Annotated in this window: 56 protein-coding genes and 1 riboswitch (1 of these 57 only partly in view); of the genes, 28 read left to right on the forward strand and 28 right to left on the reverse strand. The window is 69.1% G+C overall.

The genetic code is table 11. From position 1 onward, the window contains the following. From ACZ5BU_RS26125 to ACZ5BU_RS26145, 5 genes are all read right to left on the reverse strand, one after another. Nucleotides 1-231: the start of an ABC transporter permease gene (locus tag ACZ5BU_RS26125; RefSeq protein WP_465703028.1), read on the reverse strand. 537 nt of this gene lie to the left of the window's left edge; 231 of the gene's 768 nt are visible here — the first part of the coding sequence; it begins with the start codon at nucleotides 229-231; its stop codon lies off the left edge, out of view. Next, nucleotides 228-1208 carry an ATP-binding cassette domain-containing protein gene (locus ACZ5BU_RS26130; RefSeq protein ID WP_465703030.1) on the reverse strand — a complete coding sequence of 327 codons (981 nt, stop codon included), beginning with the start codon at nucleotides 1206-1208 and terminating at the stop codon, nucleotides 228-230. The genes ACZ5BU_RS26125 and ACZ5BU_RS26130 overlap by 4 nt, the downstream gene beginning before the upstream one ends. Nucleotides 1209-1353: 145 nt before the next feature. Continuing rightward, nucleotides 1354-2043 carry a PadR family transcriptional regulator gene (locus ACZ5BU_RS26135; RefSeq protein ID WP_465703032.1) on the reverse strand — a complete coding sequence of 230 codons (690 nt, stop codon included), beginning with the start codon at nucleotides 2041-2043 and terminating at the stop codon, nucleotides 1354-1356. Between the two features lie 60 nt (nucleotides 2044-2103). Then, the gene (locus tag ACZ5BU_RS26140) at nucleotides 2104-2532 is read right to left on the reverse strand and encodes a GNAT family N-acetyltransferase (protein ID WP_465703034.1); all 429 of its coding nucleotides are present in this window, start codon (nucleotides 2530-2532) and stop codon (nucleotides 2104-2106) included. Further along, entirely contained in the window at nucleotides 2532-3485 is a 954-nt protein-coding gene (locus ACZ5BU_RS26145; RefSeq protein WP_465703035.1) for a helix-turn-helix domain-containing protein, read from the reverse strand. Before ACZ5BU_RS26145 ends, ACZ5BU_RS26140 begins: the two co-directional genes overlap by 1 nt. A gap of 71 nt (nucleotides 3486-3556) precedes the next feature. On the opposite strand from ACZ5BU_RS26145, the gene ACZ5BU_RS26150 reads away from it, so the two are divergent. Next, complete coding sequence (locus ACZ5BU_RS26150; protein ID WP_465703037.1) at nucleotides 3557-3820, forward strand: hypothetical protein; 264 nt, start codon at nucleotides 3557-3559, stop codon at nucleotides 3818-3820. Here ACZ5BU_RS26150 and ACZ5BU_RS26155 read toward each other — a convergent pair. Then, nucleotides 3808-4977, reverse strand: coding sequence for a DUF418 domain-containing protein (locus ACZ5BU_RS26155; RefSeq protein WP_465703039.1), 1170 nt, complete (start codon nucleotides 4975-4977; stop codon nucleotides 3808-3810). The genes ACZ5BU_RS26150 and ACZ5BU_RS26155 overlap by 13 nt on opposite strands. A gap of 74 nt (nucleotides 4978-5051) precedes the next feature. Next, the gene (locus tag ACZ5BU_RS26160) at nucleotides 5052-5192 is read right to left on the reverse strand and encodes a hypothetical protein (RefSeq protein ID WP_465703041.1); all 141 of its coding nucleotides are present in this window, start codon (nucleotides 5190-5192) and stop codon (nucleotides 5052-5054) included. Nucleotides 5193-5294: 102 nt separating this feature from the next. Here ACZ5BU_RS26160 and ACZ5BU_RS26165 point away from each other — a divergent pair, with 102 nt between their 5' ends. Then, nucleotides 5295-6152, forward strand: a complete 858-nt coding sequence (locus tag ACZ5BU_RS26165) for a DNA-formamidopyrimidine glycosylase family protein (protein WP_465703042.1) — start codon at nucleotides 5295-5297, stop codon at nucleotides 6150-6152. Nucleotides 6153-6163: 11 nt separating this feature from the next. Continuing rightward, nucleotides 6164-6595, forward strand: coding sequence for a DUF2871 domain-containing protein (locus ACZ5BU_RS26170; protein ID WP_465703043.1), 432 nt, complete (start codon nucleotides 6164-6166; stop codon nucleotides 6593-6595). 11 nt (nucleotides 6596-6606) lie between these two features. Here the strand turns inward: ACZ5BU_RS26170 and ACZ5BU_RS26175 are convergent, their stop codons facing one another. Continuing rightward, the gene (locus ACZ5BU_RS26175; RefSeq protein ID WP_465703045.1) at nucleotides 6607-7440 is read right to left on the reverse strand and encodes a hypothetical protein; all 834 of its coding nucleotides are present in this window, start codon (nucleotides 7438-7440) and stop codon (nucleotides 6607-6609) included. A gap of 111 nt (nucleotides 7441-7551) precedes the next feature. Here ACZ5BU_RS26175 and ACZ5BU_RS26180 point away from each other — a divergent pair, with 111 nt between their 5' ends. Continuing rightward, nucleotides 7552-7875 carry a rhodanese-like domain-containing protein gene (locus ACZ5BU_RS26180; RefSeq protein WP_465703047.1) on the forward strand — a complete coding sequence of 108 codons (324 nt, stop codon included), beginning with the start codon at nucleotides 7552-7554 and terminating at the stop codon, nucleotides 7873-7875. On the opposite strand, the gene ACZ5BU_RS26185 is transcribed toward ACZ5BU_RS26180, so the two are convergent. From ACZ5BU_RS26185 to ACZ5BU_RS26195, 3 genes are read right to left on the reverse strand one after another with little or no spacing between them, the layout of a single operon-like run. Further along, nucleotides 7862-8980 carry a sensor histidine kinase gene (locus tag ACZ5BU_RS26185; protein WP_465703048.1) on the reverse strand — a complete coding sequence of 373 codons (1119 nt, stop codon included), beginning with the start codon at nucleotides 8978-8980 and terminating at the stop codon, nucleotides 7862-7864. The two genes, ACZ5BU_RS26180 and ACZ5BU_RS26185, sit on opposite strands and share 14 nt — an antisense overlap. 1 nt (nucleotide 8981) lies before the next feature. After that, nucleotides 8982-10139 carry a sensor histidine kinase gene (locus ACZ5BU_RS26190; RefSeq protein ID WP_465703050.1) on the reverse strand — a complete coding sequence of 386 codons (1158 nt, stop codon included), beginning with the start codon at nucleotides 10137-10139 and terminating at the stop codon, nucleotides 8982-8984. Nucleotides 10140-10166: 27 nt separating this feature from the next. Further along, nucleotides 10167-10697, reverse strand: coding sequence for a hypothetical protein (locus ACZ5BU_RS26195; protein WP_465703052.1), 531 nt, complete (start codon nucleotides 10695-10697; stop codon nucleotides 10167-10169). Between the two features lie 144 nt (nucleotides 10698-10841). Between ACZ5BU_RS26195 and ACZ5BU_RS26200 the strand changes: the two genes are divergently transcribed. The 3 genes from ACZ5BU_RS26200 (at nucleotide 10842) to ACZ5BU_RS26210 (ending at nucleotide 15820) form a co-directional block, all read left to right on the forward strand. After that, complete coding sequence (locus ACZ5BU_RS26200) at nucleotides 10842-11501, forward strand: response regulator (protein WP_465703054.1); 660 nt, start codon at nucleotides 10842-10844, stop codon at nucleotides 11499-11501. A gap of 82 nt (nucleotides 11502-11583) precedes the next feature. After that, on the forward strand, nucleotides 11584-14904 hold the full coding sequence (locus ACZ5BU_RS26205) for a phosphodiester glycosidase family protein (RefSeq protein WP_465703056.1): 3321 nt from the start codon (nucleotides 11584-11586) through the stop codon (nucleotides 14902-14904). Between the two features lie 10 nt (nucleotides 14905-14914). Then, nucleotides 14915-15820, forward strand: coding sequence for a S66 peptidase family protein (locus ACZ5BU_RS26210; protein WP_465703058.1), 906 nt, complete (start codon nucleotides 14915-14917; stop codon nucleotides 15818-15820). On the opposite strand, the gene ACZ5BU_RS26215 is transcribed toward ACZ5BU_RS26210, so the two are convergent. The 5 genes from ACZ5BU_RS26215 to ACZ5BU_RS26235 all read right to left on the reverse strand — a co-directional run bounded on the left by ACZ5BU_RS26215 (nucleotide 15792) and on the right by ACZ5BU_RS26235 (nucleotide 23119). After that, the gene (locus ACZ5BU_RS26215) at nucleotides 15792-17570 is read right to left on the reverse strand and encodes a S9 family peptidase (RefSeq protein ID WP_465703060.1); all 1779 of its coding nucleotides are present in this window, start codon (nucleotides 17568-17570) and stop codon (nucleotides 15792-15794) included. The two genes, ACZ5BU_RS26210 and ACZ5BU_RS26215, sit on opposite strands and share 29 nt — an antisense overlap. 52 nt (nucleotides 17571-17622) lie before the next feature. Then, nucleotides 17623-19401 carry an ABC transporter ATP-binding protein gene (locus ACZ5BU_RS26220; protein ID WP_465703062.1) on the reverse strand — a complete coding sequence of 593 codons (1779 nt, stop codon included), beginning with the start codon at nucleotides 19399-19401 and terminating at the stop codon, nucleotides 17623-17625. Beyond that, a complete protein-coding gene (locus tag ACZ5BU_RS26225) occupies nucleotides 19398-21158 on the reverse strand; it encodes an ABC transporter transmembrane domain-containing protein (protein ID WP_465703064.1) in 1761 nt (586 codons plus the stop codon). The genes ACZ5BU_RS26220 and ACZ5BU_RS26225 overlap by 4 nt, the downstream gene beginning before the upstream one ends. A gap of 118 nt (nucleotides 21159-21276) precedes the next feature. Then, on the reverse strand, nucleotides 21277-22011 hold the full coding sequence (locus ACZ5BU_RS26230) for a hypothetical protein (protein WP_465703066.1): 735 nt from the start codon (nucleotides 22009-22011) through the stop codon (nucleotides 21277-21279). A gap of 94 nt (nucleotides 22012-22105) precedes the next feature. Continuing rightward, entirely contained in the window at nucleotides 22106-23119 is a 1014-nt protein-coding gene (locus ACZ5BU_RS26235) for a GTP pyrophosphokinase (RefSeq protein ID WP_465703068.1), read from the reverse strand. A 150-nt stretch (nucleotides 23120-23269) separates the two neighbouring features. Between ACZ5BU_RS26235 and ACZ5BU_RS26240 the strand changes: the two genes are divergently transcribed. From ACZ5BU_RS26240 to ACZ5BU_RS26260, 5 genes are all read left to right on the forward strand, one after another. Next, entirely contained in the window at nucleotides 23270-24463 is a 1194-nt protein-coding gene (locus ACZ5BU_RS26240; protein WP_465703070.1) for an ATP-binding protein, read from the forward strand. A 48-nt stretch (nucleotides 24464-24511) separates the two neighbouring features. Then, a complete protein-coding gene (locus ACZ5BU_RS26245; protein ID WP_465703072.1) occupies nucleotides 24512-25363 on the forward strand; it encodes a DUF3152 domain-containing protein in 852 nt (283 codons plus the stop codon). A 30-nt stretch (nucleotides 25364-25393) separates the two neighbouring features. Further along, nucleotides 25394-26200: a hypothetical protein gene (locus ACZ5BU_RS26250; RefSeq protein WP_465703074.1), complete on the forward strand. Its 807-nt coding sequence runs from the start codon at nucleotides 25394-25396 to the stop codon at nucleotides 26198-26200. Then, nucleotides 26197-26856, forward strand: a complete 660-nt coding sequence (locus ACZ5BU_RS26255) for an alpha/beta fold hydrolase (RefSeq protein ID WP_465703075.1) — start codon at nucleotides 26197-26199, stop codon at nucleotides 26854-26856. Before ACZ5BU_RS26250 ends, ACZ5BU_RS26255 begins: the two co-directional genes overlap by 4 nt. 18 nt (nucleotides 26857-26874) lie before the next feature. Beyond that, a riboswitch (TPP riboswitch) is annotated at nucleotides 26875-26991 on the forward strand. Then, the gene (locus ACZ5BU_RS26260) at nucleotides 26987-28321 is read left to right on the forward strand and encodes a purine-cytosine permease family protein (RefSeq protein ID WP_465703076.1); all 1335 of its coding nucleotides are present in this window, start codon (nucleotides 26987-26989) and stop codon (nucleotides 28319-28321) included. It overlaps the preceding riboswitch by 5 nt. Here the strand turns inward: ACZ5BU_RS26260 and ACZ5BU_RS26265 are convergent. The 4 genes from ACZ5BU_RS26265 to ACZ5BU_RS26280 are packed head-to-tail and all read right to left on the reverse strand — an operon-like array spanning nucleotide 28260 to nucleotide 32797. Further along, the gene (locus tag ACZ5BU_RS26265) at nucleotides 28260-29480 is read right to left on the reverse strand and encodes a cation:proton antiporter (protein ID WP_465703077.1); all 1221 of its coding nucleotides are present in this window, start codon (nucleotides 29478-29480) and stop codon (nucleotides 28260-28262) included. The two genes, ACZ5BU_RS26260 and ACZ5BU_RS26265, sit on opposite strands and share 62 nt — an antisense overlap. A gap of 30 nt (nucleotides 29481-29510) precedes the next feature. Next, nucleotides 29511-30116, reverse strand: a complete 606-nt coding sequence (locus ACZ5BU_RS26270) for an RNA polymerase sigma factor (protein WP_465703078.1) — start codon at nucleotides 30114-30116, stop codon at nucleotides 29511-29513. 25 nt (nucleotides 30117-30141) lie between these two features. Then, nucleotides 30142-30846, reverse strand: coding sequence for a flavodoxin family protein (locus ACZ5BU_RS26275; RefSeq protein ID WP_465703079.1), 705 nt, complete (start codon nucleotides 30844-30846; stop codon nucleotides 30142-30144). A 10-nt stretch (nucleotides 30847-30856) separates the two neighbouring features. Continuing rightward, nucleotides 30857-32797 (reverse strand): thiamine pyrophosphate-binding protein, encoded by a 1941-nt coding sequence (locus ACZ5BU_RS26280; RefSeq protein ID WP_465703080.1) that lies wholly within the window; start codon nucleotides 32795-32797, stop codon nucleotides 30857-30859. Nucleotides 32798-32883: 86 nt separating this feature from the next. On the opposite strand from ACZ5BU_RS26280, the gene ACZ5BU_RS26285 reads away from it, so the two are divergent. Both ACZ5BU_RS26285 and ACZ5BU_RS26290 read left to right on the forward strand, forming a co-directional pair. Next, nucleotides 32884-33492: a hypothetical protein gene (locus ACZ5BU_RS26285; protein WP_465703081.1), complete on the forward strand. Its 609-nt coding sequence runs from the start codon at nucleotides 32884-32886 to the stop codon at nucleotides 33490-33492. Nucleotides 33493-33518: 26 nt separating this feature from the next. Continuing rightward, nucleotides 33519-34199 (forward strand): class I SAM-dependent methyltransferase, encoded by a 681-nt coding sequence (locus ACZ5BU_RS26290; RefSeq protein WP_465703082.1) that lies wholly within the window; start codon nucleotides 33519-33521, stop codon nucleotides 34197-34199. A gap of 104 nt (nucleotides 34200-34303) precedes the next feature. Here the strand turns inward: ACZ5BU_RS26290 and ACZ5BU_RS26295 are convergent, their stop codons facing one another. Both ACZ5BU_RS26295 and ACZ5BU_RS26300 read right to left on the reverse strand, forming a co-directional pair. Next, nucleotides 34304-34870: a methylated-DNA--[protein]-cysteine S-methyltransferase gene (locus tag ACZ5BU_RS26295; protein ID WP_465703083.1), complete on the reverse strand. Its 567-nt coding sequence runs from the start codon at nucleotides 34868-34870 to the stop codon at nucleotides 34304-34306. Further along, entirely contained in the window at nucleotides 34863-35345 is a 483-nt protein-coding gene (locus tag ACZ5BU_RS26300) for an RNA polymerase sigma factor (protein WP_465703084.1), read from the reverse strand. Before ACZ5BU_RS26300 ends, ACZ5BU_RS26295 begins: the two co-directional genes overlap by 8 nt. Nucleotides 35346-35660: 315 nt before the next feature. On the opposite strand from ACZ5BU_RS26300, the gene ACZ5BU_RS26305 reads away from it, so the two are divergent. From ACZ5BU_RS26305 to ACZ5BU_RS26325, 5 genes are read left to right on the forward strand one after another with little or no spacing between them, the layout of a single operon-like run. Continuing rightward, nucleotides 35661-36164: a flavin reductase family protein gene (locus ACZ5BU_RS26305; protein WP_465703085.1), complete on the forward strand. Its 504-nt coding sequence runs from the start codon at nucleotides 35661-35663 to the stop codon at nucleotides 36162-36164. Next, on the forward strand, nucleotides 36157-37200 hold the full coding sequence (locus ACZ5BU_RS26310; protein WP_465703086.1) for an ABC transporter substrate-binding protein: 1044 nt from the start codon (nucleotides 36157-36159) through the stop codon (nucleotides 37198-37200). The genes ACZ5BU_RS26305 and ACZ5BU_RS26310 overlap by 8 nt, the downstream gene beginning before the upstream one ends. Continuing rightward, nucleotides 37197-38033, forward strand: a complete 837-nt coding sequence (locus ACZ5BU_RS26315) for an ABC transporter permease (RefSeq protein WP_465703087.1) — start codon at nucleotides 37197-37199, stop codon at nucleotides 38031-38033. The genes ACZ5BU_RS26310 and ACZ5BU_RS26315 overlap by 4 nt, the downstream gene beginning before the upstream one ends. Then, nucleotides 38009-38719 carry an ABC transporter ATP-binding protein gene (locus tag ACZ5BU_RS26320; RefSeq protein ID WP_465703088.1) on the forward strand — a complete coding sequence of 237 codons (711 nt, stop codon included), beginning with the start codon at nucleotides 38009-38011 and terminating at the stop codon, nucleotides 38717-38719. The genes ACZ5BU_RS26315 and ACZ5BU_RS26320 overlap by 25 nt, the downstream gene beginning before the upstream one ends. Beyond that, nucleotides 38716-40053, forward strand: coding sequence for an LLM class flavin-dependent oxidoreductase (locus tag ACZ5BU_RS26325; RefSeq protein WP_465703089.1), 1338 nt, complete (start codon nucleotides 38716-38718; stop codon nucleotides 40051-40053). Before ACZ5BU_RS26320 ends, ACZ5BU_RS26325 begins: the two co-directional genes overlap by 4 nt. Before the next feature lie 16 nt (nucleotides 40054-40069). On the opposite strand, the gene ACZ5BU_RS26330 is transcribed toward ACZ5BU_RS26325, so the two are convergent. Further along, complete coding sequence (locus ACZ5BU_RS26330) at nucleotides 40070-41059, reverse strand: zinc-binding alcohol dehydrogenase family protein (protein ID WP_465703090.1); 990 nt, start codon at nucleotides 41057-41059, stop codon at nucleotides 40070-40072. Nucleotides 41060-41097: 38 nt separating this feature from the next. Between ACZ5BU_RS26330 and ACZ5BU_RS26335 the strand changes: the two genes are divergently transcribed. The 3 genes from ACZ5BU_RS26335 (at nucleotide 41098) to ACZ5BU_RS26345 (ending at nucleotide 43585) form a co-directional block, all read left to right on the forward strand. After that, nucleotides 41098-41910: a glycerophosphodiester phosphodiesterase gene (locus ACZ5BU_RS26335; protein WP_465703091.1), complete on the forward strand. Its 813-nt coding sequence runs from the start codon at nucleotides 41098-41100 to the stop codon at nucleotides 41908-41910. Between the two features lie 226 nt (nucleotides 41911-42136). After that, a complete protein-coding gene (locus ACZ5BU_RS26340) occupies nucleotides 42137-42553 on the forward strand; it encodes an ATP-binding protein (protein ID WP_465703092.1) in 417 nt (138 codons plus the stop codon). 60 nt (nucleotides 42554-42613) lie between these two features. Next, complete coding sequence (locus ACZ5BU_RS26345; RefSeq protein ID WP_465703093.1) at nucleotides 42614-43585, forward strand: DUF5926 family protein; 972 nt, start codon at nucleotides 42614-42616, stop codon at nucleotides 43583-43585. A gap of 221 nt (nucleotides 43586-43806) precedes the next feature. Here the strand turns inward: ACZ5BU_RS26345 and ACZ5BU_RS26350 are convergent, their stop codons facing one another. Next, nucleotides 43807-45021, reverse strand: a complete 1215-nt coding sequence (locus ACZ5BU_RS26350) for an arginine deiminase (RefSeq protein ID WP_465703094.1) — start codon at nucleotides 45019-45021, stop codon at nucleotides 43807-43809. A 214-nt stretch (nucleotides 45022-45235) separates the two neighbouring features. Here ACZ5BU_RS26350 and ACZ5BU_RS26355 point away from each other — a divergent pair, with 214 nt between their 5' ends. From ACZ5BU_RS26355 to ACZ5BU_RS26365, 3 genes are all read left to right on the forward strand, one after another. Next, nucleotides 45236-45826 carry a dihydrofolate reductase family protein gene (locus tag ACZ5BU_RS26355; protein WP_465703095.1) on the forward strand — a complete coding sequence of 197 codons (591 nt, stop codon included), beginning with the start codon at nucleotides 45236-45238 and terminating at the stop codon, nucleotides 45824-45826. Between the two features lie 97 nt (nucleotides 45827-45923). Further along, a complete protein-coding gene (locus ACZ5BU_RS26360; RefSeq protein ID WP_465703096.1) occupies nucleotides 45924-46736 on the forward strand; it encodes a glycosyltransferase family 2 protein in 813 nt (270 codons plus the stop codon). Further along, nucleotides 46733-48292, forward strand: coding sequence for an MptA/MptB family glycosyltransferase (locus ACZ5BU_RS26365; protein ID WP_465703097.1), 1560 nt, complete (start codon nucleotides 46733-46735; stop codon nucleotides 48290-48292). The genes ACZ5BU_RS26360 and ACZ5BU_RS26365 overlap by 4 nt, the downstream gene beginning before the upstream one ends. On the opposite strand, the gene larC is transcribed toward ACZ5BU_RS26365, so the two are convergent. Both larC and larB read right to left on the reverse strand, forming a co-directional pair. Beyond that, nucleotides 48293-49540, reverse strand: coding sequence for a nickel pincer cofactor biosynthesis protein LarC (gene larC, locus ACZ5BU_RS26370; protein WP_465703098.1), 1248 nt, complete (start codon nucleotides 49538-49540; stop codon nucleotides 48293-48295). Further along, the gene (gene larB, locus ACZ5BU_RS26375; protein WP_465703099.1) at nucleotides 49540-50256 is read right to left on the reverse strand and encodes a nickel pincer cofactor biosynthesis protein LarB; all 717 of its coding nucleotides are present in this window, start codon (nucleotides 50254-50256) and stop codon (nucleotides 49540-49542) included. The genes larC and larB overlap by 1 nt, the downstream gene beginning before the upstream one ends. A 113-nt stretch (nucleotides 50257-50369) precedes the next feature. On the opposite strand from larB, the gene ACZ5BU_RS26380 reads away from it, so the two are divergent. Next, on the forward strand, nucleotides 50370-50855 hold the full coding sequence (locus ACZ5BU_RS26380) for a DUF4446 family protein (RefSeq protein ID WP_465703100.1): 486 nt from the start codon (nucleotides 50370-50372) through the stop codon (nucleotides 50853-50855). 1 nt (nucleotide 50856) lies between these two features. Here ACZ5BU_RS26380 and ACZ5BU_RS26385 read toward each other — a convergent pair whose 3' ends face one another. After that, complete coding sequence (locus ACZ5BU_RS26385; protein ID WP_465703101.1) at nucleotides 50857-52452, reverse strand: bifunctional phosphatase PAP2/diacylglycerol kinase family protein; 1596 nt, start codon at nucleotides 52450-52452, stop codon at nucleotides 50857-50859. A 94-nt stretch (nucleotides 52453-52546) separates the two neighbouring features. On the opposite strand from ACZ5BU_RS26385, the gene serS reads away from it, so the two are divergent. Both serS and ACZ5BU_RS26395 read left to right on the forward strand, forming a co-directional pair. Next, nucleotides 52547-53821, forward strand: a complete 1275-nt coding sequence (serS, locus tag ACZ5BU_RS26390) for a serine--tRNA ligase (protein WP_465703102.1) — start codon at nucleotides 52547-52549, stop codon at nucleotides 53819-53821. Beyond that, a complete protein-coding gene (locus ACZ5BU_RS26395; protein ID WP_465703103.1) occupies nucleotides 53818-54621 on the forward strand; it encodes an HAD family hydrolase in 804 nt (267 codons plus the stop codon). The genes serS and ACZ5BU_RS26395 overlap by 4 nt, the downstream gene beginning before the upstream one ends. Before the next feature lie 125 nt (nucleotides 54622-54746). On the opposite strand, the gene ACZ5BU_RS26400 is transcribed toward ACZ5BU_RS26395, so the two are convergent. Continuing rightward, entirely contained in the window at nucleotides 54747-55250 is a 504-nt protein-coding gene (locus ACZ5BU_RS26400; RefSeq protein ID WP_465703104.1) for a WhiB family transcriptional regulator, read from the reverse strand. Between the last annotated feature and the right edge of the window lie 70 nt (nucleotides 55251-55320).

Genomic DNA, 55320 nt, shown 5'->3' on the forward strand with positions numbered 1-55320 from the left:
CGTACCGCTCCAGCCGCTCGTCATCAGCGCGGTCATCATCACGATCCCCGGCGTCAGGAACGCGATGTACGACGAGTCGCCGAACCCGGGGATGTGTACGACCCCCTGGAACAGCTGCCCGAACAACAGCAACCAGATCGCCGGCTGCACCAACGTGAACGCGATCAACGCCGGCTGCCGGTACGACGCCCGCGTCCACCGGCCGAGGATGAGACCCGTATGCGCGATCACGCCGCCTCCTCCGCAACCTTGAACGAACGACCGGTGTACTGCAGGTACACGTCGTCCAGCGACGGTCGCGACACAGTCACCGCAACCACCGGAATCGCCTTGTCCTCAAGGACTCCCAGCACAGCCGGTACGGCGGTTGCGCCACGATCGACCCGCGCCCGCAAAGTGTTGCCCTCGACAACGATCTCCCCGATCCCGGGCAACTGCCGCAACAACGAGCGAACGGTCCCGTCGGTGTCAGGATCGACCAGCTCGACATGTACCGAGTCGCCGCGGAGCGCGGCCTTCAACGTCTCCGGGGTGCCCTCGGCAACGACCTTGCCGTGGTCGACGATCGCCAGCTGCCCGGCCAGCCGATCGGCCTCCTCCAGGTAGTGCGTGGTGAGCAGTACGGTCAGCCCTTCCTGCCCGGACAACCGCAGTACTTCGTTCCACAGGTCGGCCCGCGCCTCCGGGTCGAGGCCCGTGGTCGGCTCGTCCAGGAACAGCACCTTGGGCCGGTGGACCAGGCCGAGCGCGACGTCCAGCTTGCGCTGCATTCCCCCGGAGTACGTGCGTACCGGCCGATCGCCGTGCTCGGCCAGGTCGAAGCGGGTCAGCAACTCGCCGGCGCGCTGAACAGCCTCGGAACGGGACAGCCCGAAGATGCGCCCGCTCAGGACGAGGTTCTCCAGACCGGTCGCCATCGGGTCCGAGCTGGACTTCTGCGGTACGTACCCGATCGCGCGCCGGACCTTGTCCTGCTCGCGGTTGACGTCGTGGCCGGCGACCCGCGCGCTGCCCGAGTCGGCCCGGGACAGCGTGGTCAGGATCTTGACCGTGGTGGACTTGCCGGCGCCGTTCGGCCCGAGCAGGCCGAGGACGACGCCCTCCGGCACGCTGACGGTGAGCCCGTCGAGCGCGCGAAGCGGTGGATTCTTCCGGCCGGCCGGGTACGTCTTGACCAGGTCGACCGCTTCGACGGCATGCGTAGCCATCAGATGACTCCCTTGTGGGTGCGGGAGCCGGTCGTCGGGCTGGCTATCCTGATGAATGCGCCTTGGGTGCCAGGTCTTCGGACCGACTCGAGGAACCGCGGCCCTTGATCCTGGTGTTGCCGCACCGTGGATCGAGGGCCGCTCTTTACGCTTCCGGCAGTGCCTGCATCGAGGCGAACTCCTCCCCGAAGTACTTGACCGGATCCTTCAACTGGTCTGCCGGGGCGATGCCGTCCTCCAGATAGTGTTTCCACGCCGTCCGCCAGAACTTCGCCCCGCCGAGCGTGTCGCCGCGGATCTCCTCGGCGAGTTGGTGGACGTACGCCGACTCGGCGCGCAGCAGCGCCAGCCGGAACTCCGACTCGACCCAGAAGATCCGCGGAAAGCCGACGGCCGCCATCTCGTCGTGTTCCCTGGTCGTCTTCGCGATCTCCGCGTCGACGATCACCAGACGCTGCTCCAGCAGCTCGACGGCACGGTCCGGTTGCAGACCGAGCAGGTACGCGAGGCCCGCCTCCAGCGGGTGGAACTCACGCGACGGCGTACCGACCAGCTCGGTCAGCCAGTCCTCGAACTCGGCCTGGCCGGCGTCGGTGATCTGGTACACCGTCCGCTCCGGCCGGTTGCCCTCGCGGACGGTCTCCAGCGCCTCGATGAAGCCGTGCTTCTCCAGGCTGGACACGATCGAGTAGAGCGAGCCGTAGTTCACCTTGATGCTCCGGTCCTTGGCGCGGGTCCGGAGCGTCGTGGAGATCTCGTACGGGTGCATCGGCCGCTCGCTAAGAGTGCCGAGCACGGCGAACGCGAGCGGATTGCCCACCTTGCGTCTGGCCACGCGACCACATCCCCGATCTCGATTACTCGAAATCGAGTATTAGTTTGCGGGTATCCGATGTCAAGTATCCAGCTGGAGCGGCTTGACCCAGCGCGACCATTCGGGCTGTGGGGAATAGCCGGCCGTGGACCAGACGCCGTGTGCCTGGGTGTTGTCGTCGAGCACCATCGCGTCCGCGCGCGTTCCGCCGTACGCCGCGAACCTCGTCTCGGCGCGGGCGACCAGTTCGCGGCCGATGCCCTGCCGGCGGTGCGTCGGCGCGACGGCCAGCCGGTACAGGTGACAGCGCCAGCCGTCCCAGCCGACGATGATCGAGCCGACGACCTGATCGTTGTCCACGGCAAGGATCAGCGCCTGTGGATCGCGCGCGATCAGGCGCAGTACGGCGTCGGCGGAGTCTGCTGGGCGGTGTGAGTCCTCGGCGGCCGTGGCCCAGAAAGCCAGTACGGCGTCGGCGTCATCGGGGCTGGCGTTGCGGTACGCAACCATCAGCCGGCGGTCTGGAACGTACGGCGGTAATCCTGTGGTGGCACGCCCACCACTCTACGGAAGTGGTGCCGGAGCAGGGCGGCCGTCCCGAAGCCTGACTCGGTGGCGATCTGCTCGATGCCCATCCGGGTCTGTTCGAGCAGCGTGCGCGCACGCAGTACGCGCTGGGTGGTGACCCATTTGAGGGGCGTCGTACCGGTCTCGGCGACGAAGCGGCGGGCGAACGTGCGCTCCGACATCTGCGCGCGCCGGGCCAGGGCCGGCACGGTGTGCTCGATCGTGAGGTTGTCGGTCATCCAGTTCAGCACCGGCTGCAGGCTCTCCGCGGAGCACTCCGGCACCGGAACCTCGACGTACTGCCGCTGGCCGCCGTCGCGTTGCGGCGGGACCACCATCCGGCGCGCGATCCTGGTCGCGACCGCGCTGCCGAGCTCGCGCCGGACCAGGTGCAGGCAGGCGTCGATACCGGCCGCCGTACCGGCGCTGGTGATGATGTTGCCGTCGTCGACGAACAGCACGTCCGGGTCGATCTTCGCATTCGGGAACTGCGCCATGAACTTGTCGATGTAGCGCCAGTGCGTGGTGCACCCGCGGCCGTCGAGCAGTCCGGCGGCGCCGAGCACGAACGCGCCGGAGCAGACCGTGAGCAGGATCGCGCCGCGCGCCTCGGCCCGGCGCAGCGCGTCCAGGATGCGTTCGTCGTACTCGTGCCGCCAGGTGGTGGCCGGGATGCCGATCAGGTCGGCGTCCTCGAGCTCCTCCAGGCCGTACGGCGCGACCACCTGGGAGTGCGTACTGGTCTCCATCGGGACGCCGGGCGTGGTCGAACACACCTTGAAGTCGAACGGCGGCACACCGTCGTCGGTGCGGTCCAGCCCGAACACCTCGGCCAGGACGCCGAACTCGAACAGGGCGACGTCCTCCATCAGGACCACCGCGATCTTCCGCAACATGGCAGAATCTTATCGGACTATGTCAATAGCGCCACTGGTGGCAGGATCTGAAACATAGAATCATTACTGCCATGACCGCATACATCGCACTCACAGTTCTCGTACTGGCCGTGATCGCGGCTCTGGAGCTCAGCAACCGGCGCAACGCGACCGGCCCGGCCGCCGGACCGCGGGGCACCTGGATCGCCGACGACCGCGACGTCGCCCGTACCAAGCTCGACCTGCTCGCGCTCGGCGCGACGGCCAAGCCCTTCACCCACAAGCCTGCTTCGACCACCGGGACGGTGCACACCATCCGCACCGCCCGCCTGCACCACGGCCGTCACGCGGCCTGAGTTCGCCGGCTGAGGGCGGTCGCGTTCGTGACCGCCCGCAGCACCCCTTCGACCGGCCCGTACCGGAAGGTGCTCAGCCACACGTGACTGAGGATCACCTGCAGTACGAAGATCCCGACCGCGAGGCCCATGGTCTCCAGCGGCGAGACCTGTCCCACCAGCCCGAACCCGACGCCGGTGAAGATCAGCAGCGTTGCCACTGACTGCCCGATGTAGTTGGACAGCGCCATGCGCCCGGCGGGTGCGAGCAGCCGGCGGATGTCCTCACCGCCGTCGGAGTGCATGATCCGCAGCAGCGAGGCGACGTACGCCGCCGTCAAGAACGGCGCCGTCATCACACTGATCAGCACGGCCCTGGTGTCACCGTTGCCACCGGACGCGTAGACGATCCCGCCGGTGGTACCGATGGCGAAACCGATCAGCTGGATCAGCCGCAGCAGGGCGTCGTAGCCGTCGACCTTCCGCAACAGCTTCCGTCGGCCGGCCACCATGCCGATCAAGAACGCGGCCAGTGTGGTCGGGCCTTGCACTGTGAGCAGCGAGAGGCCGTACGTCGGCAGTGCACGGATGTGTTCGCCGATCACGTCGCTGAACGAGCCCGCCAGGTTCGCGGCAGTCCCCTGTGCTGCCGTTACTGCTGTGGACGGGTCCAGTACCGCCGATGTGTCCAAGAAGAGCGCTGCGACCGCCAGGGTGATGAAGAGGTAAGCGTAGACAGCTCCCGCGACGACGAGCGCCGTACGGTCGTTCACGCGCCGCATAGCGAGCAGTACGAGCCCGATGATCGCGTAGACGCTCAGGATGTCGCCGGTGATCAAGAAGACGCCATGCAGTACGCCGAGGACCAGCAGCCCGCCCAGCCGTCGCAGCATGCGCGGCCGGAACGCTGCACCTGCGCGCTGAGCCGCCTGCAGTTGCAGGTGGAAGCTGTACCCGAACAGGAACGAGAACAGCAGGTAGAACTTCATGTCGACGAACGCCGACGACAGCCACCGCACCGACTGGTCCAGCCAGGAGCTGTACGCCGGGTCCTCTGCGATGTGGATCGGATACCCGGACGCCGCGAACGTGATGTTCACGATCAAGATGCCCAGCAGGGCGAAACCACGCAGCGCGTCGACGTCCTGAATCCGCGTCCGCTCCAGTACCTGACCCATACGCACAGCACATCAGCGCGGGGCGCTGGGCGCAGGCGCGCTGGGTCCTCTTCGGAGGTGGAGCTATCTCTACCTCAGTGGGCGCGGCGCTGCTGGACCTTCTGTACTGCCTGCTTGATCTTGGCCTGGTTCTCCGGCTTGCTGAGCTCACGCTGGGCGACCTGCACCAGCTTGGCGACCACAGCGCCCTTGACCAATGTCTTCACGAACCCCATCAGGGCCTCCCTACTCTGTTGCACTCGAAGCTACCGGCCGTGACAAGCCCTCTCCATAGGTGATTCACCGGAACTGTCCCTGGCGTCGGGCACACTAGGGGTATGCCTGAGTTGCCGGAGGTGGAGTCGCTGGCCGTGTTCCTGCGGGAGCGGGCGGTGGGGCATGCGTTCGTCCGGGCGGACATCACCGCGATCAGCGCGCTGAAGACGTACGACCCGCCGATCTCGGCGATGGTCGGGCTGCTGATCGACGACGTGCAGCGGCACGGGAAGTTCCTGGACATCTCGGCGCAGGGCGTGCACCTGGTGATCCACCTGGCCCGGGCCGGCTGGCTGCGCTGGAAAGAGGAGCAGAACACCGGGCTCGTCCGGCCCGGCAAGGGCCCGATCGCGCTCCGGACCGTGCTCGACGACGACTCCGGGTTCGACCTGACCGAGGCCGGCACCCAGAAGAAGCTCGCGGTGTACGTCGTTCGCGACCCCAGCGAGGTCCCTGGCATCGCCCGGCTCGGGCCGGACCCGTTCACGCTGTCGCTCGACGACTTCGGCGCGATCCTCGAACGCGCGGGACGCGTGCAGCTCAAGGGTGTCCTGCGGAACCAGTCCGTGATCGCCGGTATCGGCAACGCGTACTCCGACGAGATCCTGCACGTGGCGAAGATGAGCCCGTTCAAACCGGCGTCCAACCTGTCCGACGCCGAGCTCGAGACGCTGTACGACGCGATGCGCGAAACCCTGAAGGACGCCGTCGACCGGTCCGCCGGGCTGGCCGTCCAGGACCTGAAGTCGGAGAAGAAGTCCGGCCTGCGGGTGCACGGCCGTACGGGTCAGAAGTGCCCGGTCTGCGGCGACGTCGTCCGTGAGGTCAGCTTCGCCGACTCCTCCCTGCAGTACTGCGCGACCTGCCAGACCGGCGGCAAACCGCTGGCCGATCGAAGGTTGTCGAAGCTGCTCAAGTAGGTTCCCGCCTTATGCGGAAGATCTACGTGGCAGCACACGTCTACATGATTCTGGGGCTCATCAGCGGGCTGTACTACCGCGAGCTGACCAAGGCCAAGGACTTCACCGGAGACTCCCAGCTCGGCGTCGTCCACACCCACATCCTCGCGCTGGGGATGCTGTTCTTCCTGATCGTGCTCGCGCTGGAGAAGCTCTTCACGCTGACCGACGGGAAGCTGTTCAACGCGTTCTTCTGGGTCTACAACGCTGGTCTCGCGCTGACCGTCGGCATGATGCTGCTGCGCGGCACAATGACCGTGCTCGGGCACCAGCCCGGCGCCGCCCTCGACGGCATCTCCGGCCTGGGCCACATCACGATCACCCTCGGCCTGATCTTCTTCTTCATCAACCTCGGCAAGCGGCTGCCCGCCAAGGCGCCCGAGCAGGAGAAGGTCGACGCCTAGGGAGCAAGCGGTCACAGCTGAACGACGTACGGTGCGGACGCGGACCGCCGGCCCGCGTCCAGCCGGGCCCGAAGTTCGCTCGCGCCCGGACCGGCGACCCGGGTGACCCACCCGACCGACCGTCCCGGTTCGAGGCCGTCGAACGTCCACGTCTGCTCGGCAGCGGACCAGCCGGCCGGCAGCGGGAGTTCGACCTCGCCGCGGACCGTCGTACGGCCGAAGTTCGTCACCACGACGGTGATCCCTACACGGCCCGGGTGGATCGACGCCAGCACGGTCCCGACCGGAGCGACCAGGACCCGCCGTATCCCGGCCGGTACGGCGAGCGGCACGACGCGGCGCTCCGGCATCGGGAACGGGCCGATGGTGGTGCGGGTGAGTTCGTGACCGGTCACGCCGTACCGCCGGCCGGCGAGCCGGACCTGGTGCCGGCTGTCCGGTTCGGCCACGCCGACGAACCGTACGGCGACGTCGGCCGCGCGTCGCGCCACCAGGTGGGCCGTCGTACCGGCCGGAGTGAGGTCCCAGACGCCGTCGGCGTTCGCCGTGACGGTGTCCGGCGGGACGATCCGCAGCTTGCCCGCGAGCGCGACCCGGACGATCGGCGGCTCGCCGGTCTCGGGCAGCCGGACGACGAGGTCGTCGCCGTCGCGGCGCCAGGTCAGTGCCTTGCCGGTGTGGTCCTCGACGACGTGCCGCGGCGTCGTGGCGAGACCCGGCAGACGTACTTCGTGGTCCGGTGGACGGCACGCGATGCGCAACAGCAACAGCTCACGATTCCGCAGGATCGCCTCACCCCACGGTTGCGGTTCGAACTCCCCCGGGATCCCCTGAATCAGCGCCACCGCAGCCTCCCTCCGAGCCACGGTCCGTCCCCGGCTGTCCGGTGTCAACGCTTTTCCCGAGTTCCGGAACCGGTCGGCGCCCGGTTGGTCACCCTCTGGCATGCTGGGGGCATGTTCCGGAACCAGGAGATTCCCTCGGTCGTGGTGAGCGAGCTCGACGACGCACTGCTGGCGGAGGCGTTCGTGCTCGACGTCCGCGAGCCGGACGAGTGGGACCGCGGCCACATCGAGGGCGCCACGCACATCCCGCTCGGCGAGCTGCAGGACCGGGTCGGCGAGGTCCCCCTGGACCAGAAGGTGCTCTGCGTCTGCGCGGTCGGCGGCCGCTCGGGCATGGCCACCCAGTTCCTGAACCAGCTCGGCCGCGAGGCCATCAACCTCGACGGCGGCATGCACGCCTGGGAGATCGCCGGCCGCCCGGTCAGCACGAACTGATCCCGCCGGGCATCGTCGCCTCGACCAGCCAGCCGTCGGCGACCGGTCCCGCAACGAGCTGACCGCCCAGCTCCTGCACGCGGTCCCGCAGTCCGGCCAGCCCATGGCCGGTGCCCTGCAGCAGCGGTCGCTGCTGGACCGCCTCTCCGTTCGCCACCCGTACCGTCAGGTTCCGCCCGGCGCCGTTCACCACGACGCGGACCGCGGCCCCCGGCGCGTACCGCAACGCGTTCGTGAGGCTTTCCTGTACGACGCGGAACGCCGCATGCGCCACCGGCGCCGACACCCCGTCGCGCGACCCCTCGAACCGGCACGACACATCCAGTCCGCTCCGCGCCGCCCGCGTGACGACCTCCTCGATCAACGACAGATCCGGCCCGCCGACCTCCACTCCGCCGAGCAGCTCGACCAGCCGCCGCAGGTCCTCACGGCCTTGCCGGGCCGACTCCGCCAGCCCGGTGAACACCCGCTCGGCCCCGACCGGATCCCGCTCAACCAGCCGCTGACCGGCCGCCGCCTGGATCACCATCACGCTGATCGCATGCCCGACGATGTCGTGCAGCTCCGACGCGATCCGGGCGCGCTCGTGCCGTACGGCGAGCTCCGCGAACAGCTCGCGCTCCTCTTCCAGTTCGCGTCCGCGCCGGGTCAGCTCCTCGGCCGACTCCCGGTGCAGCCGCAGTACCGTCCCGGCCAGGAAACTCGGCACGCTGAACATCACCAACGGCACCTCGGTGTTGTCCCCGAGGGCCACCCACATCGTGAACAGGACCACCGCGAACGTGCCCGCAGCGACCCAGGCCGACCACCCCGACCACCCGAGTGCCGCGACCAGCGTCACCAACGCGAGGATCGCGAAGGTCGTGTCCGGAAACCACCCGTAGTCGGACAGCACCGCCGTCAACAGTAGGAATCCCGCGCCCGTAACAGCGACCACCCGCGGGCGGGTCCGCCACCACAACAGCGCGACTCCGCTTGCCAGCAACGCGCCGGTGAACACGTTGCCGATCAGCGTCGTCGGCCAGCCGTGGATCGCCGTCGGCAGCGCGACGACCGCGGCGACCAGCACCACGATCCCCACGTGCTCGAGCCGGCGCGCGTTCATGTCAGCCGGCCACCGGCAGTTGGGCGACCGCGCCCGCACGGCCCTTGGTGATCTTCACGTCGACCGATCCGCCCAGCAACTTCGCGCGTTCCCTGGCCCGGGCCACCGCCGCCTTCAGGTCGGCCGCCTCGCCGACCTGTCCGTTCACCCTGATCTCGAGCGCGTCGGTCTCGAACCGCACCGTCACCACGATCGGCGCGTCGGCCTGGTCGGCCAGCGCGGTCACCAGGTGCTCGACGATCCGGTACGCCGAAAGCTCCACGGTGGCAGGCAATGCCCGCGGGTCACCGGTCACGATCAGCTGCGAGTGCGACGTACGGAGCCGGGCAAGCAACGTGTCGAGATGGGCGACCGTCGGCGTCGGCGCGAACGCGAGGTCGTCGCCGCGCAGCAGCCCGACGATCTCGCGCATGTCGTCCAGCGTCTGCCGGCTGCCCGACTCGATCGACTCCAGTGCCGCCTTCGCCTCCGCGGGCGGCAGGCCGTTCGCCGACTCGGCCGCGGTGGTCAGGCCGGCGAGCCGCTCCTGCAGCAGTCCGTCGAGTTGCCGCGACAGCCGGGCCCGGTCGTCAGCGACCTCCAACGCGGCCCCCTCGTCGCGCAGTCGCCGCAGCTCTGCCTCGCGGTCCGCGAGCTCCCGGTTGAGCGCCGTACGGTGCCGGGCCGCCAGCCCGACGCCGAACACGATGCACACGATCGGCAGCGCCAGGACGATCGCCTCCGGGCCGGTGGTCGCGTCGATGACCAGCACGAGCACGGTCAGTACGATGCTGAGCCCGCAGACGATCCACCTGACCGTCCGATCGGTCGTGAGCGCCCCGAGGAACGCGATCACGAAGGCGAGCGGGAGTCCCGCGCCGCAGCGGGTCACCCATCCGAACAGCAGGTCGTGCGCCGCCATCACCAGCACCGACACCGTGGCGACGGCGAGGATGCTTCGCCGCCACCACAGCACCGGAAGTGCCGCTGCCGCGAACACCGGGATCATCCAGAACGAGTGCGAGCTCTGAGCGTGCACCATCGACCCCTCCGCGATGGCGGCGCGCACGTGGGCGTCGGACATTCCGGTGTTCTCGATCATCAGCAGGATGCCGAGCACGGTGAGGCCGCCCGCGATCCCCCAATCGCGAACCTTGATTCCCCTGAAGACCTCACCCATGGCCGGCTCCCCACCCGTCAGTCCCGCTCAGGCGTGCACGGACGCCGGTTCGGCGGACTGCTTCGTGACTCGATTCTGCACGATCGCGCCGATCGCGTAGAAGAGCGCGAGACCGGGCAGCGCGATCGCCAGCGCACCCGCGACCGAGTCGATCGACGAGTCGCGGAACAGCATCACCAGCTGGATGACGACGATGCCGGCCAGCCCGGTCGCCTGGTTGCGCCAGGATCCGGCGAACCGCGCGACGGCGTACGCCAGCGCGAAGGTCAGCGGGAGGACGATGCCGCAGCGCGTCAACCAGCCGAACGCGACCACATGCGCGAGGGTGGTGACTGCCGTGATGCCGACGACCGCAAGGATGTTGCGGCGGCGCCACAGGATCGGCAGCGTCACCAGCAGGAACGCCGGCACCATCGCCCAGGTCGTCGTCGACAGCGGATGCGGCAGGTTCGCGTCCAGGGATGCGGTGTTCTCGTACATCATCGCCACACCCCCGGCCGTCATCAGGCCGGCCAGCACGTAGTCGAGGGGCCGGATTCCCTTGAAGATCTCGTTCATCGGTTTGTCCTTTCAGTCCGGGTCATGTCCTGAAGGTAGATTTCGGCTGCCGTCGGCCGCGTCTGGCGCGAGGACGATCACCGTCGTCCGCGCGGATGATCCGCGTCGTCCGCACGGATGACCCGCTTCCGGCACAATCGGGCTGTGTCCGACAAGATCCGGGTGCTGGTCGCCGACGACCAGACGCTCGTCCGTACCGGGTTCCGGGTGATCCTGGAGGCCGAAGGCGATATCGAGGTGGTGGCCGAGGCCGACACCGGTACGGCGGCCGTCCGCCAGGCGCAGCTGGTGTCGCCGGACGTGATCCTGATGGACATCCGGATGCCGGAGCTGGACGGGCTGTCCGCGACCGAACAGATCCGCCGGCAGCCGGATCCGCCGACGATCATCGTGCTCACCACGTTCGACCAGAACGAGTACGTGTACCGCGCGCTCCGCGCCGGCGCCGCGGGCTTCCTGCTCAAGGACTCCCCGTCCAGCCGGCTGATCGCCGCGGTCCGGGCCGCCGCGACCGGCGACTCGCTGATCGAGCCCGCCATCACCCGGCGGCTGGTCGAGCGGTACGTCGAGCCGGTCGAGTCAAAAGGCACGCCGGTCGAACTGGCCGCGCTGACCGAGCGCGAGCTCGACGTACTCCGGTTGATCGCGGGCGGGTTGTCGAACGCCGAGATCGCGGCCGAGCTCGTGGTGGCCGAGACGACCGTGAAGACGCACGTCGCGCGGCTGCTCACCAAGCTCGGGATCCGGGACCGCGTGCAGGCCGTCGTGGTCGCGTACCGGACGGGGTTCGTGGGACCCCGCTGAAACAACAGGTAAAGGATCTTCCGATCGTCTCCGGAAGCGGTTAGTTTGTCACAGCTTGCGTCCGTTCGTTGGGGAGGCTCCTGTGTCGCTCATCCGTCCTTTGACCGCAGTGATCGGCGTGGGCGGTCTGCTCGCCGGTGTGCTGGTCAGTCCTGCGGTCGGTCAAACCGAGGGGATCACCGACGCCGCGATCGCCGAGAACGGCGTACTGACGTCGCGCTCCGACAGCCCAGTAGCGCCCGGGGTGAACTACACGTCGTTCGAGCGGCTCGACCCGAAGGGATGGCAGCGCGGCGACATTCTCGACACCGACCTGGACAAGCACGGGGTGACTGTCGACCTGGTCAACGGCGGCAAGGTGTCCGGCGGGCAGCCGCTCAGTCAGCAGCTCGCCCGCAAGGGTGCGATCGCCGGCGTGAACGGCGACTTCTTCGACATCAACGACACGACCGCGCCGCTGGGCGTCGGCGTGGAGTCGGGCAAGCTGCTGAACGCACCGGCGGCTGGTCACAACGACACCGCGGTCATCGACAAGGACGGTCTCGGCAAGATCGCCCAGCTGTTCCTGCAGGGTACGGTGACCGACGGCGCCACCAAGCTCGAGCTGACCAACCTGAACTCGCCGGCCGTGGACGCCGGCGGGATCGGCCTCTACACCCCGGAGTGGGGCGACGCGGCCCGGACCCGGACCGTCGACGGCCTGCCGACCGTCCGCGAAGTGATCCTTCGCGACGGAGCGGTCGTCTCTTCCGCCACCACTCCGGCCACCACCCCGCTGGCGGCGAACGAGCAGGCGCTGATCGGCCGTGAGGCAGGCGCGGACGCGTTGACCGAGCTGCAGATCGGCGACAAGGTCGACATCGCCTACGGCCTGCGCCCGGACGCCGCCGACGTCGCGGCCGCGGTCAGCGGCAACACTCAGCTGGCGAAGGACGGCCAGGTGCCGGCCGACGTACCGGACGCCGACCTCGCGCCGCGGACCGCGATCGGGTTCGACGCGGACGGCAGCCGGATGATCCTGCTGACCGTCGACGGCCGGGCGACCGGTTCGCGTGGCCTGTCGCTGAAGGAAATGGGTCAGCTGATGATCAGCCTCGGGGCTGACGACGCCCTCAACCTGGACGGCGGCGGCTCCTCGACGATGCTCGCCCGGACGCCGGGCAAGGCCGCGCCGGACGTCGTCAACGACCCGTCCGACGGCAGCGAGCGGCTGATCCCGAACGGCCTCGGCCTGGTCCCGGCCAAGGGCAGCGGCAAGCTGGAGGGCTTCCGCGTCGAATCCGTTGGCACCTCCAACGAGAGCCCGGACGCCGACATCTCCCGCAGCTCCCGCGTCCTCACCGGCCTCAGCCGGGTCCTCGAGGCCACCGGGTACGACGAGACGTACGCGCCGGCCACCGGTACGCCGTCCTGGTACGCCGGTAGCAACGTCCGGGTCGACCAGCAGGGCGTCGTCACCGGCCGTCGCGCCGGCGACGTGATCGTCACCGCCACCCGCGGCACGGCGAACGGAAGGTTCCCGATGACTGTCCTCGGTACGCCGGTCCGGCTCGCCCCGTCGACCCGGCAGGTGTCACTCGCGGACGCCGGAGCGAAGGGCTTCTTCGAGATCGACGGGTACGACGCCGACGGGTTCGGCACCTGGATCGAGCCGCGCGACGTCAAGCTCAGCTACGATCCGGCGCTGGTCAAGATCGTTGCTGCACGCAACGGCTTCGAAGTCAATGCTGTAGGCAACGATGCGGTGTCGGCCGTGGTGACGGCGACCGTCGGCACGCTGACCACCCAGCTGAGCGTCACTGCAGGTCTCGCGAGCACGGTCGTCGACGAGCTGGACGACGTGACCAAGTGGGCCGCGAACGCCGTACCGGCCGGGAAGGCGACGGCTTCGCTGTCCGCCGCGGAAGGCCACGACGGCGGGCAGGCGATCGCGCTCGACTACTCGTTGACGGGCAGCACCGCCACGCGAGCGGCGTACCTGTCCCAGACGCCGCAGCAGACGCTGCCGGGCCAGCCGCAGAAGCTCGGCGCGTGGGTGTACGGCGACGGCAAGGGCGCCTGGCTGCGCGCGAACGCGTACGACGCCGCGGGCGGTACGGCGCAGACGCTCAACCTGGCCGCCGCGGTCGACTGGACCGGCTGGAAGTACGTCGAGGCCGACATCCCGCCGGGGCTCACGTACCCGCTGCGGTTCTGGCGGATCTACGTCGTGGAGACCTCGCCGACCCGGCAGTACTCAGGCCGGATCGTGGTCGACGACCTGACCGTCCGCAGCGCGCCGCCGGTCACCATGGACCCGCCCGCCAAGGTGATCGACCCGATGGTGGTCACCGACGGGACCGTGCAGACCGGCAGCCGTTGGCGGTTCGCGGTGATGTCGGACGCGCAGTTCACCTCCGACGACCCGAACTCGGACTACGTGAAGCAGGCCCGCCGGACGATCCGCGAGGCGCTCGCGCAGAACCCGGACTTCCTGGTGATCAACGGCGACTTCGTCGACCGCGCGTTCGGGCCGGACATCGCGCTGGCCAAGCAGATCATCGACGAGGAGGTCGCGGGCAAGGTCCCGGTGCACTACGTGCCAGGCAACCACGAGACGTACGGTCCGGGTGACCTGTCCGAGTGGAAGAAGGTCTTCGGCGACGCGACCAGCACGTTCGACCACAACGGCACCCGCTTCATCCTGCGCGACTCGTCGCTCGGATCGCTGCGGGCCGGCGGGTTCGACCAGATCCTCGATCTGCGCAAGCAACTCGACTCGGCGGCTGCCGATCGGTCGATCAAGAACGTCGTGGTGATGGCGCACCACCCGATCGACGACCCCTCGCCGACGCAGAACTCGCAGCTCGGCGACCGGAAGGAAGCCGCGATGATCGTGCAGTGGCTGGCCGACTTCCGGAAGTCCACCGGCAAGGGCGCCGCGTACATGGCCGGGCATGCGGGCACGTTCGCAGCAACCCGCGCCGACGGCGTACTCCTGCCCCTGACCGGCAACTCCGGCAAGAGTCCGGCTGCGGCGCCGGACGCTGGTGGCTTCACCGGCTGGGCGCTGGTCGGTATCTCGAAGTCGGCCGGTCAGCCCTGGTTCCAGGTCGAGCTGCGACCGCACGTGGACTCGCTGGAGCTCACTGCGCCCGCCGCTCTGCGTCGAGGGCAGACCGGTACGGCGGCAGCGACCGTCGTACAGGAGAGCCGTCGGGTCCCCGTGGCGTTCCCGGTGTCGGCCGACTGGTGGGGCTCGTCGACGATGCACATCGGTACGGCGAAGAGCGCGCCGTTCTGGGCTGTTGCCTCGTACGACCCGGCCACCGGTTTGGTGACCGCCCTGCGTCCGGGTACCGCCCAGCTGGGCGTGACTGTCAACGGCGTCTCCAAGAGCTCGACCATCCAGGTCAATTGGTAGCGTCAGCGGCGTGAATGACGTGGTGCTGCCGCAGCGGCTGCGAAGTGGAGACCGGGTCGCTGTGGTGGCGCCGTCAGGGCGCGTGGACGGAGCACGGCTCGCGACAGGCGTGGAGTACGTACGGTCCTGGGGCCTCGAGGTCGACGTGATGCCCTCGGTGCTGGCCGGTGACGAGCGGCTGCGGTACCTGGCCGCAGACGACAAGGCCCGCGCTGCGGACCTGCGGAACGCGTGGCTCGACCCGCAGTACGCCGCGGTGTTCTGCGCGCGCGGTGGGTACGGCGTGCAGCGGATGATCGAGTACGTCGACTTCGACGAGCTGGTCGCCGTACCGAAGTGGTTCCTCGGGTTCAGCGACATCACCGCGCTGCACGAGCCGTTGAATGCTCGTGGTCTGGTAACGCTGCACGGGCCGATGGCTGCTGCTGTCGAGCAGCTGGCCGTGAAAGAGGGTCGTGAGCGGCTAAGGGCATTGCTGTTCGAGCCGGAGACCGTCACAGACCTCTTGCACGGTTCCCGCACGGTTGTTGGGGGCGTGGCAGAGGGCCGGTTGCGTGGTGGCAACCTGGCGCTGCTGGCGTCCAGTGTCGGTACGCCGACGTACGCGCCGCCGGCTGGTGTCGTCGTACTCGAGGAGGTCAACGAGGAGGCGTACCAGGCGGACCGGCTGCTCACGCAGCTCCTGCGGGCCGGATGGTTCGACCAGGTGACTGGGCTGGTCATCGGTGACTTCAGCCAGGGCGGCGTAGGCCTCGACGACACGATCCGCGAGCGGCTCGAGCCGCTCGGCCTGCCGATGGTGGAGGGCGCGGCGATCGGGCACGAGCCGCTGAACCTCGCCGTACCGCTCGGTTTGCCGGTACGGCTCGACGCGACCGCCGGGACACTTACTCCAGGTGGTCTCGCAGGAAGCTGAACGCCTGGGGGTACGCGTCCAGCCGGTTGTTGAGCTTGGCCAGGCCGTGGCCCTCGTCCGGGTACACAAGCAGCTGGCAGGGTACGCCGCGATTCGTCAGCGCCTCCGTGATCTGCTCTGCCTCGGACAGCGGCACCCGCGGGTCGTTGGCGCCGTGGATGACGAACAGCGGCGCCCGGATGTCGTCGACCCGGCTGAGCGGGCTCGCGGACTCCAGGAACTCGCGGTCCGTGGCCAGGTAGCCGTACTCGCGCTCCCGCATCGCCCGGCGGTAGTCCGAGGTGTTCTCCAGGAACGTCACCAGCGAGGCGATGCCGACGATGTCCACACCCGCCGCCCACAGATCCGGCTGGAACGAGACGCCGGCCAGCACCATGTACCCGCCGTACGAGCCGCCCCACAGCGCCGCGCGCTTCGGATCGGCGTCGATCGTCGGCAGCCACGCGTTGATAGCGGCCAGGTCCTTGACCGAGTCGAGCCGCAGCTGGCGGTCGTCCAGCGAGTACCAGCGCTTGCCGTAGCCGGCCGAGCCCCGGACGTTCGGTACGACGACCGTGTGGCCCTCGCCGGCCAGCGCCGAGATGATCGGGCTCCACATCCGCAGCGCGGCGCCTTCCGGGCCACCGTGCACGTGGACCACGGTCGAGCCCAGGTTCGGAGCGGTCGGCCGGAAGACGAACACCGGCACCTGCTCGCCGTCGAACGACGGGACGCGCAGGCTCTCCGGGTGCTCCAGCTCGGCCGGTACCTCGACCGTGTCGATCGCGGTCAGCTCGCCGTTCGGCACGAACCGGTACACGGTCGGCGGCTGGATCGGGGAGTTGTAGGTGATCGCCGCGAACGACCCGTCCGGCGACCAGATCGGGTCCGGCGTCGCGTACATCAACGCGGCGCAGCCGCCGTCCGGCAGGCCGACCGGTGCGATCGCCGTACCGTCCTCGAGCCGGTGCAGTGCGAGCGTCACCTCGCCGTCCTCGAGGACGGCGACCAGTTGGTGCTCGCCGTCCGGTGACGGCCACGCGGCGAGGTCGCGTGCGTCGTCCGCCAGTACGTCGGTCCACGCCGCGTCGGCCACGTCGTACCGGCGGATCGCCTTCCGGTCCCGGCCGGCGTCGCTGGAGACGACGAACGCGGACGAGTCCGGCAGCCATGCCACTGGGCCTTGGTCGTTGTGGTCGTCCTCCGGCGTCAGCTCGGTGACCGAACGGCTCGAGGTGTCGACGAGGAGCAGTTGGATCGAGTTCGCGGGGCTGGAGGCCTTGGAGAGTACGACCCACTTGTCGTCCGGCGACGGGTCGACGCCCATCACCCAGCCGCCGGCGTCGTACAGCACGGTCTCGCGGCCGGTCACGAGGTCGCGGGTGACCAGGTCGAAGTCGATGCCGTTGCGGCGGTTCGTCGTGTAGAGGATGCGCCCGGTGCGCGCGGCGACCAGGTGGTGGATGTACTCCGCGTCGTGCACCAGCGGGGTCAGCGCGGGCAGTCCCGAGTCGGTCAGGTCGAGCATCGAGAGCTGACCGCGCTCGTTGCCGCCGGCGTCGTGCTCGACGACGACCCGGCTGCTGCCCGGGACGAACCGGGCGCCGCGGCAGGTGTCGTCGAGGTCGGTCAGCGCACGCCAGGTCCCGTCGGGCGCGACCTCGTTGACCTGGCGGGTGCCGGTGCCGTCGTACAGAACCAGCATCCGGCCGTCGTCGTCGATGTCGAGAGCCAAAGTGGTGGGCAGCGAAAACAGCGTTGTCAGCAGCACCCCGCAATCCTCACACGACAGGGGGTGCCCGGGGCTTCCGCCGGGCACCCCGTCAGCGGTCGCCGTGCCAGGAGTGCCAGAGCGCGGCGTACGCGCCCTGGGCGTCCACGAGCTCGTCGTGGGGGCCGAGCTCGACGATCTTGCCGTCCTCGACGACCGCGATCACGTCCGCGTCGTGCGCGGTGTGCAGCCGGTGTGCGATCGCGACGACAGTCCGGCCTTCCAGGACGGTCGCGAGCGAGCGCTCCAGGTGACGAGCCGCGCGCGGGTCCATCAACGAGGTTGCCTCGTCCAGGACCAGCGTGTGCGGGTCAGCCAGCACCAGCCGGGCCAGTGCGACCTGCTGAGCCTGCGCAGGCGTCAGTGAGACCCCACCGGACCCCACCTCCGTGTCCAGCCCGTCATCGAACCCCGCAACCCAGCCGTCGGCGTCAACCGACCGCAGTGCGGCCCACAGGTCCGCGTCGGACGCGCCCTGCCTGGCCAGCCGCAGGTTGTCCCGCACGCTGCCCACGAACACGTGGTGCTCCTGGTTGACCAGGGCAACGTGGCTGCGCACCTGCTCCGCGGACATCCGGTCCAGCGCCGCACCACCCAGGGTGATGTCGCCGACGCGTGGCGAGTAGATGCCGGCCAGCAACCGGCCCAGCGTCGACTTGCCCGCACCGGACGGGCCGACCAGCGCCACCCGAGCACCCGGCTGAACGGTCAGCGTCACGCCGTGCAGCACGTCGCGACCCTCCAGGTACCCGAAGCGGACGTCGTCGGCCAGTACGGTCCGCCCGTCCGGCTCGGCGTCACTGATCTCCGCGGCCGTCTCCACCTCGCGTACGCCGACGAGACGGGCCAGCGACACCTGCGCCACCTGGAGCTCGTCGTACCAGCGGATCATCATGTTGACCGGCTCGACCAGCTGCTGGATGTAGAGCGCGCCCGTGGTCAGTGCACCGACCGTGAGCCAGCCCTGGATCGCGAACCCGCCACCGATCACCAGCACCGCCGCGAGCGCGACCGTGTGCGTCATGTTGATGACCGGGAACAGGATCATCCGCAGGTACAGCGTGTACCGCTCCCAGGCGACCCACTGGCCGATCCGGGTGTCACCGAACTGGATCCGGCGACCACCGAGCCGGTGCGACTCGACGGTCCGGCCGGCGTCGACCGTCTCGGCCAGCGCCGACGCGACCGCGGCGTACCCGGCCGCCTCGGACCGGTACCCCGACGGCGCGCGGCGGAAGTACCACCGGCCGCCGATGATCAGGATCGGTGCCGCGATCACGACCGCGATCGCCAGCGCCGGTGCGGTCACGACCAGCGCGCCGATCAGCAGTGACGCCCAGATGATCGCGATCGTCAGCTGCGGTACGGCGTCGCGCATCGCGTGCGACAGCCGGTCGATGTCGGTGGTGATCCGGGACAGCAGGTCACCGGTCCCGGCGCGCTCCAGCACGCCCGGTGGCAGGCCGACCGCGCGGACCAGGAAATCCTCACGGAGGTCCGCGAGCATCTCCTCACCGAGCACCGCACCGCGCAGCCGGGTCAGCCGGACGAACACGGTCTGCACCGCCAGCGCGATCACGAAACCGATCACGACGGAGGGCAGCTTCACGTCGGTGTGGCCCTCGGACAGCTTCTGCACCACGTTGCCGAGCAGCCACGGGCCGACCATGCCGCTCAGCGCTGCCACCGTGTTCACCACGGTCAGCCACAGGAACTGACGCCGGTGCCGGCGGAACAGCGTCTTCACGTAGGCACGTACGGTCGCGCCTTGCGCCACCGGCAGCCGCACTACCTCCTGCGGGGCTGCCGGGTCGTACTCAGGGCGCTTCACAAGGACTCCTCGTACGTTGCTTCTTCTTCACGGGTTACGACAGCGCGGTACTGCGCGTTGCCGTGCAACAGTTCGTGGTGCGTACCAACCGCGGCCACGTGGCCGTCCGGTACGAACACCACCCGCTCGGCGCGGTCCAGCATCAGCGGGCTCGACGTGAACACCACGGTCGTACGTCCGTGCCTTAGTAGCCGCAGACCGTCCGCGATGCGCGCCTCGGTGTGCGCGTCCACCGCACTCGTCGGCTCGTCCAGCACGAGCACCTGCGGGTCGACGTACAACGACCGCGCCAGCGCCACTCGCTGGCGCTGGCCACCGGACAGGGACCTGCCCCGCTCGGTCAGCACCGCGTTCATCGCGTCGGACTCACCGGCAGGCAGCGTCTGCCGCAGTACGTCGAGGATGTCCTCACACTGCGCTGCGTCCAGCGCGGTCTCCGGGGAGACCGCACCACTCGCTGGTACGTCGAACAGCTCACGCACCGTCCCTGACAGCAGCACCGGGTCCTTGTCCTGCACCAGGACGACAGTGCGCGCCGACTCGAGCGGGAGGTCGTCCAGCGCGACACCGTCGAGCAGTACGGACGCCTCGTCGGTAGCGGTCGGGCTGTGACCACCCAACCGGTCGGCCAGCAGACCGCCGGCATCAGGGTTGCCACTGACGACCGCGGTGAAGCTCCCGGACGGTACGTGCAGTCCGGTGACCGGGTCGAGCAGATCACCTTCGGGCAGCTGCGCCTCGGCGGTGGCCTTGGTCTCGTCGGTGCGCTTCAGCGACAGCACCCGTGCGGCCCGGCGCGCCGACACCTTCGAGAAGATGAACGCGCTCGCGGTCTCCTCGAACGTGTGCAGCGGCACCAGCAGGAACGTGATGAAGCCGTACGTCGTGACCAGCTCACCGACCGAGATGCGGCCGGACGTCACCAGCCGGACACCCATCCACACGACGAGCACCAGGAACAGGCCGAACAGCAGCACCTGCAGCGCCGCGATCAGCGACCACATACGCGCACTGCGCACCGCACTGCTCCTGTACTGCTGGGAGGCGTCGCGGTAGCGCTCCAGGAACAGCTGCTCACCACCGATGCCACGCAGTACGCGCAGACCGGCGACGGTGTCTGCCGCGAGCTCGGTGGCCCGGCCGCCCTTGGCCCGCTGCTCGTCCGCGCGGCGCTCCGCCGGACCCATCAGCGGGACGATCGAGAACGCCAGCACCGGTACGGCAACGGCGACGACCAGGCCGAGCTGCGGTTCGTAGAACAGCAGGCCGATGACGACCGCGAAGCAGGTCAGCAGCGCGGCCACGAACCGGCCGAGCACCTCGACGAACCAGCCGATCTTCTCGACGTCGCCGCTGCTCACGGCGACCACCTCGCCGGCAGCGATCCGGCGGGTGAGGAGCGAGCCAAGCTCCGCGGCCTTGCGGAACAGCAGTTGCTGCAGGCGGGACGCAGTACTGATCCAGTTCGTGATGACGGCCTGGTGGAAGAACGAGTCGGCGCCGGCCTTGGCTGCACCGAAGGCGAGCAGCAGGACGCCGGACAGGATCAGCTTGGGCCAGGACAGGTCGATGGCCGCCTGCACGGCCAGCCCGACCGCGACCGGAGCGGCGGCGATACCGCCGAAGTACACCAGTCCCCAGAAGACCGCGAGGGCCTGCCCGCGAAGCTGCTGGTGCTCCAGCCAGAGGATGAGTCGGAGGCCGGACCGGGTATCGGGCACACCCGGATCGGCGAACGGAATGAGGCGCAACGACATGACGTCTCGCAATGAGGCATAGAAGGATGGCAAAGGGGCCTGACCAGGCGAATAGAACAAGCCTAGGCGGCCCCGCCGACAGTCCGTCAAACCGTTTTCCCGGCCGGCCGGGAACCGTTCAGTAGCCGGGGCGGGGTATTAGTGCTGCTTCGGCTCGGCTGTGTTGCCAGAGCGTCGACAGGCCCTTCTTGTTGAAGCGGCGCCGTACCCGCCGCTGTCCCATGACGAACAGGACGAGCAGGACCAGCCAGAGCAGGAACGGCACTCCGGCCCCGCCGAAGACGGACAGGAACGCGATCGGCAGCGCGAGCCCGACCAGGTACAGCACGAACACGATCTGGAGTGTCTGCGAGAGCATGATCTTGAAGACCTGCTGGTCGTTGACGTTCTGCTGGTTCGTCGTGTGGTTGAGCACCGCGAACGTGAAGACCTTGCGGCCCTTCACGGCGGTCCAGAAGCTGACGATCTGGCCGGGCCAGGCGCTGACGTTGAAGTTGACCACCTCGACGTTCGCCGGCCGGCCGTCGGCCAGCTTCAGCGCCAGCTGGTCGTAGACGTTGGTGTTGACCGACGTCCACATCCCCGGGACCGAGGAGCCTGCCGGAAGGCTGTACGAGGTGGTGGTGATCGTCTCGGTGTGCCGCCGGGATGCCATCACCTCGCCGGTCACGTGCCAGAGGTGCCAGCCCCAGTACCTGCCCGTGAACCTGGTCGCGGCGGCATTGACCTGGAGTGGCAGCCACATCAGCACCACGTAGGCGATGAGCGGCAGGCAGATCACCAGTGTGATGAACGTGAAGGCGATTACCTTGACCGAAGTACTACTGCTCGAGTCCGTTGCCGATGGATCCATGGCGCGTGTGTCCCGTCCCCCATCGTGGCGGAAAACCGCCACGCCCTCCCCTTGGGCTCAGTATGGCCTCATCGCCCGGACTTACAAGAGCTGGTCAGACGGTGGTGATGCCGGCTCGGGTCAGGGCTTTGAGGCGGCCTTTGAGGATCTTCTGGCGGCGGTCTTCATCTGGGAACAGTTCCAGGTAGGCAGGGCCTTTGGCGGCGAGTAGGTCGTCGTCCAGGCGGCGTACTGTGCCGGCAGGAGCGCGGTGAGTCATGGCGGCTTGTACTGCTTCGCTGTCGATGCCTGTGAGGAGTTCGGTGAGCTGCTCCTCGGTGGTGACGCCCAGGCGGTGCAGGATGCCCAAGATCCACGTGTAGTGCGTCGTCTTCGCATGCGGAGCGTCCGGGTAGCGGCGGTTCAGGTACGTCGTCAGCGTGGCCGTCGTGAGGTCCAGCGGCGCCTTGTCCGACGCGGTCGCGGCCAGCTCGCGGTACAGCCGGTCGATCTCGGTGAACTCGTTGTCGGCCAGCTCCATCAGCGCGGCCGCCAGCAGGAACCGCCGGTCGAACTCCGGCTTGCGATCCGGCGGGATGTCCAGCTTGTACCGGATGTCGTGCTCGAACTCGGCCCACGCGTGCTGGACCGCCGTACGGACCTGGATCTCCATCACCAGGTTCTTCAGTACGGCGTACTCCGGGAGCTCGCGGCGGTGCTCGTTCAGCCGGACCAGGTAGTGCTTGCTGGCGTACCCGAAGACGCCCTGCGCGCGGGTGTGCGCGCCCATGTCGGTGTGCTCGACGATCTCGAACTCTTCCTCGATCACCTCGCACACCCGGTCCACGGCCTCGACCAGGAACGTGATCACCCGGGCCGCGACCAGGTCGGTGATCTGGTTCAGCGGATCGTCGTACTTCGGCCGCGAGGGATCATCCGGGTGCGGCTTCGAGGCCTTCACCAGGAACGACTCCGGGTCCTTCGCCCGCGCGGTCGCGCTGAGGTAGTTGATGCCTTCCTCTTCGCCGATCAGCTCGTTGATCAATGCCTCGAGCTTGCGGGCGCCACCGACGTACTGCTGGTGCACCCGCTCGTACAACGCCCCTGCCTGCGGAGCCCACTCCACCATGCCGGAACCATAGTGGTCTTGGGCTCGCTCGTGGTGTCTATCGCTTTCTAGTCATTTCACTAGAGAGTCGTAGACAGGGTGAGCGACACGCTCTGGCCGTTGATCGGTCAATCTACGGAAAACCGTAGACGGGCTCATACAGTGAAAGCCATGGATCCGATCCGGAATCCCTATGCGCCCGGCGCCGGTCAGCGGCCGCCTGAGCTGGCCGGACGCGACACCGAGGTGCGGCAGTTCGAGGTAGTACTCGAACGTGTCGCGGCAGGCAGACCGGAGCGGAGCCTGGTGCTCAGCGGACTCCGGGGCGTGGGCAAGACGGTCCTGCTCAACACGCTGCGATCACAGGCGATCAAGCGCGCGTGGGGTACCGGGAAGATCGAGGCCCGACCGGACCAGAGCATCCGGCTGCCGATCGCGCAGGCGCTGCACACCGCGATGCGCGAGCTCGGCCACCGGCACCGCGACGACGAGAAGGTCGACCAGTTCAGCGCCGTACTGAAGGCTTTTGCGCTGCGTACGGCGGCCAACGACCGGAAGGGTATCCGCTGGCACCCGCCGGTGGACGTGGCCGCGGCGAAGGGCCGGGCCGACTCCGGTGACCTGGAGATGGACCTGATCGAGCTGTTCACCGACGCGGCCGACCTGGCCGGCGACCTGACCGTCGGCGTCGGCCTGTTCATCGACGAGATGCAGGACATCAGCGCCGACGACCTGTCCGCGCTGTGCGCCGCCTGTCACGAGATCTCCCAGCAGAGCGCGCCGCTGGTCGTCGTAGGCGCCGGCCTGCCGCACCTGCCCGCCGTACTGTCCGCCAGCAAGTCCTACTCGGAGCGGCTCTTCCGCTACATCCGCGTGGACCGCCTCGCCCGGGACGCGTGTGACCGCGCGCTGATGATCCCCGCCGAGAGCGAAGGAGTGCAGTACGACGAGGAGGCCCTGGACGAGCTGTACGCGCAGACCGACGGCTACCCGTACTTCGTACAGGCCTTCGCCCACTCCACCTGGGACCACGCCCCGACCTCACCGATCACCATCAAGGACGTCGCCGTAGCCGCCCCCGAGGCCTCCGCCGAGCTGACCGTCGGCTTCTTCGGCTCCCGCTACGAACGAGCCACCCCCGCCGAACGCGAGTACATGCGCGCCATGGCCGAACTGGGCATCGGCGTCGACGACGGCTCCGTCCCCACCTCGGAAGTAGCCAGCACCCTCAACCGCAAACCCCAGTCCCTGTCCCCCGCCCGCGACGGCCTGATCAAGAAAGGCCTGGTCTTCTCCGCCGAACGAGGCACCGTAGCCTTCACCGTCCCCCACTTCGGCAAGTTCCTCCGCACCCGAACGGCTTAACGCAACCGGGCTTTCGTGCGTCGGCAGCAATCGGTAGGGTCGAGTGTCATGACCTCCCGGCGGCGCGGCCAGCAGGCGGACACGTCTCGGCGGCGGGGTGGGCGGCACGGGCGGCGGAAGGCTGTTCGTGGGCAGTGGCTGGTGGTCACGGCGCTTGCGGTGCTGGGGACTGTGGTCGTGGCGCATCCGGATGTGGCTCATCGCAACAGTCTTGCGGCGCAGGCGGTTGCGGGGGTCAACGATGTGGCGGACGAGGAGCCGGTGGCGTCGGTGACTCCGACGCCGGTGCCTACGCCGACGCAGAAGTTCACGACCCCGTTGCGGCCGGCGCCCTCGCTGACGCGGAAGCCGAAGGGTGCGAAGCCGAACGTGCTCGTGTCGACCGGGAAGCTCGCCGTGGTGCCTGGGTTCAACAAGGCGAGCGGTGTGCGGGACAAGTTCACGTACCGGGTTGAGATCGAGCAAGGCATCACGGTTAACGGTGCGGCGGTCGCAGCGGCGATTCACAAGACGCTGACGGATCCGCGCGGCTGGCAGACGCTCCACCCGGTCAGCTTCGAGCGGACCGACAATCCGGACGCCGACCTGCGGATCATCCTCGCCACGCCGACGCTGACCGACAAGCTCTGCCTGCCACTCGACACCGGCGGTGAGGTCTCCTGCCGCGTCGAGGACCGGGTCGTACTCAACGCGAAGCGCTGGATCTACGCGATCCCGGCGTACAACGGCAACGTCGAGCTGTACCGCAGCTACCTGGTCAACCACGAGGTAGGGCACGCGCTCGGCCACGGTCACTCGACCTGTACGACGCCGAAGACCCCCGCGCCGGTGATGATGCAGCAGACCAAGGGCCTGGCCGGCTGCCTACCGAACCCCTGGCCGACAGTGAAGGCCACCTGAGAGACTGGGTACGACGGGAAGGAGCAGCAGATGTCGTCACAGGACTTCCCGACGTACGGCCGGGGCCAGGACCCCGACAAGCGGCCGCCCGGCGAGGAGCACCACTACGCTCCGCCCACGCCGTACGGCGGTGGCAGCTACGCCGGCGGTCAGCAGCCGCCGCAGGAGCAGTTCCCGTACGCGCAGCCCCAGCCGTACGGCAGCCAGCAGCCGCCGGCGCCGACCAACCCGGCGTACCACCAGCCACCGGCCTACCGCCCTGGGACCCCGTTCGGTACGCCGGCCAACCCGCAGCCGCACGAGCTTCCGACGTACGGCCGCGAGACACCACGTGACGCCCGCGCGTCCCGCGTGGTCGGGCTGGCAACGTTCATCGCGACGATCTACGGACTGCTGGTCCTGACCGTCCAGCGGGTCGCGCTCCGCGAGATCTCCCAGGCGCCGGGCTCACCGCTCAACCACCCGCTCCGCACCGACGTGCTCGACGCCATCGGCCAGCTGATGCTGGTGGTCGTCGGCGCCGGTGCGCTGGTGATGTGGCTCCGGGACGTCCTGGCCCGCCGCAAGGCCGGTCACAACCCCGGCCCCGCCGAGCTGGTCGGTCTCGGCCTGGTCGGGGTGTCCGCGATCCCGATCCTGGTCTGGCTCGTGATGGTGCTGTCCACGGGCCTCGGCGGCAACGACGGAACGGTGTACCGGCTGCCCACGGCGTACGGCTGGGGCGGTTTCGGCCTGCTGCTCCTCGCCGTCGGCTTCTTCCTCGGGTACCGCGAGCTGAAGCCCGACGTACCGAACCCGGTCGTCAAGGCGCCACCGGCCAAGGCTCCCTGGGAGTGAGCGCTCCAGTCGTCCTCGTACCAGGGCTCGGCCTCGGCCCGGAATCGTACGCACGGACAGTAGAGCACCTCATCACGCAGTACCACCTGGTCACTCTCCCCGGGTACGGCGAACCGGCTGGCGCCCGGGAGGACCTGCACCCCCGCGCGCTCGCAGTAGCGCTCGCGGACAAGATCCGTGAGCGGGCCGTCCTGGTCGGCCACTCCGCGAGCTGTCAGATCGTCGTCGAGACCGCGGTTCGCTACCCGGAGCTCGTCCACGCGCTCGTCCTGGTCGCGCCGACCGGCGACGTGCGGTTGTCGAGCTGGGTCGACCGGGCCGTCCGGCTGGTCGGGTCCGCGATCCCGGACGCGCCGAAGCTGGTCCGGATCAGCCCGCAGTACGCCCGGACGACGCTGCCGACGATCGCCCGCGCCGGGGAGGCGTCGCGGCACCACGACCTGGCCGCGGTCATCTCCCAGGTCCGGGCGCCGGTGGTCCTCGTCCGCGGCCGGTTCGACCTGATGTGTACGGCGGAGTGGCTCGAACGGCTCGCGGAGCTCAGTCACGGTGAGGCCCGCACGCTGGACACGGGGTCGCACATGCCGGTCGTCACGAACGGTCCTGAGCTGGCCGTTCTCATAGAACGAGCCGCCGCTCTTCCCGAAACCAGCTGACGCGTTAAGCTTTTCAGTACAAACCTATGCGGGAGCTCGCACCGACAAGCGCGGGCTGAGAGGGCGACAGCTGGGTCGCCGACCGCCTGAACCTGACCGGGTAATGCCGGCGTAGGGAGTGGGGTCACTCATGACCGATACAGCTGTTCGTCCTGCCGACAGTGCCGACAATGCCGAGGCGCCGCTCGTCCTGACCACGGACGCGCCGCGGACGCTCGGGTTCCTGACCCAGTTCACCCTGTGGGGCAACTTCGGGATCTCGCTCTTCGGGCCGGTGACCGGTGCCTTGGTGGTGGCCTATACCGGGTCGCTGTGGCAAGGCCTGCTCGCGGTTGTCGTCGGCTGCGGGCTCGGTGCGCTGGTGCTCGGCGGTTCCGCCGTGTTCGGCTCACAGACCGGTGCACCGGCGATGGCGGCGTTGCGCGGCCTGTTCGGCCGCCGGGGGTCGATGGCGCCGACGGTGCTGAACATCGCGCAGAACATCGGCTGGGCGACGATGGAGATCATCGTCATCTCGCAGGCGGCCGTCGCGGTGACCAGCGAGAAGTGGCGCTGGTTGTTCGTGCTGCTGGCGGGTGCGATCGCCACGACGATGGCGGTCCGGCCGTTGGGCAGCGTCAGGCTGCTGCGCAAGTTCATGGTCTGGCTGGTGCTGATCGCCTCGGCGTACCTGTTCGTGCAGGTTCTCGGCAAGCCGGTCCACGCGCTGCCGCAGGACAGCGTGTACGGCTTCTGGCCGGCCGTCGACCTGGCCGCCGCCGGAGTGGTGTCGTTCGCGCCGCTGGCCGCCGACTACACGCGGCACTCGCGTACGAACAAGGCTGCCTTCGCTGGGTCCGCGCTCGGCTACGGCCTGGCTGCGATCATCTACTACGCGCTGGGTGTGGTCGCGGTTGCGACCTTGCAGACGAACACCGACGACGTGATCACCGCGCTCGTCACCCTCCCGGCGGGCGCGATCGCGCTGTTCGTACTGCTGGTGGACGAGGTCGACGAGGCGTACGCGAACGTCTACTCGACGACGATGTCGCTGCACAACCTCGTCGGTCACATCGACCGCCGGTGGATCTCGGTCGCGATCGGCGTCGTCGCGACCGGCATCGCGATGTTCATCGACCTGGGCAACTACACGCAGTTCCTGTACCTGATCGGCTCGGTCTTCGTCCCGCTGTTCGCGGTCGCGATCGCGGACTTCTTCGTGGTCAGCAAGCTGAAGTGGGACGTGTCCGACACGGCGAAGTTCCGCTGGCAGCCGACCGTCGCGTGGCTGATCGGCTTCGTCGCGTACCAGCTGGTGAACCCCGGTACCGTCGCCGGCTGGTCCCCGTTCTGGACCAAGATCCAGCAGGCGCTCTTCGACCACCACGCCGTACCGGGCTGGCTCGGCGCGACGTACACCTCGATCATCGTGTCGATGCTCGCGGCGGTTCTGCTCGGCCGGATCGGTCGGCGGCAGGCTGCCTGAGCAGAATCAGCGCGATCGCGGGGAACAGTAGTACGGACAACAGCCCGGCGCAGACGAGAGCGGCGGCGGTGACCGGTGTCATCAGCCCGGTCGCCACGCCGATCTGCGTCGCCGTGACGATGAACGGCAGCGAGGTCGCCTGGAGCAGGGCCGCCGCGGCGGTCGCGCGCTTCCCGAGCGTCCGTACGGCGAGGTACGCCGGTACGCCGCGGACGACGAGCAACGCGAGCAGGAACAGCGGTACGCGGACCAGTGCGACCGGATCGTCGAGCAGACCGCGCAGGTCGAGCCGGAGTCCGCTTGTCACGAAGAACACCGGAATCAGAAACCCGTAGCCCAGCGCCTCCAGCTTGGTCCGGAAGCGTGGATGCGAGGTCGCGTCCCGATCGACGAGTCCGACGACAGCACCGGCCAGGAAGGCGCCGAGGATCGTCTCCAGCCCGAACTGCTCCGCGAGCGCGACGAACGCGACCAGCAGGACGACGGCGGCCCGGACCCGGATCTCCGCCGTCGTGTCCTGCAGCCGTAGCAGCACCCCACCGATCCGCTGCGACCTCCCGGCGGTGGCGACGGCAAGGCCGGTGACGGCGACCAGTACTGCGAACAGTCCCACCATCACGAGCCGTTCGCCGGCGTTCCCGCCTTCGGTCGAGAACACCAGCGACAGGACCAGTACTGCAGCGAAGTCGGCAACCGATGCGGCCGCGATCGTGAACTGCCCGACCGTACCCTCGGCCTGCCGCGCGTCCTTGAGTACCGGCACGACAAGTCCGAGGGAGGTCGCAGACAACGTCACCGCCAGCAGCAGGGCGCTGTGCACCCAGCCGACTGCGGAGAGTCCGAGCCCGGCAAGCGAACCCAGCAACAGGGTGACCAGATAGCCGAGCACCGCCAGTCGCAGTACCTGTCCACGCAGCCGGTGTACGTCGATCTCCAGGCCGGCCAGGAACAACAGGAAGCCCAGCCCGAGCAGCGAGATGATCTGCAGCGGCAGATCGACCTTGATCACGCCAAGGCCGTGCGGTCCCAGCACGATTCCGGCCACGATCTCCAGCACGACCGCCGGCACCCGGAGTCGCGGAGCGAACCCGAGCAGCAGCGGTGCGAGCAACGCGATCAGGGCGACCGCGAACAGGTTGGTGAAACCGACATCCGGCATACAGGTCAGTGCCGCTGTGCGCCCCGGGCGTTACGCGTCAGTTCCGACGAGGTAGCGCTCGAGCCGGCCGCGGACGGTTGCCCGGGCGCGGTGCAGGAGCACCCGCTGGTTGGCCACGGAGATCTCCAGCAACGCACACACGTCCTCGGCGTCGTGTCCGTCGATGTCTCGTAACGTCAGCACCACCTGCTGCCGGATCGGCAGGCCGTTGATCGCCTGGTCGACGGTGGCCCGGACCTCGTGGGCAAGCACTTCGCTCTCGGTGGTCGGCCAGCGTTCCGGGAAGGCCTGCCAGGGGCCGTGGAACCGCTGTGGGTCGGCCGTCGGCTCGTGATCCGCGACCAGGCTGGTCCACGGTACGGTCCGTTGCTCCCGGGCGGCCCGCTTGCGGGCGATGTTGACCAGGATCCGATAGACCCAGGTGCGCAGGGAGGACCGGCCCTCGAACCGGTCGATCCCCCCGAACACCGCCAGCCAGGTGTCCTGGACGACTTCCTCGGCGCTGGCCCCGGTCGACACGAACGACCGGGCCAGCCGCAGCATCGACCCCGACCACCCGTTCAGCACGCGGGCGAACGTCTCCTCGTCCCCGGCCCGCAGCCCGGCGACCAGTACGTCGTCAGACAGCGCCCCCACCCCCTACCCGCCAACGCCCGACCGCTCAGCGGTACTCGGGGTTCTCGAAGTCGAACCGGCAGCCGGCGTCCCACTCGGAGCGCTGGTTGCCGTGCGCGGGGATCCCGCCGGCGTCCTTCAGCATCCTTGCCAGGTGCAACAAGTTCCAGGTCATGAACGTGGTGTTCCGGTTGGTGAAGTCGTTCTCCGGACCGCCGGATCCTTCGTCCAGGTACGACGGTCCTGGTCCGGCCTCGCCGATCCAGCCGGCGTCCGCCTGTGGCGGAACGGTGTACCCGAGGTGCTGCAGCGAGTACAGGACGTTCATCGCGCAGTGCTTCACGCCGTCCTCGTTCCCGGTGATCAGGCAGCCGCCGACGCGCCCGTAGTACGCGTATTGCCCGTGCTCGTTGAGGATCGACGAGTTGCCGTACAAGCGCTCGATCACCTGCTTGGTCACCGAGCTGTTGTCACCGAGCCAGATCGGCCCGGCGATCACCAGGATGTCGGCCGCCATCACCTGTTCCTGGATCGCCGGCCAGGCGTCGGTCGCCCAGCCGTGCTCGGTCATGTCCGGCCAGACCCCGGTGGCGATGTCGTGGTCGATCGCGCGGATCACGTCGACCTGGACGCCCTGCTTCTCCAGGATCTTCCGGCTGACGTCGACCAGCCCTTCGGTGTTGCTGGTCTCCGGCGACCTCTTCAGCGTGCAGTTGATGAACAAGGCGCGCAGATCGTTGTACTGGGTCATTGACAGCTCCTTAGAGCAGTTCAGGGTCCTGCTCGATGCAGAGCAGGGCCGGTCCGCTGGCGGCGAAGAGTGCGGTCATGGCGTCGTCCAGTTCCTGACGGCGGGTGACCCGCAGTCCGGTCGCGCCGCAGAGTTCGGCGTACGACGCCCAGTTCGGGTTGTGCAGCGACGTGTGCCAGACCGGGTAGTCGGCGGCGAGTTGTTCCTTGCTGATCTTGCCGAGCGAGTGGTTGTCGAGCAGTACGTGCTTGATCGGGATGCCGTACTTGACCGCGGTCGTCAGCTCGGCGGCGTACTGCCCGAATCCGCCGTCGCCGGTCACCGCGACGATCGGCCGGCCCGGCGCCGCGGCCCAGGCGCCGAGCGCGGCCGGGTACCCGAATCCGATCGAGCCGAGGTAGCCGGACATCAGCACGGGCTGGCCCTTCGACTCCAGGTAGCGGCCGAGCGAGTACGCATGGTTGCCGACGTCAACGGTCACGACGGCGTCCGCCGGCAGGTGCGTCGACAGCACGTCGAACACTGCGGCCGCCGATACGCCCCGGCCGCGGTCGTCGTTCACCCGGCGCTGCTTCTCCGCGCGCCAGATCGCCCACCGTTCGGCCAGGTCCGGTCGCTGGTCCTCGGCCTTCGCGTCGGTGAGCATGCCGGTCAGCGCGGACAGTGCCAGTCGCGCGTCGCCGAGCACGTCCACGGCCACCGCGTCGAAGCGGCCGATCGCGGCGTGGTCGTCGTCGATCTGGACGATCGGTTTGTACGCCGCGATGCCTGTGTGGTTCGAGAACGAGGCACCAACCACGATCAGCAGATCCGACTCGTTCATCAGCCAGCTCGCAACCGGCGTACCGCTGCGACCGAGTACACCGGCACCGAGTGGGTGCGTGTCCGGGAGCAGGCCCTTGGCCTTGAACGTCGTCAGCACTGGTGCGTTCAGGCGCTCGGCGAGCTCCCGCACCTCGGTCTCGGCTCCGCGGGCACCGTGACCCACGATCATGACCGGCCGCCGCGCATCACGGATCACCGCGGCTGCTTGGACCAACGTGTCCTCGGCCGGCCGGATCCGGCGGCGGGACAGTCGGCCCCGAGGCCCCTTGGCTGCCGCCTCGGACGGCAGGACCTGTACCTCGTCGGGCAGTACCAGGTGCGCGACACCACGGCCGTCGACCGCGTGCTTGACCGCGAGGGCGGCCAGCTCGGCGTGGTCACTGCCGGCGTTGACCGACGTACTCGAAACCGCGACATCCTTGAAGACCGCTGTCAGGTCGAGGTCCTGGAACGCCCCTCGGCCGAGCCACTTCGACGGCACCTGGCCGGAGACGGCGACGACGGGCGAGCCGTCGAGCTTGGCGTCGTACAGACCGGTGAGAAGGTTCGTCGACCCCGGGCCGGCGATCGCGAAGGCCACGGCTGGCCGGCCCGTGAGCTTGCCGTACGCGCCGGCTGCGAACGCCGCGGCGCCCTCGTGCCGGATCCCGATGTAGGTGAGCTCACCGCGGTCCTCCGCCCGGCGCATCGCCTCGGCGAACCCGAGGTTGGAGTGCCCCACCATCCCGAAGACATGAGTGATGCCGTGCGCGACCAAGGTCTCGACCAGGACATCGGCGACGGTCCGCACCGCTTGCGGTAGATCGGGAAGCTGTACGTAGACGCCGTCGGCTCGCTCGTCCACCGGGTACGACGGAACGCTGTCGGAGAACCCCTCCGGTGGCTGACCGCTGATCGGGTCGTAGTCGTACCCGTGCCACGGGCACCGCAGCAGGCCCTTCTCGATCGAGCCCTCGCCGAGTGGACCGCCTTGGTGCGGACACTTGTTCTCGAGCGCCCCGAGCCGCTCTCCACAGCGCGCCATTGCGATGCTGCGCCCGTCCACTACCACGCTGCGGACCCGGCCGTCCGCCGGTACGTCGACCTCGTCCACGCGATGCCAGTTCCCGGTGATGTTCGATGTCATGTAACGTCTCCCGCCCTTCACGACACGGACCGTCTGAGAGAACAGTGCCGTGCCGCGGCCCTGAGATACAGGAGGAGACTGCCGTCATGGATGAACGTTCGCTGGCCGTAACCCGTCGCTCCCTGCACGGCGTCGCCGAACTGGTGCTGGCGGGTCCGCAGTACCGCCGAGGCGCAGGGATCCGGCTGCGCGTCGTACCTGGCGGCTTCGGCACCGTCGACGGCGCCTTCCGGGTCGAGGGCGACACGTTGATCACGCCGGCCGGCCAGGCCCCGTTGGCGGGCACGTACGCCGAGCTGGCCGCCGCGGCGGGTCTCGAGGCGAGCCGGCTCGACGACGTGTACTCGGGCGGTCCGAAGATCGCTCCCGAGGAACGGCTCGAGGTCGAGCCGGCGGCCGCCCGGCTGCTGGAGGACGCGTTCGCCCGCGGCGACGCCGCCCTCCGAGCGCTCGATCCGGCGGCGACTCCCGTCCTCTGGCCGGAGCATTTCGACGTCGGCATCAGCGTCAGGGAGGTCAATTACGGCGTCTCTCCCGGTGACGACTACTTGCCGAAGCCGTACGCCTACGTCGGCCCGTGGACCCCACGGACCGGCGATTTCTGGAACGCCCCGTTCGGCGCCGTACGACCGGTCGCCGAGCTCACCGACATCCTGGAGTTCTTCACCGCCGGCAGGTCCCTGCTGGACAACTGACCCGGAGCAACCGGGATACTGACGCAATGCTGAACTCCGCACTGCGTAGCCGGGCCGAGTACGCGGAACTAGGGGCCGACGGGCTCGCCGCGCGGACGACACCCGAGCGGGACGCGGCGATCGTGAAGGCGGTCGAGGAGTTGCTGGCCGGGCGCGAGTCCGTGCTTGACCTGTGCTGCGGCTACGGCCGGGTCGCGCTGCCGTTGCGCCGGGCCGGGAAGGTCGTACGCGCGCTCGACATCTCGCCGAACCTGGTCGAGGCCGGTCGCGTGCAGGCGGCCAAGGAAGAGCTCGCGATCGACTGGGCGATCGGTTCGATGACCGACCTGCCGTACAAGTGGGACTCGTTCGACGCGGTGATCTGCCTGTGGACGGCGTTCCACGAGTTGTTCGCCGAGGACGAGCAGATCTCCACGATCTGCGAGATCTCCCGGGTGCTGAAGCCGGGCGGGATCGCGGTCATCGAGGGACCGGTCTGGGGTCCGGCGACCGCGGCCGAGATCGCCAACGGGATGCGCCAGGGACCGGAACACCGGATCGTCACCACCGAGCACGACGACAACCGCAGCAGCGTGCACTTCATCCACGACGAGATCAGCTACGGCCGGCTCTGCGCGGCCGCCGGAATCAACGACTACACGGTCTACAAACGCGAGTGGGGCGGCCGCCGGCGGCTCATCCTGGAGATCCACGCCCCGGCAAACTAGCTAAGAGGGTGTCTGACGCGTAAAGAAGCAGATCCCCACTCCACACTGGGGATCTGCTCCTTTGTGTATTCAGTGTAAATCTCTTCAGAACAACTCCGGAAACGTCAGCTTTTTGCTTCCAGATTCAAGAGAAAACGCTTGGCGTCCAGCCCGCCGGCGTACCCGGTGAGTGCACCGTTCGCGCCGATCACCCGGTGGCACGGCAGTACGACGCAGACCGGGTTCGCGCCCAGCGCCGTACCGACCGCGCGGGCCGCTTTCGGTTTGTCGATGCCGACGGCAACAGCGCCGTACGTCGTGGTCCGTCCGTAGCTGGTGTGCTCCGGCAGGTCCTCGAGCACCAGCCGCTGGAACGGCGACGCCAGCGCCAGGTCGACCTCCAGGTCGAACGTGTGCCGCTGCCCGGCGAGGTATTCGTCGAGTTGCCGCCGCACGTCGTCCAGCGGCCGGGCCTGCCGTAGTACCCGCGGGGACACCGCGCGGGCGAGCCGATTCGTCATCGTTTCCTCGTCGCCGAACGAGCTGGCGACGACCTTCCCGTGCGCGACCGCGAGCAGCATGGTGCCGATCGGCGTGTCGTGCAGCGTGTAGGCGACATCGGCGTCGGGGAAGGTGGGTGGTTTCAGTTCAGGGGTGTGCAGCCGGGTCAGCCGGCTCTCCAGGTCAGCCATCGTGTACTCCGAGTTTCGTGCGCAGGGCCGCCAGCGCGTCGCTGACGAGCCGTCGCGACGCCGCGGGCGTGGTGTCCAGAGCGGCGGCCACGCCGTGGTGGTCCAGGTCGCCGACGTATTTCAGCGTGATCGCGAAGCGTTGCCGCTCCGGCAGTTCGTTCACCGCCCGCCAGAGGTCCGGGTCCGGCCAGTCGGTGGCGTCCGGCCCGTCGACCGCGACCGGCGGCGCGTCCTCCAGCGGGCGCTGCGGTTTCCGCGCCCGGTGCACGTCGGTCGCGCACCGGGCGGTGATGGTCAGGAGCCAGCTGCGCAGGTTCTTCGCCGATTTCAGCGTCGGGTACGCCGCGTACGCCTTCTCCCAGGCGCGCTGCGCGACGTCGTCGCCGTCCTGACCGGCCATCGCGCGGGCCAGCCGCGCCACGTCCCGCCAGTGCGCGTCGACCAGCGCCTGGAACGGTGGAAGCCCCGTAGTCATCACGTAAGTAGAACGCACGCCCGGTCCGGCGTGTGAGTCCGGATCACGAGATTGTCTAGTTGCTCAGTAGACAATGATGCGAAGATGGCTGACATGACGACGACCCACCTCACCCGCCGTCGCGTCATCGATCTGCTGCGGACGGCGAGCGCCACCTGTCGGTGAGCGCCACCTGTCGGTGGCCTGGCCCGCTTCTCACCTCATGAGGCGTCTGCCTCTGCTTCCCGCCCGGTAACTGCTGCCGGTCGTCCCTGCCCCGTGTTCCGAGGGAGAGACATGTCCGTTCCCGCCTTGCACCGTCCTGCCCTGTCCGTCGTGCCTGATCGTTCCGAAGAGCGGATCGTAGACGCGGACGTCTACAAATCCGTGTTCCGGCGCCATGCCGCCGGCGTCGTGGTGATCACCGCGGACGCCGGCCACGGCCCGGTCGGGTTCACCGCGACCTCGCTGGTCTCGGTCAGCCTGCTGCCGCCCCTGGTCTCGTTCGCTATCGCCACCAGCGCGTCCAGCTGGCCGACCATCAGTACGGCGACCAGCCTGGTGATCAACTTCTTGTCCGCCGACCAGCATGCGATCGCGGGCCGGTTCGCAACCAGCGGGATCGACCGGTTCGCCGAGCCGACCCGCTGGTCCCGGCTGGCCACCGGGGAGCCCACGCTCGACGACGCGCCGAGCTTCTTGCGGGCGCAGGTCGAACACCGCTTCGCCGTCGGCGACCACTACCTGGTCGTCGCCCGCCTCGCCACCCACACCGAACGTCGTGAGCACGAGTCGCTGCTCTACCACGACGGCAACTACGCGAAAGCACACCATGTCTAGAAAACGTCTCTATGCCCTTTTCGCCCTGCTCGCCGTCGTCACGGGATGCAGCGGGAACGCATCCGCCGACGGAGCCGGCAAGCTCTCGCTGGACGCCGCCCTGCCGACAACGGTCCCGGACGGCACGAAGATCGTCGTCGGCGACCCCACCACCGAGGTCGCGCTGAAGCTCTCGGGCCAGTACGACAAGGTCTCGAAGTACGTCCAGTTCGCGAACCTGAGCGGTGGACCACAGACCACCGAGGCGTTCCGGGCGCATGCCCTCGACCTCGGCTCGGTCGCCGAGATCCCGCCGATCAACGCGACCTGGACCGGTCTGCACGTGAAGATCGTCGCCTCGAAGTTCCGGCAGGATCCGATCGACCACCCGATCTACAAGCTCGGGATCGCGCCCGGCGTATCGGTGAAGACGCTCGGCGACCTGCGCGGCAAGAAGATCGCGTACAGCCCAGGTCAGGCGCAGGGAGCGCTCGTACTGAAGGTGCTCAAGAAGGTTGGGCTGACCAAGGATGACGTCAAGCTGGTCGAGCTACCCAGCACCGGTGATGTCTACGTACAAGCTCTCGCCGGCAAGCAGGTCGACGTCGCACCGATCGGCGGCGTCCAGATCAAGCGGTACCTGGGGAAGTACGCCAAGGACGGTGGCGCCGTGGTCGACCACGGGCTGCGTGATGACGCCGGCCACCTCTACGGGCCGGTCGAGTCGCTCGAGGATCCCGGGAAGGCGGCCGCGATCCGCGCCTACGTCGCGGCCTGGGGCGTCGCCCAGAACTGGATCGACAAGCATCCCAAGGAGTGGATCGAGGGGTACTACGTGAAGGACCAAGGCCTCAGCGCTGCCGACGGGCAGTGGCTGGTCGACAACGCCGGTCACCCGGACATCCCGGCGGACTGGAGCGACGCGATCGCGCGTCAGCAGCAGACCATCGAGCTGCTCGCCAAGGAGACCGGCAACCCGGTGATCCAGGCGAAGGACCTGTACGACCTGCGGTTCCAGACCGTGGCCGCCGACGCGATCAAAGCGGGTGCCAAATGAGTGCGACCACCCTGCCCGGGCTGCGTACCCGGGCCGCTGCGAACCCCGTCGTACGGCGTCGCCGGCTCGGGCCGGGTAAGCCGATCAGGTTCGGTGCCGCGCTCGGACCGGTACTGCTGCTGGTGATCTGGAGCATCGGGTCAGCCGCTGGTTGGATCGACCAACGGATCCTGTCTGCGCCGTGGACCGTGGTGAGCACCGCCGGCGAGCTGATCGCCGACGGCCGCCTGCAATCGAACCTGTGGACCTCCGCCCAGCGGGCCCTGCTCGGACTCGCGCTCGGCATCGCGGCCGGGGTCGTGCTCGCGCTGATCTCCGGCCTGTCCCGGCTCGGCGAGGCGCTCCTGGACGGGCCGATCCAGATCAAGCGGGCGATCCCGTCGCTGGCCCTGCTGCCGCTGCTGATCCTCTGGCTCGGCATCGGCGAGTCGATGAAGGTCGTCACCATCCTGCTCGGGGTGTTCGTACCGATCTACATCCACACCCACAACGGCCTGCGCACGATCGACAGCCGGTACGTCGAACTCGCGCAGACCGTCGGGTTGTCGCAGTGGCAGTTCATCCGCCGCGTCGTACTCCCGGGTGCGCTGCCCGGCTTCCTGCTCGGTCTGCGGTTCGCGGTCACCGGCGCGTGGTTGTCGCTGGTCGTCGTCGAGCAGATCAACTCCACCAGCGGCATCGGCTACATGATGGAGCTGGCCCGCACGTACGGGCAGACCGACATCATCATCGTCGGCCTGGTCGTGTACGGCGTCCTCGGCCTGCTCTCCGACGCAGTCGTCCGCCTGATCCAGAGGAGGGCGCTCTCATGGCGTCGCACACTGGCCTCGTAACGGTCCAGGTCCGTGATCTGGTCCGCCGGTACGACGAGCGCGCCGTACTGGACGGGCTGGACCTGGACATCGAGCCGGGTGAGTTCGTCGCGCTGCTCGGGAAGAGCGGATCCGGGAAGAGCACGCTGCTGCGGGCGCTGGCGGGCCTTGACTACGACGTCGAGGGATCCGGCGAGCTCGCCGTACCGGAGAACGTCTCGGTCGTCTTCCAGGACTCGCGGTTGTTGCCTTGGGCAAAGGTTCTCGACAATGTCGTACTCGGGCTGAACGGCGCCGACGAGCGCGGCCGGCGGAGTCTCGAGGAGGTCGGCCTTGCAGGGCGTGAGAACGCGTGGCCGAACGAGCTGTCCGGTGGTGAGCAGCAGCGGGTCGCGTTGGCGCGGTCGCTGGTACGGGAGCCGGAGCTGTTGCTCGCGGACGAGCCGTTCGGTGCGCTGGACGCCCTGACCCGGTTGAAGATGCATGTGCTGCTGCGGAAGTTGTGCGCCGCGCACCAGCCCGCCGTACTACTGGTGACCCACGACGTCGACGAGGCGATCGTGCTGGCCGACCGGGTGATCGTGCTCGACGCCGGCCGGATCGTCGCCGAAGAGACGATCACGTTGACTGCGCCGCGGAGTGCGGCCGATCCACAATTCGCCGCGGTACGTGCGCGGCTTCTCGACGCATTGGGAGTTTCGATATGAGCAGGCAGCTGCACCTGAACGCGTTCCTGATGAGTACGGGGCACCACGAGGCGTCCTGGCGGCTGCCGGAGAGCGACCCGTTCGCGAACACCTCGGTGGAGCACTACCAGAAGCTGGCGCAGACCGCCGAGCGTGGTCTGTTCGACTCGGTGTTCTTCGCGGACTCGCCGGTGCTGTTCGGGAATGTCGAGCGGCGACCGGCCGGTTCGCTCGAGCCGACCGTACTGCTGACGGCACTGGCGGCGGTGACGTCGCGCATCGGGTTGATCGCGACCGCGTCGACGACGTACAACGACCCGTTCAACCTGGCCCGGCGGTTTGCCAGCGTCGACCACGTGAGCGGTGGACGGGCGGGGTGGAACGTCGTCACCACGGCCGGCCCGGAGGCGGCGCTGAACTTCAACCTCACCGATCAGCCGGCGCATGCGGAGCGGTACGAGCGGGCGGCTGAGTTCCTCGAGGTCGCGTACAAGCTGTGGGACTCGTGGCAGGACGACGCCGCGATCGCGGACAAGGCCTCGGGCGTGTGGGCTCTCGACGACCGCGTCGTACCGATCGACCACGTCGGGCGGCACTTCCAGGTACGGGGGCCGCTCAACGTGCCACGGTCGCCGCAGGGGCATCCGCTGATCGTGCAGGCGGGGTCCTCCGAAGACGGCAAGGGGCTGGCGGCGCGGTACGCCGAGGCGGTGTTCACCGCGCAGCAGACGCTGGAGGACGCGCAGGACTTCTACCGGGACCTCAAGGCGCGTGCGGTCGCTCTTGGACGGGACGCGTCCGAGGTGAAGATCCTGCCCGGAATCGTGCCGGTGATCGGGTCCACGGTCGAGGAGGCGGAGCGGCTGGAGCATCGGCTGGACTCGCTGATCCGGCCGGAGTACGCGCGGCTGCAGCTGGCCCGCACGCTGCGGGTGTCGCCGGAGGACCTGCCTCTCGACCAGCAGTTGCCGGCCGAGCTGCCGGACGAGGACGAGATCGAGGGCGCGAAGAGCCGGTACACGCTGATCGTCACGCTGGCGCGGCGGGAGCAGCTGACCGTCCGCGAGCTGATCGGCCGGCTCGGCGGCGGGCGCGGCCACCGCACGTTCACCGGCACGCCGGAGCAGGTGGCGGACGCGATCCAGCACTGGTTCGAGGCCGATGCCGCCGACGGGTTCAACGTGATGCCACCGGTGCTCCCGTCCGGGCTCACGACGTTCGTGGACGAGGTGATCCCGATCCTGCAGGCCCGCGGCCTCTTCCGGACGGCGTACACCGGTACGACGCTCCGCGACCACTACGGCCTGCCGCGGCCGGCGGGACGTACGCCCGAGCTGCAGGACGCGACGGCCTGAGTGCTGGGGGCTCCCGTCAGGTGGCGGGAGCCCCCACCCGTACGACGAGCTTTCCGACCGCGGTGCCGTCCTGCATGATGCGGTGCGCTTCGCCGATCTCGTCCATCGTGAAGACGCGGTCGATCCGGATCGGGAGCTTGCCGGCCGCGACCAGGTCGACGTACCGCTGGAACGCCTCGGCCGGCAGGTCGGAGCTCTCGCCGCCGTACGCGGTCAGCCGGACGCCGTTCGGGATGTAGTCCATCGGGTAGAAGTCGGGGATCGTCCAGCTGTCGCTGAGCATTCCGGTGAAACACACCGTTCCGTGCACGGCGGTCGCTTTCAGCGTGTCCGGGAGAACATTCGTGCCGACCAGTTCGAGGGCGGCGTGCACACCGTTCGGGAGAATGTCCCGGACCTTTTCCGCAACGTTGCCGTCGTCAACGATCGGGTGATCGACACCGAGCTCGCGCAAAACCTGCACGCGCTGTGGATTTCGCGTTGTCGAGATGACCGTGAGCCCGTGTTCCTTGGCCAGCACGGCGGCCGCGACGCCGACCGACGACGTACCGCCGCGGATCAGCAGCGACTGTCCCGGCTCGATGTCGAGGCCCGTGTAGAGCGAGCCGTGGGCGGTCTGCAGCATCTCCGGAAGTGCGCCGAGGGTCGCCCAGTCCAGGTCGGTACGCACCGGGATCACCGACGACGCCGGTACGACGGTGTACTCGGCGTACCCGCCGTCGTACTCGCGGCCCATCCCGCCCATCATCGCGACCACCTGCTGCCCCGGCGTGAACTCGCCGCCCGGCGCCAGGTCGACGGTGCCCGCCGCCTCGATCCCCGGGACGACCGGGAACCGCGCGTTCGTCGCGAGGCCCGCGCGGAGGTGGTACTCCGAACGGTTCAGCCCGAACGCCTCCACCTTGATCCGCACCCACCCGGCGGGCGGCTCCGGCACCGCGACCCGCCGTACCCGCATGTCCTCCGGTGCCACCGGACCGTCCAGCACGATCGCCCGCATCTCCATGCACCCATCTTGGCCGACGGTATGGAAGAGTTTCTGCCATGGGGAATGTCCCGCGCGTTGTCGCCCATCGCGGAGCCAGTGCGGTTGATCCGGAACACACCCTCGCGGCGTACAAGCGGGCCATCGAGGTCGGCGCCGACGGCCTGGAATGCGACGTCCGGCTGACCGCGGACGGGCATCTCGTCTGCGTCCACGACCGGCGGATCGACCGTACGTCGAACGGCCGCGGCGCGCTGTCCACGATGAGCCTCGCGGAGCTGGAGAAGTACGACTGGGGCTCGTGGAGACATCCCGAGGAGGAGCTCTCCGACCTCGACGCGCGGCAGCTGCTCACGCTCGAGACGCTGCTCGCGACCGTCCGCGACGCCGGCCGGCCGGTCGAGCTGGCGATCGAGACCAAGCACCCGACCCGGTACGCCGGACTCGTCGAACGCCGCCTGATCGAGGCGCTGGACCGCTTCGGCTGGGCGCACCCACGGCTCGGAACGGAGTCGCCGATCCGGGTGATGAGCTTCTCCTGGCTGTCGCTGCGCCGGATGCGGGCCGCGGCGCCCGGCCTGCGGACGGTCCTGCTGATGGACCGAGTGCCGCTGCGCTTCCGCGACGGCACGCTTCCCACCGGCGTCTCGTCCGCAGGCCCGAGCCTGCGCATCGTCGCCGCGCACCCCGAGTACGTCGACCGCGCGCACAAACACGGGCACCAGGTGCACGTCTGGACCGTGAACGCCGAGGACGACATCCGGCACTGTCGCGACCTCGGCGTCGACGCGGTGATCACCGACCGCCCCGACATGGCCCTGCGGGTGCTGGCGGAAGAGGTAGGACGTCGGACCCGGTCCGAAAGTTTGTGACACGCCGGGACGCAATTGTGTGGCACGTGTCACGCGGTACGGATAGGTAGCTGGGCGAATGCGGGCGGTTATTGCAACGTTCAATTCCGTCGATTTCGTTACGGTTTCCGGAGGTTTAGGCGGGCGCTCTGCAGAGGCTGTGTAACGGAATACCTGCGGGTGTTTTCCGGGCCGGGATCGTGGGCAGATGTTCCAGTGGCTGAACCGATCATCGAGGAGACCCTGCTTGTCCTCAGCGACCCTGCCCGCCGACGTCAGCGTCGTGGACGTCGTACTGCCGCACGAAGTGTCCGCGGTCGCGGATGCCCGGCGCCGACTCGGCGTCTACCTGAAGCGCTACCGGGTCGCCCGCGCCGCCTCCGACGACGCCCAGCTCGTCCTGTCCGAACTGCTCTCGAACGCGATCCGGTACGCCCCGCCGCTGCCGGCCGGTGAGGTTCGCGCCGCCTGGTGGATCGACAAGGCCGGGATCCACGTCGAGGTCACCGACGGCCGCGGCGACACCGAGCCGCGCCGGATCAGCGAACCGCACCCCGAGTCGATCGGCGGCCGCGGCCTCGCGATCGTCGACGTGCTCACCTCCGGCTGGGACGTCCGTACCGCCGCCCACCACCGCACGGTGCACGCGATCATCCCCAGCTAGACCGTGTCCGGTCCTGGCTGGTTGGCCCTGAGGTGGGGGCGGCTGTAAGACTGCGGGGTTATGGGAAAGAAGTCGCGGCAGCGCGCGAAGAACACGACTCCGACCGTCACGCTCGACCCGGCCGATCTGGTCGACGTCGGGCCGCGCGAACCCTGCCCGTGCGGTTCGGGCAAGCGGTTCAAGCAGTGCCACGGCAAGGACCTGGCCCAGGCGTCCGACACGTTCGTCGTGCGGCCGTTCGAAGGGCTGCCGTCGGAGTGTGACCTGATCGCGTTCCGCGAGATCGTCCCGTCCGGCTCGGTGCAGGTCGAGCTGGTCGGCGACAACGCGGGCAAGACCGTCAACCTGGTCACCCTGCTGCCGATGGCGATGCCGGGCCTGGTCCGCGACGACGAGACGATCTGGATCGGCCTGCAGACGCACGCGTCGTCCGGCGACCCGAGCCGCGACCTCGGCCACGCGATCACCGCGGCGCTCCGGACCGAGCCGGGGAACCCGATCCAGGTCGGCGACCTGATGAAGGACGGCCCGCGGCTGCAAGACCTGATCGACACCACGAAGCCGCTGGAGGTCAAGGTCCACGAGGGCTTCGACTACTGGGTCGGCGAGAACGTCGAGGACCCGACCGGCGAGGTCGCGGCCGGCCTGGAGCGGGCGAACGCAGCGGCGGCCCCGACGGTACGGCTGGAGTCCGTCGAGGCGGCGTACTGGACGCAGATCGGCGACCGTATCTACCTGCGCTGGGTGCTCCCGTACAGCGAGGACACGCTGCTCGACGCCCTCGCCCGGCTGCACGCCGCGGGTTCGTCGGCCATCGTCGACGGCAGCCGCCTGATCGGGTCGTTCCGTGCCCTCGGCGTACTCGCGCCGGTCTGGGAGCTGCCCGCCGGCACCTCGGCCGCTGACGTGGAGAAGCCGGCCGCCGACTTCGCCACCGCCCTCGAGAAGGCGCTCGCGACCGAGGCGCCGCTCAGCACCGCGGAGCGTGCCGCCAAGGCGGGCCTGGCGAGCCGCCAGCTCACCATCCGCTGACCACAAGCAGAACGCCCGGCTGGATCACCAGCCGGGCGTTCTGTTCACTCAGAGTGGTCTAGGCCATGATCGTTCAAATTGGCCCAGAAACGTGGTCGGCCCAAGTCCTGCTGACGGGGGAGCAACAGGGCCTGGGCCTAGGCATGAAGAGTACTCAGGCCCGCCCCCCAACACAACCCCCGATTTCACTCCGCGTGTCGCCCGGCTCACGCGAACCCGGTTCAGGCCGTGGCCGGCGCGCGGAGGATCGGGCAGGACATGCACCGTGGGCCGCCGCGGCCGGAGCCCAGTTCGGAGCCGGAGATGCGCAGGACCTCGATGCCGGACTCCTCCAGACGGGCGTTCGTCTCGACGGTGCGTTCGTACGCGATGCAGACCCGTGGTGCCAGCGCGAGGGTGTTGTTCCCGTCGTCCCACTGTTCGCGCTCGGCGGTGACCGGGTCCAGGCCGGTGTCGATCCGGCGCAGGGTGTCGATCCCGAGCGCCTTCGCGGCCGCGACCAGGAACGGCTCCGGCTCCGCGACGTGCAACTGCTCCCCGTCGGTCGTCACCGCGAGCGCGCGCATCTCCTCGGCCATGTTCGGATACATCAGCACGGCGTCGGTGTCGACCATCGTGCACACCGTGTCGAGGTGCATCGTCGCTCGCTGCTGCGCGATCGGTACGGCGAGCACCGTGTGCGCCAGTCCCTTCGCGAACACCCGGCGCGCCAAACGCTCCACACCAGCCGGTGTGGTCCGCTCCCCGACCCCAACGGCGAGCACGCCTGGGCCGAGCGCCAGTACGTCGCCGCCTTCGACATGCTCCAATTGGTGGTCGTACACCTTGTCGGCGCCCGCGAACCGCGGGTGGAACGTGTAGATCAGCTCGGTCAGCTGCGTCTCGCGCATCCGGGCCGGCATCGCGAGTGACGTGACCGCGACCGAGTCCCGGATCCAGACGCTCGAGTCGCGGGTGAAGAGCAGGTTCGGCAGCGGGTCGACGAGGAAGTCCTCGTGCGCCAGCAGCGACGTGACCAGCCCACCGGCGTGTACCTCGTCGTTGCGGACGCCGGCCATCAGCGCCTCCGCGAGCGCAGCCGGGTCCAGATCGCCCAGGGATGCCCGCAGGTAGTCGCGCAGGGTCTCGCCGAGCCTCAGGTCCTCGGTGGCGCCTGCGACCGCCCTCGCGCGCGCCTCGGGGTGGTTCAGTGATTCGGTGAGCAGTTCGCCGAGGTACAGGACCTCGACATCGCGGTCCCGCAGCGCCTGGGCGAAGGCGTCGTGCTCGTCCTGCGCCCGGCCGACCCAGGGGATGCCGTCGAACAGCAGCTTGTCGTTGTTCCGCGGGGTGAGCCGCCGGAGCTCGTTCCCCGGCCGGTGCAGCATCACCGTTCGCAGCGGGCCGACCTCGCTGTCGACGCCGTACGCCGCCACGTCCTGCCGCGTCTCCGTCATCCGTCCGCCCTTCGTCCGCGATGTCCCACCACGCTACGGCAACCCGATCAATCTGTCTGATTGTCCGACAATTCTGTGACGATGGCCAATCGGCCCGTCGGCCGGTGGCGGGCCGATATCGGCCAGGTGGCAGATGTTCCGTCGCGGCGACGGCAGCAGGATTTGTGCTGTGAGGACGCCGACCAGGGCGTCCCGAACCAGAAGAGGTACCGAAATGACACGCACCGTGGTGGCCAACTTCTCGCTCTCGCTCGACGGCCGGGTCAACGGCGCCGGCGGCGACTACGACATGAGCTGGATCGTGCCGCACGCGATCACCGAGGGCGCCCGCAACCACATGATCCGGGTCACCAGCCCGGCGACCACCGCCCTGCTCGGCCGGAAGAACTACCAGGGCTTCGGCGGCTTCTGGCCGGCGGTCGCCGACGACGAGAACGCCTCCCCGCAGGACCGCGCGTTCTCCCGCTGGCTGAACGAGACCGAGAAGGTCGTGTTCTCCTCGACGCTGACCGAGGCCCCGTGGCAGAACTCGCGGATCGCCGACGGCGAGCCCGCGGACGTGGTCAAGCAGCTGCGCGAGCAGGACGGCGGCGACATCATCGTGCTAGCAAGCTCCAGCGTGATCCGGGCGCTGCTGGCGGCCGATGAGGTCGACCGGCTGAGCATCACCCTCGACCCGGAGCTGGTCGGCGGCGGCACCCGGCTGTTCGAGGACGGTCTGCCGGCAACGTCGTGGAAGCTGAGCGACTCCACCCCGACCGAGTCCGGTGCCCTCTGCCTGCTCTACGACCGGGTGCGCTCCTGACAGTCTGTTCAACTGCGTCGTACGAAAGAATGAGATATCCACAGGCAGCCGATACTGGCGAGGTCTATCGGCTGCCGAGGAACTAGGCTGCACTGCTGTGTCCGCTGATCCTGTCCCCAACGCCGCGCCCGACGAGAAGGCCGAGCCGTTCGAGCGTGCTGTCGCCTGCGTGATCCCGGCCAAGGACGAGGCCGACCGGATCGCGGCGACCGTCGACGCGGTGCACAAGATCATCGGCGTCGACCTGGTCGTGGTCGTCGACGACGGCTCCACGGACCGGACGGCGGAGGTCGCCGAGCAGGCCGGAGCGGTCGTCGTACGGCACGAGAAGAACCGCGGCAAGGCCGCGGCGATGGAGACCGGCGCGGCGGTGGTCGCCGAGCGCGACGGGGCGCGGCCGCGGCACCTGCTGTTCCTGGACGCCGACCTGACCGACACCGCGGCCGGAGCCGGTCCGCTGATCGAGCCGGTGCAGACCGGCCGCGCCGACATGACCATCGGTACGTTGCCGGCCCAGGTGCGTGCCGACGGGTCCAAGGCCGGCGGCCACGGGTTCGTCGTCCGGTTGTCCCGGGCCGGGATCCAGGAGGCGATCGGTTGGGCGCCGGAGCAGCCGTTGTCCGGGCAGCGTTGCCTGACCCGCGCCGCGTTCGACTCCGCCGTGCCGCTGGCCGCGGGCTTCGGCGTGGAGACCGCGCTGACGATCGACCTCGGGCGTAAGGGCTTCCGGATCGTCGAGGTGCCGATCGACGTCCGGCACCGGGCGACCGGGACGGACCTGCGCGGTCAGCTGCACCGCGCGAAGCAGTACCTGCACGTCCGCCGCGCGCTCGCCGACCGCAGCGCGCTGCCCGCGGACGGCGGTGGACCGTCGCTGCGCAGCCTGTTCCCGCGGAAGACCACGCAATGAGCGCTGAGCTGAGCACCGATCTCGAGCTCGGGAACAAGTACGGCCGCCGTGCAGTCGCTCTCTACCTCGCGTGTACGGCGCTGATCGTCGCGGTCGGCCTGCTCGGGCCGTCCGTGGTCGTGCTGACCCTCACGAACCGCCACCCCTGGCTCCCGTCGTACTGGTTCGACACCAAGCCGAACGACTGGCTCGTCTCGGTGCTGATCTACGTCGCGATCGCCCTCGGCGGGTACGGCGTCTACCTGGCCACCAAGGCGTTGAAGCACGGCTGGGCGCCACGCGTCGACCGATTGATTGCCTTAGGCATCGGTACGACGGCGGCCGTCACGCTGGTGCCCCCGATGGCTTCGGGCGACGTACTGATCTACGCGGCGTACGGCCGGATCATGGCGCTCGGCGGCGACCCGTACACGGCCTCGCCGGCCGACACCATCCGCCTCGGGTACGACCCGGTGATCGCCGCGACCGAGCGTCCGTGGCAGGGCGCGCGCAGTGTGTACGGGCCGATCGCGACCTGGGTGCAGTGGCTGTCGTCGCTGATCGGTGGTGACTCCGCGCAGCTCACGGTCTGGATGCTGCAGCTGTCCGTCGCGATCAGCCTCGTCGTCACCGGTCTGGTGCTGGTGAAGCTGGTCGGCAAGGACCTGCCGTCCAAGCGCCGCGTGATCATGCTCAGCCTCGCGAACCCGCTGCTCCTGTGGGCAGTGCTGGCCGGCGCGCACAACGACTCGATCGCGGTGATGTTCGCGGTCCTCGCGCTGTGGCTGTTCCGGCGGCACGTGTTCCTGGCCGGGCTGATGCTCGGCGTCGCGGGCTGCACGAAGCTGTCGATCGGTCTGGTCGGTGTGGCGATGCTGTGGGCGCTGCGTGCCGATCGCCGCAAGTGCGTGTATTTCTGCGGCGGCGGCGCGATCGCCATGGGCGGGCTGTACGCGATCGTCGGCCTGCAGGCGTTCCAGCAGGCGCGGTCGCAGACGTCGTTCATCTCCACCGGCACGCCGCACAAGGTGCTGCTCAGCTTCTTCACGCTCTTCCTGCCGAACGGACTGGTCCGGACGGTCATCGCGATCCTGGCCTGGGTCGGGCTGATCGTGGTCGCGATCCTGCTGACGCAGGTGTTCCCGAAGTCGTTGGTGCCGCAAACGCATCCCGACGACCCGACCCCGGCCGCCATCCGGTACACGGCGATCTACGCGATCGCCTGGTCGCTGACCGCGATGTACTCGCTGCCCTGGTACGACGTGATCGCCTGGGCGGCCCTCGCCGCGGTCGCCGCGTCGAAGGTCGACGGGTTGATGGTCGTCCGTACGACCATGCTCGCGATCGCGTACGTCCCCGGCCGCGACCCGCACGCGCGGCAGGTCGCGGCCAGCCTGTCGGACTCGCTGGAGTTCTTCAGCGCGCGGCTGCGGGACACCCTCTGCCCCGCGATCGAGCTGGCGGTGCTGGTCGGCATCATCGTCTGGGCGCGCCGCAACGGCGCCCAGTGGTGGCCGTACGACTGGCCCCGCCGCAAGCAGAAGCCCCTTCCGGAGAAGGCCGCCGAGGTCGGGTAGTCAGCTCCAGAGTTCGTGCCCGGCGGCGATTGCCTTCGCCAGGACGGTCTTGACCGGCTTCCGCAGCACGGTGGCCGCCGCCGCGACGTCGTCGTACTCCGGCTGGACGTTGACCACCTGTCCACCGTACCTGGCGATCTTCACGTGGATCTGCTGGCCGTCGACCTCGACGGTCGCGAACTCGCGGTCGGCCGCATGCTTGCGGATGCCGAACTCGCGCAGACCGATCGCGGACGTCTCGGACAGGATCACCGAGCGGACCAGTTCGGCGTTCGCGCCGCCGACCAGGACCGAGAGTGTGTGCGCCGGGCGTCCCTTCTTCATCAGGATCGGGGTCAGCCAGGCATCGGCCGCACCCGCTTCCATCAGCCGGGCCAGCACCTGCGGCCAGATCCGGGGATCCAGGTCGTCGACATTGGTTTCGTAGACGAGCTCGGTCGACGACTCCTCGAGCGACTCGCCGACGACGACCCGGAGGATGTTCGGCACCTCGACCGGGTCCCGTCCGCCGGCGCCGACACCGGTCTGCTCGATCCGCATCGGCGGAAGCATCCCGTACTCGTCGGCCAGCGTGGCGAGCAACGCGGCGCCGGTCGGCGTGGTCATCTCGTACGGCGCTGTTCCGCCGACGACGGGTGCGCCGGCCTCGGACACCAGGTGCAAGACGGCCGGTCCGGGGATCGGGATGCCCCCGTGCTGGCCGCTGACCTGCTTGCCACCGCCGAGCGCGATCGTCGACACGACAACCCGCTCCAGCTCCAGGCTGACAGCGGCGGCCGCGACCCCCACGATGTCCGCGATCGCATCCAGCGCCCCGACCTCGTGAAAGTGCACCGTGTCCGGCTCCACCCCGTGAGCCGACGCCTCAGCCCGGGCCAATCGTCCGAAAGTGTCCAACGCCCGCTGCCGCACACGCTCATCGAGCGCCGCACCCTCCAGTAGACGTCGTACGTCGGCCCACGCCCGCGTCGGACCCGAGTGCGTGTGGTCGTCGTGACCGTGGCCGTGTCCATGACCGTGCCCCGCGGCTGGGATGTTCTCGGGGTGGGGCGTGCCGTGCACCTCGACCGTGGCCTTGGTGGCCGCGATCTGGTGGCGGGCGGTCTGGGTGACGGTTACCGAGAGGGACGGGTCGACGGCCGCAACCGCGGTGTTGATGTACGTCAGGTCGGCACCCGCGGCGATCAGGGCGCCGAGGAGCATGTCCCCGGAGGCACCGGCGGAGCAGTCGAGCCAGGCTGTGCGCATCAGGCGTCCTTGGTTTCGCGCGGAACGGACTGCCGCGCGACCCGCGCAGCGAACACCCCGGCCCCGAACCCGTTGTCGATGTTCACGACCGTCACGCCCGGTGCGCACGAGTTCAGCATCCCGAGCAGCGCCGCCAGCCCGCCGAACGAAGCGCCGTACCCGACAGAGGTCGGCACCGCGACCAGCGGTACGCCGACCAGCCCGCCGACGACGCTCGGCAGCGCGCCCTCCATCCCCGCGACCACGATCAGGCAGTCCGCCTCGGCGAGCCGCTCGCGGACCCCGAGGATCCGGTGCAGCCCGGCCACGCCGACGTCGGTGATCACGTCCACCCCGGCCCCGAACACCCGGGCCGTCGTCGCCGCCTCGGCCGCGACCGGCGCATCCGACGTACCGGCGGCCACGACCGCGACCGTGCCGGCCTGCGCCGGCGGTTCGCCGAGGACTGCCGTACGTCCGACCGGGTCGACCACAGCCTCCGGCAGCGCGGCGATGACCGCGGCCTGCGCCTCGTCCGTCAACCGGGTCGCGAGTACGGCGTGACCGGGGTGGGTGGCGTGCAGGGTACGGAGGAGTTCCACGACCTGAGATGGCGTCTTGCCCGCGCCGTACACGACTTCGGCGTCGCCGGTGCGCTCCAGCCGGTCGGTGTCGAGCCGCGCGTACCCGAGGTCGTGAACGCCCGGTTGTGGGCCCTGATCAGGCAAATGTGTCACGCCGCGAATCTACGTTGCCGCGACCGGACGTGCCGCATCCGTCCCCCGCCGCGCACGCTGTGCGATCACCTGAACACTCAGGCACACCATGCGATGCCTTAGGCTCTAGTTCCGTGTCTTCGACGTTAGCCGGTGCTTTCGGGGTCGCCGCCCTCTTCGTGGCGGTGCTTGCCCTGGTGTTCGCGATCCAGGCCCTCCGGGCGCGGACGGTGCCGTCCGAGAAGACCACCCCCGCCGCGCTCCCCGAGCCGGAGCCGCAACCGGCCCAGCCGGAAGCGAAGCCCGGCACGGTGAAATCGGAGCTGCGGAAGCTGGGCAAGGAGCTGGAGATCACCCGCGGCGAACTGAAGGAGACGCTGCAGCACCTCGCGATAGTGCGGTACGACGCCTTCGGCGACACCGGCGGCAAGCTCTCCTGGTCCGTTGCCCTCCTGGACGACCACGGCGACGGCGTGGTCCTCACGTCGATCAACAGCCGCGCCGACGCCCGTACGTACGCCAAAGAGATCAAGGCCTTCACCAGCGAGTCGAAGCTCTCCCCCGAAGAGGAAGAAGCCATCGAAACCCTCCACAAGGAGGCCGGCCCGACGGTCGACTGAGCTAGCGGCGCTTAGGGACCCTGGCGGTCAGGGCCCCTGGCTCGATTTCGGTGACCAGGTAGCGGCCGGGGCCGATGGGGTCGCCGTCCAGTTGGCGTTGGACGTCTACGGCGGCGTGGATTTCGACCTTGCGGCCGGTGAAGCGTTCCAGGTACATGTCGCTGCGGTTGGTGCGGGTCATCAGGCGCCAGAGCACGATCGGCCACTGGGTGACGCGCCGGGGGGCGAGCACGACGACGTCGAGGAGGCCGTCGTCGGGGCGGGCGTCGGGGAGCAGGGGGATGTTCGCCTGGAGCATGCCGACGTTGCCGACGACGACCGTACGGACGCGGCGTTCGATCGGCTCGGCGTCGTCGATGGTGATCTGCACCCGGACCGACGGGTGGTTCACGTTCTTCGCGGCGGACACCAGGTACGCGGTCCAGCCGATCTGCTTCTTCAGGTGCGGCGGGGCGCCGGAGATGATCGCGGCGTCCAGCCCGAGGCCGGCCATCACGGCGTACCGGTCGTTGTCCAGCTGGTCGCCGTGCACGCCGACCAGGTCGATCCGCCGGTCGCGGCCCTCGAGGATGCGCTCCAGCGCGTCGTCGAGGTCGAGCGGGATGTGCAGGTTCCGGGCCAGCAGGTTCCCGGTACCGGCGGGGATCACGCCGACCGGGATCCCGGTGTGCGCGAGCGCCGAGCACACCACCCGGACGGTACCGTCGCCGCCGGCCACGAGGACCAGGTCGGACTCGTACTCGATCGCCTGCTTCGCCATCGCGTTGCCGGCGTCGTCCTCGCGGGTCTCCAGCCAGAGCGGGTCGTCGTACCCACGGACCGCGAGCGCGCGGGTGACCTTCCGCCGGAACGCCACGCCGTCGCCGACCTTGATCGGGTTCACGATGACGGCGGCCCGCGGCGGAGCCGTCGTACCGTTGCCTTCCCCCGCCGCGGGCCGCCGGCGCCGCCGCAGTCCCGGCCGGAGTCCGAACCCGATCGACGTCGCGGTCAGGATCGCCAGCCCGAGCGCCCAGCCGCCGAGTACGTCGGACACGTAGTGCACGTTCAGCGCGATCCGGTCCGCGGACGCGATCCACACCACGGCGATCACCGGCAGCAGCACCAGCAGCCGGAACCGCCGCCGCCAGCCGCGCACGGACGGCAGTACGACGCCCAGCGCCCCGGCCATCACGAACGCCGCCGCCGCATGCCCCGACACGTACGAGAACCCGCTCGCCTCGGCCAGCATCTGCGCCGGGCGCGCCCGTTCGAAGACCGCCTTCACCACCTGTACCAGGACGAGCTCCGCGACCGCCGATGTGAGCAGCCAGAACGTGAGCAGCCGCGCCCGGCGTTGCCAGAGGTACGCCGCGACGATCGCGATCACCGCCCGCGACGTCCAGGGCAGTACGACCGCGCCGACGACCTGCCAGAAGTCGACCAGCCCCTCGTGCCCGGCCCCGTACGACGCGGCCTGCGCCGCCACCGACTGGTCCCACCGGGCCAGCGGCCCCCAGTGCTTGAACACCAGCACTGTGAGCACCGTGAACGGCAACACACCCAGCACAACCGTCAGCGCACGGCCGACCGCAGTACTGGGTGGGTGGTGGTTCATGGCCCGCTCGGATCCCCCTCAGCGATCGACTGTTGCCACCACATCATCCCGAATAGACTTCGCCGCTTCAGACACGCCCCGATACCCTCAGGGTGTGATTGACGCGAAACTGCTCCGTGAGCACCCCGATGTCGTGCGCGAGGCCCTGACCAAGCGCGGTGAAAGTACGGACCTGGTCGACCAGATTCTGGTCGCCGACAGTGAGCGTCGATCGTCCATCTCCGCCTTCGAGGCGCTCCGGGCCGAGCAGAAGTCGCTCGGCAAGCAGGTCGCCCAGGCCAAGGGCGACGAACGGACCGCGCTGCTGGAGCGCACCAAGACGCTGGCCGCCGAGGTCAAGGCCAACGAGGCCGCCGCGAACGAGGCCGGCAGCCGGTACGACGCGCTCGCCGCCGCGCTGCCCAACCTGGTGTCCGACGAGGCCCCGGTCGGTGGCGAGGACGACTTCGTCGTGGTCGAGGAGGTCGGCAAGCCGCGCGACTTCGCCGCCGAGGGGTTCGAGCCCCGCGACCACCTCGAGCTGGGCGAGCTGCTCGGCGCGATCGACATGGAACGCGGCGCCAAGATCTCGGGCAGCCGGTTCTACTTCCTCAAGGGCGCCGGGATGCTGCTCCAGCTCGGCATGCTGCAGCTGGCCATCCAGCAGGCGGTGGAGAACGGCTTCACCCCGATGATCACGCCGACGCTGGTCAAGCCCGAGGTGATGGGCGGTACCGGCTACCTGTCGGCGCACGACGACGTGTACCGCCTCGAGGACCCCGAGCTGTACCTGACCGGTACATCAGAGGTCGCGCTGGCCGGCTACCACATGGACGAGATCCTCGACCTGACCGACGGCCCGATCCGGTACGCCGGCTGGTCGTCCTGCTACCGCAAGGAAGCCGGGTCGCACGGGAAGGACACCCGCGGGATCATCCGCGTCCACCAGTTCGACAAGGTCGAGATGTTCTCCTACTGCAGGCTCGAGGATGCCGCCGACGAGCACCTGCGGCTGCTGGCCTGGGAGAAGGAGATGCTCGACAAGATGGAGCTCAGCTACCGGGTGATCGACACCGCGACCGGTGACCTCGGCATCTCGGCGTACCGGAAGTTCGACTGCGAGGCGTGGGTGCCGACGCAGGGCCGGTACCGCGAGCTGACCTCGACGTCGAACTGCACCGACTTCCAGGCCCGCCGGCTGAACATCCGGCACCGCGACGCGGACGGCAAGACGCAGCCGGTCGCGACGCTGAACGGCACGCTGGCCACGACTCGCTGGATCGTCGCGATCCTCGAGACGCACCAGCTAGCCGACGGTTCGGTCCGGGTGCCGACGGCACTGCGGCCGTACGTCGGTGGTCGTGAGGTCCTCGAACCGGTCGGCAAATGACCGCGGAGCAAAACTTTGGCAGGCCCACGGTAGTTGCTCTGGACATCGACGGCACCCTGCTCGACCACGACGACGGCCTGTCGCCCGCGGTCGCGGACGCGGTACGACGTACCGCCGAGCAGGTGCCTGTCGTCCTGGCGACCGGTCGCGCGTGGTCGACGACCGCGCCGATCGCCGCGCGACTCGGACTGCCGGCCGGCGGATTCGTTGTCTGCAGCAACGGTGCGCGTACGTTGCGTTATCCGGACGGTGCGGTCGTCGACGAACGGACCTTCGACCCGACGACGGTGATCCGGTCGGTCCGCCGGTACGCGCCGAACGCCCGGATGGCGGTCGAGGATGCCGACGGCAGCTACCTGGTCACCGCGCCCTTCCCCGACGGCGACCTCGGAGCGAACGCGCGGATCCGCGAGGTCACCGACGACGAGCTCGCACCGCAACCCGTGACCCGGTTGATCATCCGGGACCCGGAGCAGTCCGAGAGCGACTTCGTCCGGCTGGCCGAACGCCTCGGCCTGCACGGGGTCAGCTACTTCGTCGGCTGGACCGCGTGGCTCGACATCGCACCGGAAGGTGTGGACAAGTCGACCGGGTTGAAGGTCGCGCTCGCGCAGCTCGACCTGGACCCGTCCGGCCTGCTGGCGGTCGGTGACGGACGCAACGACATCGAGATGCTCACGTACGCCGGTCTCGGGGTCGCGATGGGATCCGCTCCGGACGAGGTGAAGCTGGCGGCGGACGAAGTGACGAAGTCCGTCCAGGACGACGGCGCGGCGGCCATTCTCAACCGCTGGTTCTGATCACGCAAGGCCCTTCGGCCAGAACCGAAACCCTTGACAGTCGACAAGCAAAGGCCCGGAACCCCTGTCAGTACAGGAGTTCCGGGCCTTCGGGCCGATAGTCCGCTGGCGGGCCGAGTATCGGGTCAGGCTACGCGCGTGCTACCTCGGCGCTGCTGGTGCTGCTCGACGACGGTGTCGAACGCGTCCAGTACCGCGCTGACCTCCGGGCGCGGCCGCGGAGTCTTCGCAGCCGGGCTCTGACCGCGACGCGCACGCCGCAGGTGCCGCTTCACCGTCGACAGCGAGCAGCCGAGGCGCATCGCCAGCGACTCGAGGCTGTCGTTCGGGTACTGGGTGCGCAGCCGCAGAACTTCTTCGTGGCTCACCGGCCGGCGCGTCCCCCGCGCGCCGGCAAGCTGGTCGAAGTCGTCGGCCTGCACCTCGACGTCGAGCAGGTTCCGGATCGAACGCCGTTGTGCAGCAGTGGTTCCGGCGACGAAACCGCTCACGTCGTGCTCCGCGACCGCGCTGTACAGGCAGTCGGTGAAGAGCGGGCAGGAGGCGCACATCGCCTTCGCCTCACGGACCAGCTGTTCGTACCGTTCGCGGGTACGGCGGGTTGCAGACGCAGGCGGCGGCTCTTCCATCAGGCGGTGCTGAAAGACATCGGGACGTGCTGTGCAGCCGGTCATTGCCCCTTCCCTGACGGTACATGTG

The sequence above is a fragment of the Kribbella sp. NPDC031520 genome, assembly GCF_055580825.1.

Coding starts and splice junctions, on each gene's coding strand:
- ACZ5BU_RS26130 (WP_465703030.1), bottom strand. CDS start 1,208: ATGGCTACGCATGCCGTCGAAGCGGTCGACCTGGTCAAGACGTACCCG.
- ACZ5BU_RS26140 (WP_465703034.1), bottom strand. CDS start 2,532: ATGGTTGCGTACCGCAACGCCAGCCCCGATGACGCCGACGCCGTACTG.
- ACZ5BU_RS26145 (WP_465703035.1), bottom strand. CDS start 3,485: ATGTTGCGGAAGATCGCGGTGGTCCTGATGGAGGACGTCGCCCTGTTC.
- ACZ5BU_RS26150 (WP_465703037.1), top strand. CDS start 3,557: ATGACCGCATACATCGCACTCACAGTTCTCGTACTGGCCGTGATCGCG.
- ACZ5BU_RS26155 (WP_465703039.1), bottom strand. CDS start 4,977: ATGGGTCAGGTACTGGAGCGGACGCGGATTCAGGACGTCGACGCGCTG.
- ACZ5BU_RS26160 (WP_465703041.1), bottom strand. CDS start 5,192: ATGGGGTTCGTGAAGACATTGGTCAAGGGCGCTGTGGTCGCCAAGCTG.
- ACZ5BU_RS26165 (WP_465703042.1), top strand. CDS start 5,295: ATGCCTGAGTTGCCGGAGGTGGAGTCGCTGGCCGTGTTCCTGCGGGAG.
- ACZ5BU_RS26170 (WP_465703043.1), top strand. CDS start 6,164: ATGCGGAAGATCTACGTGGCAGCACACGTCTACATGATTCTGGGGCTC.
- ACZ5BU_RS26180 (WP_465703047.1), top strand. CDS start 7,552: ATGTTCCGGAACCAGGAGATTCCCTCGGTCGTGGTGAGCGAGCTCGAC.
- ACZ5BU_RS26185 (WP_465703048.1), bottom strand. CDS start 8,980: ATGAACGCGCGCCGGCTCGAGCACGTGGGGATCGTGGTGCTGGTCGCC.
- ACZ5BU_RS26190 (WP_465703050.1), bottom strand. CDS start 10,139: ATGGGTGAGGTCTTCAGGGGAATCAAGGTTCGCGATTGGGGGATCGCG.
- ACZ5BU_RS26195 (WP_465703052.1), bottom strand. CDS start 10,697: ATGAACGAGATCTTCAAGGGAATCCGGCCCCTCGACTACGTGCTGGCC.
- ACZ5BU_RS26225 (WP_465703064.1), bottom strand. CDS start 21,158: ATGTCGTTGCGCCTCATTCCGTTCGCCGATCCGGGTGTGCCCGATACC.
- ACZ5BU_RS26230 (WP_465703066.1), bottom strand. CDS start 22,011: ATGGATCCATCGGCAACGGACTCGAGCAGTAGTACTTCGGTCAAGGTA.
- ACZ5BU_RS26235 (WP_465703068.1), bottom strand. CDS start 23,119: ATGGTGGAGTGGGCTCCGCAGGCAGGGGCGTTGTACGAGCGGGTGCAC.
- ACZ5BU_RS26240 (WP_465703070.1), top strand. CDS start 23,270: ATGGATCCGATCCGGAATCCCTATGCGCCCGGCGCCGGTCAGCGGCCG.
- ACZ5BU_RS26245 (WP_465703072.1), top strand. CDS start 24,512: ATGACCTCCCGGCGGCGCGGCCAGCAGGCGGACACGTCTCGGCGGCGG.
- ACZ5BU_RS26250 (WP_465703074.1), top strand. CDS start 25,394: ATGTCGTCACAGGACTTCCCGACGTACGGCCGGGGCCAGGACCCCGAC.
- ACZ5BU_RS26260 (WP_465703076.1), top strand. CDS start 26,987: ATGACCGATACAGCTGTTCGTCCTGCCGACAGTGCCGACAATGCCGAG.
- ACZ5BU_RS26265 (WP_465703077.1), bottom strand. CDS start 29,480: ATGCCGGATGTCGGTTTCACCAACCTGTTCGCGGTCGCCCTGATCGCG.
- ACZ5BU_RS26275 (WP_465703079.1), bottom strand. CDS start 30,846: ATGACCCAGTACAACGATCTGCGCGCCTTGTTCATCAACTGCACGCTG.
- ACZ5BU_RS26280 (WP_465703080.1), bottom strand. CDS start 32,797: ATGACATCGAACATCACCGGGAACTGGCATCGCGTGGACGAGGTCGAC.
- ACZ5BU_RS26285 (WP_465703081.1), top strand. CDS start 32,884: ATGGATGAACGTTCGCTGGCCGTAACCCGTCGCTCCCTGCACGGCGTC.
- ACZ5BU_RS26290 (WP_465703082.1), top strand. CDS start 33,519: ATGCTGAACTCCGCACTGCGTAGCCGGGCCGAGTACGCGGAACTAGGG.
- ACZ5BU_RS26295 (WP_465703083.1), bottom strand. CDS start 34,870: ATGGCTGACCTGGAGAGCCGGCTGACCCGGCTGCACACCCCTGAACTG.
- ACZ5BU_RS26300 (WP_465703084.1), bottom strand. CDS start 35,345: ATGACTACGGGGCTTCCACCGTTCCAGGCGCTGGTCGACGCGCACTGG.
- ACZ5BU_RS26310 (WP_465703086.1), top strand. CDS start 36,157: ATGTCTAGAAAACGTCTCTATGCCCTTTTCGCCCTGCTCGCCGTCGTC.
- ACZ5BU_RS26315 (WP_465703087.1), top strand. CDS start 37,197: ATGAGTGCGACCACCCTGCCCGGGCTGCGTACCCGGGCCGCTGCGAAC.
- ACZ5BU_RS26320 (WP_465703088.1), top strand. CDS start 38,009: ATGGCGTCGCACACTGGCCTCGTAACGGTCCAGGTCCGTGATCTGGTC.
- ACZ5BU_RS26325 (WP_465703089.1), top strand. CDS start 38,716: ATGAGCAGGCAGCTGCACCTGAACGCGTTCCTGATGAGTACGGGGCAC.
- ACZ5BU_RS26330 (WP_465703090.1), bottom strand. CDS start 41,059: ATGGAGATGCGGGCGATCGTGCTGGACGGTCCGGTGGCACCGGAGGAC.
- ACZ5BU_RS26335 (WP_465703091.1), top strand. CDS start 41,098: ATGGGGAATGTCCCGCGCGTTGTCGCCCATCGCGGAGCCAGTGCGGTT.
- ACZ5BU_RS26345 (WP_465703093.1), top strand. CDS start 42,614: ATGGGAAAGAAGTCGCGGCAGCGCGCGAAGAACACGACTCCGACCGTC.
- ACZ5BU_RS26350 (WP_465703094.1), bottom strand. CDS start 45,021: ATGACGGAGACGCGGCAGGACGTGGCGGCGTACGGCGTCGACAGCGAG.
- ACZ5BU_RS26355 (WP_465703095.1), top strand. CDS start 45,236: ATGACACGCACCGTGGTGGCCAACTTCTCGCTCTCGCTCGACGGCCGG.
- ACZ5BU_RS26365 (WP_465703097.1), top strand. CDS start 46,733: ATGAGCGCTGAGCTGAGCACCGATCTCGAGCTCGGGAACAAGTACGGC.
- larC (WP_465703098.1), bottom strand. CDS start 49,540: ATGCGCACAGCCTGGCTCGACTGCTCCGCCGGTGCCTCCGGGGACATG.
- ACZ5BU_RS26385 (WP_465703101.1), bottom strand. CDS start 52,452: ATGAACCACCACCCACCCAGTACTGCGGTCGGCCGTGCGCTGACGGTT.
- ACZ5BU_RS26395 (WP_465703103.1), top strand. CDS start 53,818: ATGACCGCGGAGCAAAACTTTGGCAGGCCCACGGTAGTTGCTCTGGAC.
- ACZ5BU_RS26400 (WP_465703104.1), bottom strand. CDS start 55,250: ATGGAAGAGCCGCCGCCTGCGTCTGCAACCCGCCGTACCCGCGAACGG.